We start from the raw sequence: 57,671 nt of genomic DNA, 5'->3' as shown, positions 1-57,671 counted from the left end.
GCTGGATGGACGCGGAGGGCGCGACCACCCAGATCACGCGGCTGGAGCACTCCCCCGGCAGTCTCCGCTGGTCGCCGGACGGCACGCAGATCGCGTTCACGATGCTGGTCGAGGACGAGGAGAGCTGGCCGATCGACATGCCGAGCCGCCCGGACGGGGCCCAGTGGACGGAAGGTCCCAAGATCGTCACTCGCATGGACTATCGTCAGGACCGGCGCGGGTACGTGGACCAGGGTCACTCCCACATCTTCGTCGTCCCGGCGGACGGCGGGACGCCGCGGCAGCTCAGCGACGGCACCTGGAACCACAGCAACCCCCAGTGGAGCGCGGACGGGAGCGAGATCTACTTCTCGTCGCTGCGCGAGGAGGACTCCGAGTATAACTGGCGGGAGTCCGAGATCTACGCCGTGAGCGTGGCCTCGGGTTCGATCCGGCAGCTCACGACGCGGCGCGGGCCGGACGGGGGCGCCTATCCCTCGCCCGACGGCAGCCTCGTCGCCTACGCGGGGCAGGACTGGAACGACGACACGTACCGGAACTCCCACCTCTACGTGATGAACCCCGACGGCTCGGGGGTGCGGCAGATCTCGGGAGACTTCGACCGCGGCATGCGGGGGAGTCCACAGCTCATGTGGGCGCCGGATGGGAGCGGGGTCTACTTCAACGTGAACCGTGAAGGCACGCGCAACCTGCACTTCGCTTCGGTCGACGGGGGCGTGACGCAGGTCAGCAACGGCAACCACCTCCTGAGCCTGAGTTCCTTCACCCGGGGCGGTGCCGCGGTCGGCACGCTGACCGAGCCGCACGGTCCCGGCGATGTCGTCTCCTTCGATCTGGACGACGGCGGCAACGTCATGCAGCTCACGCACGTGAACGACGACGTGCTGGCCGGGGTCACCCTCGGCGAGGTGGAGGAGATCTGGTACAAGTCGGTCGACGACTGGGACATCCAGGGCTGGATCGTGAAGCCGCCCGACTTCGACCCGTCGAAGACATACCCGCTGATTCTGTCGATTCACGGCGGGCCGCACGGGATGTACAACACCGGGTTCAACTTCGGCTGGCAGGAGCACGCGGCGAACGGCTACGTCGTCGTCTACACGAACCCGCGCGGCAGCTCCGGCTACGGCACCGACTTCGGGAACGCGATCAAGAACGCGTATCCCTCGCAGGACTTCGACGACCTGATGGCGGGCGTCGATGAGGTCGTGGCTCGGGGGTACGTCGATGAGGATAACATGTTCGTGTACGGCTGCTCCGGCGGCGGCGTGCTCACCTCGTGGGTCGTCGGGCACACGGACCGCTTCCGCGCGGCCTCGGCGAACTGCCCGGTCACGAACTGGCTCTCGTTCGTGGGGACGACGGACGGCCCCGGCTGGTATCGCAACTTCGAGAACTTCCCGTGGGACGACCCCTCGGAGCACCTGCGCCGCTCGCCGCTCATGTACGTGGGCAACGTCACCACCCCCACCATGCTGATGACGGGGGAGATGGACCTGCGGACGCCGATGCCGCAGACCGAGGAATACTACCAGGCGCTCAAGATGGAGCGCGTGCCGACGGCCATGATCCGTTTCCGCAACGAGTGGCACGGGACGAGCAGCACGCCCTCGAACTTCCTGCGCACGCAACTCTTCCTGCGCAGCTGGTTCGAGCGCTTCGGCACCCACGACGACGGCGACGCGAGGGCGGTATCGGAGGACGCCGGCTCCTAGCACACGACGCCCCGGCACCCGCGCCAGGTTTCCAGCGCGGCACCGCGGACGCCCCGTTCGACACCGGTTCGGACGGGGCGTCGCGCGTCAGGCGGCGGCGCTGCGCGTCAGTTCCCGGCGTCTCCCGCCAGCTTGCCGTAGACGAAGCCCACCACGCCCCAGCCGGCGATGAGCAGGATCGAGCCGATGATCGCCGCCACCAGCTCCACGTCTCCCCTCAGCCATCCGTAGACGTTGGTGAAGATCACCTGCGAGATCGCGATGATCACGGCCGCCCTGACGGGGTCGCCCAGCGACCGGTTGACCCAGTCCAGGAAGCACGTCGCCACGAGGCAGGTCACGACGATCGCGACCCAGCCGGGCATCGTGGCCCCCGCCACGGGTATGTACACGAACCGGTACAGGACGTAGAAGAGGACGATCATGGCGACGAGCGCGCCGGCTTGCGCCTTGATGCGTGGGTTCATGATCCGACTCCTTTCTCGTTCAATCGTGGTTTGGCAATGCTCGCGATCGTGCTTTTGCAATTTACGGAGCCTGCGGAAGGATCTTCCGGCGCCTGTCGCCGGGCGGGCGGCGCTCCGGCCGAAGATTCCGGTCTATCGCCCCGGTCCGAGCAGGACGGCGTTCATGAACAATAGTTGCGTCGCCTCGGCATACGCGCGGTAGTTCGGGTCCTCGGCGAAGGCCACCAGTTGGCCTCGTCCCACGGACTGATGTAGGAGGAAAGCCTTGCTGGCCAGTTGCGGCCGCGACTCCTCCCACACGATCCCGCTGAGGACGAGGTTCTCGAGGTCGGCGTAGCGGCCGACGTTCGTGCCCTCGTCGAGCGTGATCGGACGGAAGACGCGGGAGCCCTCGACGAGGACGCCGATCTCGCCGTCGGTGCCGGCGGTGAGCCAGTGCTCCGTGTCGAGCAGCGTGCGCAGGATCGCGCCCGGCACGCCTTCCGGCGATTCGTCCTCGGGGGAGATCGCGTCGAGGTATTCGATGGGCTGCTCCGGGGTGTCGGGTTCGGGCGGATCGTCGCCCTCGACCCGCCCGCCCCGGCGCTCCGTCTCGGTGTCGAGGAGGCCAGCCCGCGAGGCCCAGCGCGAGGACTCGGCCATCGTGATCAGGGTGCCGCCATCGCGCATCCAGGCCCGTAGGCCGTCGAGGAGCCCGTCGCCCACGACGCCGCCGTAGTTGCCGCTCGGGAAGACGATCACGTCGTAGTCGGTCAGCCGCGCGCGGCCGAGGCTCGACGCCCGCACGGCGGTCGTGCGCTGGCCGTAGCGCCGCTCGAGGACGTAGCGGGCCCAGCCTACGGAGAGGCTCCGGCCCGGGGCGTCGTACACGAGGAGCACGCGCGGCTCGCGCAGCGCCCGGACGCGGCGGCTCCCGAGCGACATGCCCTCGCGCACGTACGCGTCGTCGATGGGCACCACCTCGGCGCGGTGCCGGGCGGCGATGCCGGCCAGGCGCTGCCGCAGGTCCGGGCCGTTCTCGCCCGCCCGGACGATCGCCGTGCCGACGCCGAAGCGGCGGTCGTCCAGCGTGAACTCCGCGCCGGCCGCCCGGACACGGATGCCCTCTCGGAGCGCTTCGACCACCGCCGCGGCCCCGTTCGTGCCCCACGGCAGCAGGTATCCGACGAGCGCTTCGGGCAGCGCGGGCACGTCCGCCGCGGGCACGTCCGCCGCCGCCCCGCCCGCCTCGAGCGGGCCCTCCCCCGTCGCGATGGCCTCGCCGCGGGCGCCGGTGGCGGGCGTCTCGATCGCCTCGACGTCCCACAGCAGCGCCTGGCTCCACGCGGTCAGATCGTAGATCTCGTCCGGCTGCCGGTTCGCGCGGCGCTCGATCTGCCGCCGCACGAAGTCCTCCTCCATGGGGACGTGCGCGTCGAGGAGGTTGTGGATAAAACGGTGCGTCGGCTGGTCGAGCGGCACGATGAAGCTCGCGTCCGCGGCCAGCGTCCGGTCGCCGACGGTCACCGGCCCGGAGGCGCGAAACACCCCGATCCCGTTCTCCGCCAGCAGCCCGGCGAGCCGCTCCGCCATCCCCGGGTCGTGCGCGGAGTGCAGCACGATCTCGGCCGCCCCCCGCTCCCCGAGGGCGATCCCCTCGCGCCGGAACGCGAGATAGTCGCGCAGGATCCGATCCCGGTTGCGGGCGGCGGTGAGGGCGGTCTCGATCGCCGCCGTGAAGTGGTGCAGGACGCCGTCGCCGTACGTGAGCAGGTCGCCGTCCGACCGCCGCAGCGTCAGCGCCCGGGCGCTGGCCTGCTCGTACGTCATCCCCAGGGCGCCGTGGCCCATGGGCCACATGTCCACGTAGCCGGGATAGAAGAGGTCGTACACGTCCCGGTTGAAGTACGCGAACCCGCGCGCGTCGAATCGGGCCCCGATCGCCTCCCCGAACACGTCCATGAGCGCGATCTGCCGCTCGCCGTACCAGGGGTTGGAGGGCGGCGCCGTGGGCGGGAAGAAGTACGTCGCGTCCCCTCCCATCTCGTGCAGGTCCGCCACGATGTGGGGCCGGAACTCGAGGAAGATGTCCACCTTCCCGCGCGTCTCGGGCTGGCTCTGGATGAAGAGGTCCCGGTTGAGGTCGAACAGGTAGTGGTTCCCGCGCCCGCCGGGCCACGGCTCGTCGTGTTCCGCGGACACGCCGGCCTCGTCCGGCCACCGGGCCTGGGCGATCTGGTTCTGGTACACGAAGCGGTTGCGCCCGTCCGGATTCTCCATGGGGTCGATCAGAACGAGGGACTCCGACAGGATGAGATCGATGTCCGGATCTCCGATGTCCGCGAGCAGGTGGTAGGCCTCGGCCATGGAGGCTCCGCTCGAGCTGATCTCGTTCCCGTGCACGCCGTGCATGAGCGCGGTGACGACCGGAAGCTCGGCCAGGAGCGCCTCGGCCTCCGCGTCGGAGAGCCCGCGCGGATCGGCGAGCCGGGCGATCCCGGCCTTCACCTCCTCAAGCCGCCCCATCCGTTCCGGCGAACCGATGACGAGGACGACGAGGGGCCGGCCCTCCCAGCTCTCGGCGTAGCGGATGAGTCGCGTCCGCTCGGGGGCCGCGGCGGCGAGCGCCTCCATGTAGCGGATCACATCATCGGGCGGCGTGACGGCCTCGCGGAAGCCGTGTCCCGCCACCTCTTCGAGCGTCGGGATGTCGGGGTCGTAGCGCGCTCCGGGGGCGAGTTCCTGCGCCTGGGCGGGCAGCTGGATCGCGGCGGCGAGCGCGAGCGTGGATAGCACGGGGCACTTCTCCCGGGTTCGGGGAACGGACGGACGGCGACTCACTATTGCACGATCCGCGCGGCGTTGCACCATGGGGCGATCAAGGTTCATCCTCAGGTTCGCCCGACCTTTGCCCCGCCACCCACGGTCCGGCCGGAGAAGACCCAATGAGCGAACCCGCCGCGCGCACCGGCTCCAGCTTCTGGAAGAGCTTCGGGCCCGGCCTCATCTGGGCCGCGACCTCGGTCGGGGTCTCCCACCTCGTGCAGTCCACGCGCGCGGGCGCGGAGGCGGGGTTCGCCTTCGTCGGCGTGATCGTCTTCGCGCTCGTCCTCAAGTATCCCTTCTTCGAGTACGGGGCGCGGTACGCGGCGGCCACGCGGCGGAGTCTGGTCGAGGGATACCGCGACATCGGGCGCTGGGCGCTGTGGCTCTTCCTCGCCATCACCCTCGTCACCGCGATCATCTCGCTCGCGGCCCTGGCGATGTTCATGGCGTTCCTCACGCGCTACGCCTTCGGCGCGGAGTGGCCGCTGGCGGCGACGGCGGCCGTGCTGATGGGCGCCTGCGCGGCGGTCCTCGTCGTGGGGCGCTTCCGCGGGCTCGATATCACGATCAAGATCCTGCTCGCCATGCTCGTCCTCTCGACCGTGGCGGCGGCGATCGTGGCGGCGCCGCGCGCGGACCTGTCGACGCTCGCCCTCTGGCCGGGCGACATCGTGGGCACCGTCGTCCCGTTCGCGTTCCTCCTCGCCCTCATCGGATGGATGCCGTCGCCCGTCGACGTGGCGGTGTGGAGCAGCCTGTGGACGCTGGCCAAGGACAAGTCGACGGGCGCCCGGACATCGGTCGCGGACGCGAAGCGTGACTTCCTGGTCGGGTTCGTCGGGACCGGTCTCCTCGCCCTCGTCTTCGTGTCGGTCGGGGCCACGGTCCTCTACCAGGCGGATGTGACGCTGAGCGGCGCCGGCGCCGTGTTCTCGACGCAACTGGTCGACATGTACAGCGCGACGCTGGGCTCGTGGTCCCGTCCCATCGTCCTCGTGGCGGCGATGGCGACGATCTTCTCGAGCCTTCTCGCGGTGACGGACGGTTTTCCGCGGGCGATCGAACGCACGCTGGCGAACCTGCGCGGGCGCGTCGCGGCGGAGACCGTCACCCGGGTGGGCAGGGTCTACTGGGGCAGCATGATCGCGCTCCCCGTCATCGCGTTCTTCATCATCCTCGGCTTTTCCGGCAGCCTGACGACGATGGTGGACTTCGCGACGATCGTGGCGTTCCTCACCGCGCCCATCCTCGGGTACTTCAACCTGCGCGCCGTGACCTCGTCCGCGATGCCGGCGGAGCACCGGCCGGGCCGCCGCATGGTGGGTCTTACCTGGGTGGGACTCGTCCTCCTCGGCGGGACCGGCGTCGCCTACCTCGCGTCGCTGCTCCTGTGAGCCGTCCGTGAGCGCCGCGTCAACGGAAGTCGTGGGGCGCGTCGTCCTTCTTCACCGCTACCCCGTGAAGTCGATGGGGGGCGAACGCCTCGAAGCGGTCCGGATAACGCCCCGAGGCGTGGAGGGGGACCGGGCCGGGGCGCTCGTCGACCGCGAGACCGGGCGCGTGGTGAGCGCCAAGCGGCCGCGCACGTGGGGCGCCGTGTTCGGTCTCTCGGCGAGCTTCGAGGGCGGGAACGGGCGGGGGCCGATTCTCGTCGGATTCCAGGACGGGGAGACCGTGTCGAGCGCCGACCGCCGGCGGCTGGAGGCGCGCCTGAGCACGCTGCTGGATCGCGACGTGGCGTTCGCGACCGAGTCGCCGGAGGGCGCGACGTGCGAGTACCACTGGCCCGACATGGACGGGCTGGTGCAGGATGGACGGACGTACCGCGACGAGATCACGTCGTGGGAACTGCCGACCGGAGAGTTCTTCGACAGCTCGAGCCTGCACGTCCTGACCACGGCGAGTCTGGAGCACCTGCGCGGCCTCGTGCCCGGGAGCGATTTCCACCCGGACCGGTTCCGTCCCAACATCATCATCGAGCCGGCCGCCGGCGCGCGGGGGTTCGTCGAGAACGGCTGGGTGGGTCGAGCGCTGCACATCGGCGACGCCCGCATGCGGGTGACCAAGCCGTGCCTGCGCTGCGTCATGGTCACGCTCCCGCAGGGGGATCTGCCGAAGGATCCGCGGGTGCTGCGCGCCGCATTCGACCACAACGAGGGGAACGTCGGCGTGAAGTGCGAGGTGGCCGGGGCGGGCACCGTAAGGGTCGGCGACGAGGTCCGCCTCGGCTAGCAGCGCTCGTGCACCGGCTGCCAGGCCGCCGCTGGGGGCGCGAGATCTTGCCTCCGGGGAAGGGAGTCCCCGCTGGAGCATTTCGGCGCCGTAAGCCTGATCCCGACCGCGGTCGTGCTGGCCGCCGCCATAGCGACGCGCCGGCCGGTCGAGTCGCTCATCGCGGGCGCGATCGCCGGGTTCGTGATCCTGGCACCGAGCGATCCGCTCACGGCGTTCACGGACGGCATGGTCGCCGTCATGCAGAACGAGACGGTGGGCTGGATCATCCTCGTCTGCGCGCTGTTCGGCAGCCTCATCACGCTCCTCGTCCGCGTGGGCGCGGCGGGCCGCTTCGGCGACGCGGCCTCGGAACACATTCGGAGTCGGAGCGGAGCGCTCGCCGTGACGTGGCTGCTGGGGCTCGTCGTGTTCATCGACGACTACCTCAACGTGCTCGCCGTCAGTTCCTCCGTGAAGCGCTTCACCGACCGGCACCGCGTCTCGCGTGAGATGCTCGCCTACGTCGTGGACTCGACCGCCGCGCCGGTGTGCATCCTCGTCCCCATCTCGACATGGGCCGCCTTCTTCGCCGGCCTGCTCGAGGACACCGGATGGGCGCAGCCCGGTCGCGGCCTCGCCCTCTACGCCGACGCGATCCCGTACATGCTGTACGCGTGGATCGCCGTCGCCCTGGCGGTCCTGGTCGGGATCGGCCTCGTCCCGGCGCTCGGTCCGATGCGGAAGGCCGAACGCCGAGCCCGGGAGACGGGCCAGGTCGTGCCGCCGGGCCTCGAGGAGGCCGCACTCGAGGGGGACATCGACGCGGCCGCGGCCGAGCGCGCCCGCCTGTGGCACTTCGTCCTCCCCATCGTGACGCTCGTGGCCGCCACGTGGCTGCTCGACCTCGACATCCTGAAGGGCGTCGTCGTGGCGCTCGGCATCACGCTCATCATGGTGGTGGGGACGAGACTCCTCCATGTGCGCGCGGCGCTCGACACGGCCATGGCCGGGGTCCTCACGATGATCGTGCCGCTGGCGACGGTGTTCGGCGGCTTCCTCCTCAAGGAGGTGAACGACGGACTTGGGCTCACCGCCTATCTCATCGAGACGGTGGAACCGCTGATGACGCCGCGGCTCCTCCCGGCCGTAACCTTCCTCACGATGTCGTTCGTCGCCTTCGCGACCGCTTCGTTCTGGGGCATCTTCGCGGTGGCGATCCCCATCGTGCTGCCGCTCGCGGACTCCGTCGGGGCGGAGATGCCGCTCGTCATCGGCGCGCTCATCTCGGCGAGCGCGTTCGGGAGCCACGCCTGCTTCTACGGCGACTCGACCGTGCTGGCCGCGCGGGGCGCCGGCTGCGGCGTGGTCGAGCACGCGCTCACGCAGCTGCCCTACGCCCTCTTCGCGGCGGGGCTCGCCGCCGCCGGCTTCCTCCTCCTCGCTTGATCCCCGCTGGTGTGACGCCCAGTCTTGGAAGGGCGAGACGGAGGTTCCCGCATGTCCCATCACAGCTTCCTGGCGCGACGACTCCTTGTCCGGAGGATCGTTGCGATCTTCGGAGTTGGCGCCGGAGCCGGGGATCTGGCGGCGCAGGAGCCCGACTGCGACGACCGTGCGGTTCTGGGCGTGGTCGTCCTCGACGAGTCCGGGGCGGTTCCCGTTCCGAACGCGACGGTGATCGTCCGTTGGACCGACAGCGAGCGCGTAAGGCGGCCGGTGCGCGAGGAGGTCGGAGCCGGCGGCCGCCTCGTCCTCTGCGCGCCGCGCGACACGAGGCAGGCCACGCTGTGGGCCGAGTTCGGGGACGCGTCGAGCGAGGAGGCGGTGGTCGTCGTCGTCGCCGGGTTGGCCCACGAAGTGGAACTCGCGCTGCGCTCGGGGCCGGTCAGGACCGGGCGGTTGATCGGCCAGGTGAGGGACGCCCGGACGGATGATCCGGTGACCGCGGCGGCGGTGTCCGTCCCAGGCCGCGAGGAGGTGGCCGAGACCAACCGCCGGGGTCGGTTCGTCATGAGCGGCGTTCCGGCCGGCATGCAGGAACTGAACGTGCGGCACCTCGGGTACGCGCCGCTTTCCCATGTGCTGGAGGTCTCGCCCGGCCTGACCACGGAGATCGAGATCGGCCTGGTCCCCGATCCCGTGGAGATGGAACCGATCGTGGCGACGGCGCTGAGGTTGCGCCGCCTGGAGATCAAGGGCTTTTACGAGCGCAAGTACTGGGGCGAACTTGTCGGCACGGGTATCTTCTACACGGCGGACGACATCGATCGTCGCAGACCGGTGGAGATCTCGCACATGATCGCCGACGAGTCGGGAATCCGGCTTGAGTGCAACCTCCGGCGTACCGACTGCCGGCTGGTGAACACGAGGCTGTCGTCGCCGGTCACGGGCGACTGTCCGCTGAGCTATTTCGTGGACGGCATGCCGGCGAGGGGAATGAAACTGGACGACTTTGTGAGGCCGGTCGAGATCGCGGGCCTCGAGATATACAAGGGACTCGCGTCGGGTCCGGCGGAATTTCCGAGTTCCCGGTGCGGCATGGTCGTGGTCTGGACAAGATAGCGTCGGCAAGAACCTGGGAGGCAAAAGAGATGAAGCGAAGCAGCGCGTGGTACCTGGCAGTCTTCTTCGTCGCGGGGTGCGGTGGGGGATCCGGTGAGGGGGAGATGGCGGAGGCCGAGGCCGGCGACGACATGGCCGCCGCCGAAATGGCGTCCGCCGAACTGAGTTGTGTCGTGATGGGCGACGTCGAGGGGCGGCAGAGCCCGCTCCAGGAGCTTCGGTTCTCGGCCGGCGGTGGCGAGGCCCTCCTCTGCTACGGAGCGCCCTCGGCCCGCGAGCGTGAGATCATGGGCGAACTCGTCCCCTACGGTGAGCCCTGGCGCGTCGGGGCCAACGAGCCCACGACACTGCACCTGTCGGCGGATGCCACGGTCGGCGGGGTCGCGCTCGGGGCAGGGGGCTACTCCCTGTACGCGACGCCCGGCGAGAGCGAGTGGGAGTTCCACCTCAACTCCAACTTCGAGCGCTGGGGGATCCCGATCGACGCCGAGGTCCGCGCCACGGAAGTCGGCAGCTTCACGGCGATGCCCTCGGCGACCGCGGAGATGGTCGAGATGATGACCTTCGAGCACATGGACGGCGCGCTTCGCCTCTCGTGGGAGAACACCCGGATCGACATCCCGCTCGGCATGTAGCATCGGCGCCCGGCGCTAGGTTCGGGGCCGGGCCCGAGCCCCCGATTCCGTACAGCCTGACAAGGGGTCATCGTCGACCCGGATGCCCCCCGGCGCCACCGCTCGTCGAGTCGTGTAAGGTTCGACGCGCTTCCGGCATCTAATACAAGAGGGAAAGGAAGGTTGCCGGGTCCGAGGTAGCTTGTATGATCGAAGTGCTTGCGGATTCATCGCACGACGCCGCGCTCATCACGGAAGCGGTTGGCCGCGCCGCACGGGTCGTGAAGGACGAAGTTCAGTTCGCGAACGGCGACGCTCCCGTCGAGGGTCTCATTGTGGGCTGCCGGCATCCCATTCCGCCGGCGAGGCTCGCGTACTGCGTTTGGGGTCCGTCCGGTCCACCGCGCCGTGGCGTCCGTGCTCCTCGCTTCGATGCTGGCTTCGTTCGTCCCGAGCCCGGTCGGAGCCACGACACCCATGCCGATTCCCACCCCGTGGCGCTCGCACATGACGAGGCGGCTGCCACGACGGCGGCTCAGGGTGCCTGTGCCCCGTACGTGAGTGGCGGCCCTGGGAATCCGGCCATCGGCAGCCTCTCGGGGAGCGACTGCATGAACTTCACCGGGCTCCCGTTTTGGCCCTTCGGTGGGTGCGAGTTGTGTTTCTGTTACTACGATGTCGCATTCGGCAATGGCGACGACGGGACCTACGCCACTTGGGCAGTCGATTGTAGCTTCGTCTAATGATGACATGTTCCTGTCGCGCTCGGCTTGTTGTCGCGTTCGGTGCCTTGCTCGCCGCCGCGGGGTGTGCGGTGGCGAGATGGGCACCGTCACCCATCTCGTGACGGGCGAGAGATGACGAGGTTCCCCGCCCCGAGAGTCGCTGCAGGGGACGAGGTGGGGGAGCCGATGATGGAAGGGGCGCAGGCGTTCGACCTGATCGGCGGTGGGCCCGCGGGCTCGGTTTTGCGGGCCGATTCGCGGTCGATCCGGTCCTCGGCGTCATCCCAGCCAGCATGAGCGAGGGTCATCTCCTCACCGTCGTGGGCGAAGAAACCCTGGACATTCCAAGCCAGGTTCCGCTTCCAGGCGAGCTGGGGTTCGACCTCCTGGCCCGAGCTATGGGCTTCTACTTCCTGTCTTCCCGCGGGGAGAAGGAGTTGGTGCTGGTCGATGACCGGAGTCTCACGCTGTGGCGGGTTCAACTCGAGTACGCACCGCCAGGAATTGTCGGTATCGAGGAAATCGCCCTGCCCCGGTGGCTCCTGGATCGAATGGAGGCAAGCCGCGAACGTACCTTGGAGGCCTTTCGTCACGCTCCGGGGCATGCGTTTGCTTTCAGGGCCATGCGGGCGACCCGCGACGGCGTGTGGCTGGAGCCGGCAGCGTCGGGGATCCGAGGCGTGCTGGTTCCCTACGATGCTGGGGACGTGACGGTCTTATGGCGCGCCGACGAACCGGAGCGCAACAGGAAGAATCTGCTCCGAGACGGAGTCGCCTACATTCTCGAGCGGACGGGCATGTCTCTCTACGAAGTCGTCCCCACCGAATCGCCTCCCTGATTTCTACTTGGCGCTGTGGCGCCAGAGGCGGGTCTCGAGGTGCCGCTTGACGGCGGGCCATTCGTGGTGGAGGACGGAGTACATCACGTCGTCGCGCACGCTGCCGTCGCGGCGTAGCGAGTGATTGCGGAGGACGCCGTCCTTCTTCGCGCCGAGCGCCTCGATGGCCCGCTGGGAGCGCAGGTTCATGCCGTCCGTGCGGAGTCCCAGCACTCCGCACCCCACCGTCTCGAACGCGTGCGTCATGAGCAGGAGCTTGCACGCGGTGTTGACGTGCGTTCGCTGGTGGCTCGCGCCGTACCAGGTGTAGCCGATCTCGACTCGGTCGACGTGCGGCAGGATGTCGTGGTAGCGCGTGGAGCCGATCACGGCGCCCGTCTCCAGGAGCCGGACCGCCCACGGCAGCATGTGGCCGGCGGCCTGACCCTCGAGCGCGGTCTCGATGTAGTCCGTCACCTCGTCCGGGGCGGGGACGAAGGTGAAGAAGAGGTTCCACAACTCGCCGTCCGCCGCCGCCTCGGCGAGCGCGTCCGCGTGCTCGGGACCCAGAGGCTCCAGCCGGACGCTGCGGCCCTCGAGCGTCACGGGTTGAAGTTCGATCATCGAAGCGTCCCGGGGTCGGAGGCGGCGGCCACGGGGCCGGCGGTCACTCGGTTCCCGCGCCGCGCATGCGGGCGCTGATCCCGGCCCGGTCGACCATCGTCCCCCGCAGGTAGATGGCGTCGATCCGCCGCGTGTTCGTGATGTCGTCGAGCGGGTTCGCGTCCAGCACGATGAAGTCGGCGCTCTTGCCCGCCGCGATCTCGCCGAGGTCGTCCCAGCTCATCAGCTCGGCGGATGTCTTCGTCGCCGCCACGATGACGTCGCCCGGCGTCATCCCGGAGCGGACCATGTCCTCCATCTCCTGGTGCGGGGCCCAGGCCGCGTTGCCGTCCGTGCCGAAGGCGATCGTCACGCCGGCCTCGGCGAAGCGGGCCAGGTTCCGCGCCTGGATGCCGAACGACGCCTGCGCGGCGGGATTGTCGACGGACGCCGCCTGCATCTCCGCCAGCTGCCCGGCGGCCACGGTGCCGTCCAGCCAGCTCAGGTCGAGCGCCACCCCCGGCCCGGGGAGGTTGGGGACGAGGACCACCTCCGGGCGCTCCGCCCACAGTTCCATGAGTTCGTCGTCCGCGTCGAGATCCCGCACGCCGTGGGCGAAGACATCGATCCCCGCCTGCAGCAGTCCCTTGGCGTCCTCCAGATAGAAGACGTGCGCCGTCACCATGAGCCCGTGCTGGTGCGCCTCGTCGATGATCGCGCCGTAGAGTTCCGGGGAGAGCCTCTCGTACTGCCCCCCGCGATCGTCGACCCAGATCTTCACGATGTCGACCTGCCGCTCGGCCAGTTCCCGAACCGCGGCCCGCGCCTCGTCCTCCGTCTCGATCCAGTAGGGGACATCGGAGCGACCGGGCTCCGGCATCGTGATCCCGCGGCCGGCCGTCTTGGAACGGGCCGCGTCCGGGACGAGTTCCTCGCGCATCTCGAACCCGACGTTCCCGCTCTCGGTGCCGAGGCTCACGACGGCCCCCGCCCCGTAGTACGCCATGTGCTGGAGTTGCGCGGTCCGCTCGTCGCGTTCGGAGGCGAGGTGGATGTGCGCGTTCACGACCGCGGGCATGACCGTCTTCCCGGAGAGATCGACCCGCTCGGCGCCGGCGGGAACCTCGACCTCGCCGCTCGCCCCGACCGCCGCGAACTGCCCGTCCTCTACGACGAGCACGGCCGACTCGATCACGGAGCCGTCGCCCGTGATCACGCGGGCGCCCTGGAACGCGACCGCGCCGGCGCCATCTTCGGTGCCGTCCGACGCGCAGCCCGCCAGAAGTCCGGCAGTCGGAAGGAGGAGCGCGAGGCGGGTGAGGGTGACCGATGGGGATCTCGTGGTTCGACGCATTTCAACCTCCTGTCAGGCTCTGCTGGGACGCCATTAGTATAGGAGCCCCATTACTCGCGTGTACACGGACGAGGCCGAGCCTGCGATGACCCATATCCCCCGCACCCTGCACCGCTTCGACCGGACCGCTTTCCTGCTGCTGCTCCTGCCATTCGCGGGGTGTGCCGCGGGGGGGCCGGGAGGGGCCGCCAGCGGCGACATCGTCCAGACGGCGCTCCACGATTTCAGGGTCGAGGAGGTGGCCGACGATCTGGTGCGTCCGTTCTCCATGACCTTCACGCCGGAGGGCCTGCTCGTCACCGAGCGGCCGGGGCGGCTCCGCATCATCCGCGATGGCGTCCTCCTGCCCGATTCCGTGGAGGGTCTGCCTCCGATCCGGGCGCTGGGCCGCGGAGCGCGCTCCATGAGCGGCTTCGAGCAGGCGGGACTGCGCGACGCGATCCTCCACCCGGACTTCGCCGCGAACCGGCTGCTCTACCTCAGCTACGTGAAGCCGGGCCCTGACTCGCTGGGCACGATCGCGATCGCCCGGGGCCGGTTCGAGGACGACCGCCTGACCGATGTCGAGGAACTGTTCCACGCGGACGCGTTCGGGAACGGGACCGACCGCAGTTCGATGTGGGGCGGGAGGCTCGCCTTCGACCACGATGGCTACCTGTTCATGACGCTGGGCGACCGGCAATGGCCCTCGGCCGGCGACCTGGAGGCGCACCCGGCGCAGGATCTTTCCAATCACAACGGAAGCACGATCCGCATTCACGACGACGGCCGGATCCCGCAGGACAACCCGTTCGTGGGCCGCGACGGGATCCACCCCGAGATCTGGACGTGGGGCCACCGGAACGCGCAGGGGATGGCGGTCCATCCGGAGACGGGCGAGCTGTGGCAGAACGAACACGGCCCGCAGGGCGGGGACGAACTGAACCTGATCGAGCCCGGCCTCAACTACGGCTGGCCCGTCGTGGGCTACGGCGTGAACTACCGGACCGGCGCGCGCATCCACTCGGGTACGCTCAAGGAGGACATGGCGCCGCCGACCCACATCTGGGTCCCGTCGATCGGCGTCTCCGGGATGCTCTTCTACACCGGCGAAGCCTTCCCCGAGTGGCGCGGGGACATGATTGTCGGTGGCCTCAGCGGGTGTCGTCTGGCGAGGCTGCGGATGGAAGGACGCGAAGTAACGCACGAGGAGACGCTGCTACAGGGGATCGGCCGCATCCGCGACGTGCGCCAGGGACCGGACGGGTTCGTCTATCTCGCCATCGACGGGGAGACGCGAGACGTGGACGGCCCCGCCACCGGCATCGTCCGCCTGGTGCCCGCCGGGCGGCGGTAGCCCATGTCGAAACCGAGGTGGCTCCGCAATCCCGCCATCTGCGTCCTGGCGGTCATGGCCTGCGGGGAATCCGCCCCCACGCAGCCGCCAAGGCCTCCGCCGCCGCCTCCTCCCGCTCCCGTGGCGACATCGATCACGGTCTCCCCGCCCACGGTGACTCTGGGGCGCGGGGGGATCCGGCGTCTGACCGCGACCGTACGCGACCAGCAGGGCCGGCCCATCACCGGCGCCACGGTGACCTGGCAGTCGAACGATCCGGCCACGGCGACCGCCGATGCTGTGGGGCGCGTCACCGGCGTCGCGAGCGGCGAGACGACCATTTCGGCCACGGCCGACGCCGCCATGGCGACCGCGGCGGTGACCGTCGAGGACCGTCTGGCCGACCGGGTCCTCCTCACCGCGCTTTACGAGGCGACGAACCGCACGGGGTGGTCGAACAGGCGCAACTGGGCCAGCAACCGGCCGCTCTCGGAATGGTCCGGGGTCGAGGTGGACGCGGACCTGCGCGTCACGAGGCTGCTCCTCGGCCGGAATGGGCTCGAGGGCCGAATCCCGCCCGAGATCGGCGACCTCTCGCGCCTCACGGAACTCCACCTGTACGACAACCGGCTGACGGGGCCGATCCCACCGGAGATCGGAAAGCTCTCCCAACTCCGGATTCTGTCGCTATGGTCCAACGGACTGACCGGCCCGATCCCGTCCGAGATCGGCGATCTCTCGGTCCTCGATGTGCTGTGGCTGAACGGCAATGAACTGACGGGGGCCATCCCGGCGCGGATTGGCGATCTGGCTGAGTTGACGGTTCTTCACATCCCCGGAAACCAGCTGACCGGGAGGATCCCGTCGGAAATCGGCAACCTCGCGAAGCTTGAGGAGTTACACCTGTCCGACAACGCGCTGGCGGGGCCCCTCCCACGCGAGTTGGGCAGGCTATCCGCGCTCCACGAGTTGGGGCTTTGGGGCAACGAACTGACCGGCTCGATCCCGGCCGAGCTGGGACACCTTTCCGGCCTCGAGCAGCTGTGGCTCAGCACCAACGACCTGACCGGCTCGATCCCGCCGGAGTTGGGTGACCTCTCCCGACTCCGAAGTCTGACAATGAGATCCAACGACCTGGCTGGCGCGATCCCGCCCGAACTGGGAGGCCTCTCGGACCTCGAGGAGCTGCGGCTGAACGGCAACGACCTGACGGGGCCGGTGCCGCCCGGGCTGGGCGACCTGTCCAAACTCCAGATCCTGTTACTCGGAGCCAACCACCTGACGGGCGGGATCCCCGCGCGGCTCGGAGACCTGCCGGGACTGGTGCGGCTTGAGCTGGGAGACAACGACCTCGAGGGTCCCATCCCTTCGGAACTGGGTCAGCTTCGGTCCCTGGCGCGATTGCTGCTGCACCAGAATCATCTGAGCGGAACCATCCCCGGCGCCCTCGGGCATCTGACGAGCCTCCAATACCTCTCCCTGTCACACAACGACCTGTCCGGCCCGGTGCCGGCGGAGCTTTCCGGCCTCGCCGCGCTGACGGAACTGCTGTTGAACGCCAACCCCGAGCTGCGCGGTTTCCTTCCGACCAGTCTCACAGATCTCGGAAGTCTGACCACGCTTCTAGCCGATGGCACGGCCCTGTGCGCGCCCGCGGACGCCGACTTCCTGGCCTGGCTCGGGACGCTCGAGGACCAGCGCGTGGCTCGCTGCCGGAACGACGTCCCGGCCGCGTACCTCGTACAGGCGGTGCAGTCGCGCGAATTCCCCGTTCCCGTCGTCGCGGATCGGCCGGCCCTGCTCCGGGTGTTCCTCACCGCTCCCGATGGGGAGTCGGTGGATTTTCCGCCGGTGCGCGCGCGGCTCTATCTGGGCGGCGACGAGGTCCACGCCGTGGACATCCCGAGCCCGGGCGGCACGGTGCCGGCCGAAGTCGACGAGGGCACCGTCGGCGCGTCGGCGAACGTCGAGATTCCGGCCGGGATCGTTCAACCCGGCCTGGAACTCGTGGTGGAGGTCGATCCCGACGAGACGCTCGGTGCGGGCTCCGGCATCACGAGGCGGATCCCGGAGACCGGCCGCCAGGCCATCGACGTACGAACCGTCCCGCCGCTTGACCTCACGTATCTGCCCGTCCTCCGCCCCGGGCAGGAGGACAGCGGCTTCCTGGAGCGCATCGGGGCGATGACGGAAGACGACACCATGTTCTGGCCAGCGCGCCTGTGGTTGCCCGTTGGGGAGTTCAACCTCGACGTGCGCGAAACCGTGTTCACCTCCGCCGCCACCGGAAGCGAGCTGCTCCGGGAGATCCGGGCGATTCGCGTGCTGGAGGGCGGCGCGGGGTATTACATGGGAGCCATGCCGTCGTATCTGGCGCGCGAGCTCAGGATAGGGGGAGTGGCCTTCCGCCCGGGAAGGAGCAGCCTCGCGCGGCTCGACTCCACCACCGTGGCGCACGAACTCGGACACAACATGACCCTCCGACATGCACCCTGCGGCGACGCCCCCGGGACGGATCCAGCCTTTTCGAACCGGGCCGGCAACATCGGCGCGTGGGGCTTCGACCCCTCCAGCAACTCGTTCGTCCCGCCCGAGACAGCCGACGTGATGTCCTACTGCCGGCCACGCTGGATCAGTGATTTCGACTTCGGCCGGACGCTCGACTACCGCTTGGCGGAGGAGACGGGCGCTGCTTTTGCGGCCGTTGCAGCGGCGAGTCCCGAACGGACCCTGCTGGTCTGGGGCGGCGTCGATGCCGCGGGGCTGCCATTCCTCGACCCGGCGTTCGTCGTCCACGCTCCCCCCGCGCTCCCTCGATCGGCGGGCCCCTACACGCTGACGGGCAGGACCGCCGCCGGTGAGGAGCTGTTCTCGATCGGCTTCGACATGCAGGAGGTGGCGGACGGCGACGGAGGATCGGGATTCGTCTTCGCCCTCCCGGTGTCACCCGCATGGGCGGCCAGACTGAAGGCGATCGAACTCTCCGGACCCGGAGGGATCGCGACGCTCGACGACACGAGCCGTCCGCCCGCGGCCCTCCTTCGAGATCCACGAACGGGCCGGGTCCACGGGATCCTTCGTGACCTCGCGAGCGGAGAGGGTCATCTCGGAACCCTCGCAAGCGTCGCGGCGGACCCCGACGCCATCGCGTCGGTGCTGCGGGACGCGGCGGACCTCGAGATCCTGATCTCGCGCGGCATCCCCGCGCCGGAACAGTGGAGGCGCTAGCTCTGGATCTCAGGATGGTTGTTCACCGGCGCGAGATCTCGAGCAATCATGGGAGTGTCGGTGCCCCTGTGTCGGCCTATGCCAATTGAAAGTCTCATTTTGAATTGGCATAAGGCTTCGCAGGGACCAGCAACAACCCCCAGGCAGCCTCCGGTCTCGCTCCCTCGGGTTGTCGGGTGGAGCGGCTCCAGCACACGCATCGCGATGCCGCAGAGGCACTCGTTCCAGCTCTGGACCTCGGGATCGGCCACACCTTCACTCGCCGTACACGCCCAGGACCAACGGGAAGGTGGAGCCCTTCATCGTGGAGCTACGGGTGACCAACGTCCTTGTTACGCACAGGTAGCGCGCCGGCTCAGCGACTACCAGGTGGAGGGGCGCTCGCGGCAAGCCAGTTGACCGAGCCTGCTGGCCACGAAGCCCCTCCCGGCGGGATGTTCTTTTTCCTAAGTTAATTGGCTGAAGCGCATTCCGGCGCACCCCGGCTTCTCGAAGGGCGGCGCATGAAGTCATTGAGTGTGGGCGCGATCCTGTGGCTCTGGCTGGCGGTTTCGGGCTGGCCGTCCGGGAGCGGTGCGCCCGACGCCGCGCCCAGCGCGCCGGTCGCGCCGACTCCGCCCCCGGTCGTCGCCCCGATTGCGCCACCGACCGGCGCCAGTCTCAACGATGTCGTGCAGAGGTACTGCGCCCGGTGCCACAACGAGCGCCTGCTGCGGGGGAACCTGACGCTGGAGACGTTCGACGTGGAGGCGGCGCACGAGCGGGCGCCCACGGCGGAGAAGATGATCCGCAAGCTGCGTGCGGGGATGATGCCGCCGCCCGGCCAGCGTCGGCCGTCTCCGGACACGCTTCTGGCGCTCGTCGAGACGCTGGAGACCGTGGTCGATCGCGCGGCCGCGCGGGATCCGAACCCCGGCGCGCGGCGCTTCCAGCGGCTGAACCGGGCCGAGTACGAGCGCGTGATCCGCGACCTCCTCGACCTCGATATCGACGCCGGCCGCTGGCTCCCGGCGGACACGTACCTGGGGGCCTTCGACAACATGTCCGATGCGCAGGGCCTCTCGACGACGCTGCTCGAAGCCTATCTGCGGGCCGCCACCGAGGTGAGCCGGCTCGCGGTCGGCAACCCGGACGCCCTGTCCCGCTCGGTCAAGTACACGAACCCGATCGAAGTCTCGCAGCACGCTTGGGACCACCTCGAGGGCACCCCGTACGGGACGCGCGGCGGGATGGTCGTGACCCACGACTTCCCGGTGGATGGGGAGTACGTGTTCACGATCGAGACGCTATTCGGCCAGGGCACGGGCTTCCAGGATGTCGACATCTCGATCGACGGCGAGGGCGTCGCGCTCCTCGGCCTCGAGCACGGAAGCCGATCGACCTACCCGGTCCGGACCGAGCCGATCTTCGTACGGGCGGGCCAGCGGCAGATCTCGGCGGCGTTCGTGCGCACGATCGAGGGGCCGTACGAAGACCGCCTGAAGACGCCGGGCTGGTCGTTCGTCGGGGGCGAGGACTCGCAGGCGTGGGCCAATTACGGGATCACGGCACTGCCCCATCTGAGCGACCTGATGATCACGGGCCCGCGGCGCAGCGCGGGGCTCTCCGAGACGGCGAGCCGACGCAAGCTCTTCCACTGCCGCCCGGCGGGGCCCGTGGCGGCGGCCCCCGGGGAGGCGCGCGCCTGCGCGAGCGCGATCGTTACCCGGCTCGCGCGCGAGGCGTACCGGCGGCCGGTCGCGGAGGCGGATCTCGCGGGGCCGATGTCGTTCTACGACGGGGCGGCGGAGGAGGAAGGCTTCGAGGTCGGGGTCCGGACGGCGCTCCAGGCGATCCTCGCCAGCCCGTCGTTCATCTTCCGTCTCGAGCGGGCTCCGGAGGGTGTGGTCGGCGACGAAAGCTACGCGATCACCGAACTCGATCTCGCGACGCGGCTCTCCTTCTTCCTCTGGGCGACGGTCCCGGACGATGAACTGCTCGACCTCGCCGCAAACGACCGCCTTTCGGACCCCGCGGTCCTCGAAGCCCAGGTGCGGCGCATGCTGGCGGACCCGCGCGCCGAGGCGCTGTCGACGCGCTTCGCCTCGCAGTGGCTGCGGCTGCAGGACGCGGAAGACAACCAGCCGGAGCCGTACCTGTACCCGGATTTCACGGGGCAGCTGCGTGAAGACCTGGTGCGGGAGACGCAACTCCTCTTCGACCGGCTCGTGCGCGAGGACCGGAGCCTGCTGGAACTGTTCACGGCGGACTACACCTTCCTGAACGAGCGGCTCGCGGTTCACTACGGGATTTCGGGGGTTTCGGGACCCGAATTCCGGTGCGTGTCCTACCCGGACGACAGCCGGCGCGGGGTGCTGGGGCACGGGAGCGTGCTGCTCCTCACGTCCATGTCGGCGCGGACGTCGCCGGTGCTGCGGGGCAAGTGGGTGATGGAGGTGCTCATGGGTACTCCGCCGCCCCCGCCGCCGCCCAACATCCCCGCCTTCGATGACACGGAATCGGCGCGGGGCGGGCGGCTGCTCACGACCCGCGAACGGCTGGAGATGCACCGGGCGAATCCGACGTGCCGCGCCTGTCATCGCTTCATGGATCCGATCGGACTCGCGCTCGACAACTACGACGTGACGGGGCGGGTGCGGATCCGGGAGAACGGCGTCCCGCTCGACACGCGCGGCACGTTCTACGACGGGACGGACGTGAGCACGCCGGCCGATCTCGTCACGGTGCTGATGAAGCGGCCGATTCCGCTCGTCCGGAACTTCGCGTCCCACCTCCTCGCGTACGCGATCGGGCGGCGCGTGGAATACTTCGACGAGCCCGGGATCCGGGCCATCGCGAGGGAAGCGGAAGCGGACGACTACCGGATGTCCTCGTTCATCCTCGGCGTCGTGAACAGCGGCGCGTTCCGGATGGCGCGGCCCCAGCCCGCGGTGGACGAACAGGGGGACGCGAGTCGAGCGGGTGAAAGCCGAGCGGGTGTAAGAGGAACGACTGGAGGAGCTGGATCATGAACTTCGTCACCGGCACACACCTCTCGCGCCGCACCTTCCTGCGGGGGGCCGGCGCCAGCGTGGCCCTGCCTCTTCTCGACGCGATGATTCCCGCCGGTCGGCTGTGGGCCGACCCGATGAAGGCCGCGAGCTTCACCCGCCTGGTCTGCGTCGAGGAGTCGATGGGGGCGGCGGGCTCGAGCGACTGGGGCGACGCCCGGCACCTGTTCGCCCCGGCGACTACGGGCCGTGACTTCGAACTCGTGGCGGACAGCCAGCTCAAGCCGCTGGAGGCGTTCCGCGAGTACATGACGATCGTCAGCAACACGGACTGCCGGTCGGCCGAGGCCTCGCGCGCGGAGGAGATCGGCGGGGACCACGACCGCTCGACGGCGGTGTTCCTCACCCAGGCGCACCCGAAGCAGACGCAGGGATCGGATATCTACCTCGGCACTTCGCTCGACCAGTTGCACGCGCAGCGCTTCGGGCAGGAGACGGTGCTCCCGTCGCTGGAACTGTGCATCGAGGGGATCGATCGGGGCGGCGGCTGTGCCTACAACTACCACTGCGCCTACACGACCTCGCTCGCGTGGGCCTCGCCCGACCTGCCGCTCCCGGCGATCCGGGAGCCCCGCGTCGTCTTCGAGCGGCTGTTCGGGGCGGGCGACACGGCGGAAGATCGAGCGGCGCGGCGTCGCACGGACCGCAGCATGATCGACTGGATCGCCACCGAGGTCGCTCGGCTCAGGAGATCGCTGGGTGCGGCGGACCGGATCGCGCTGGACGAGTATATCGACCATATCCGCGAGATCGAGCGCCGCATCCAGCTCGTCGAGGAACGCAACACGAGCGGTGAGGAGCGGGAGATGCCGGAGGCGCCGTCCGGGATCCCCGACTCCTTCGAGGAACACATGCGGCTCATGTTCGACCTGCAGTTGCTCGCGCTGCAGACCGATCTGACGCGGGTCATCACCTTCAAGACCGGGTTCGATCAGTCGAACCGGTCGTTCCCGGCGAGCGGAACGACGAAGTCCGTCCATGGGGCCTCGCACCACGGCAACGTCCCCGAGGACATCATGGACTTCAACCGGATCAACACGTACCGGCTCGGCCAGATCGCGTATTTCCTCGAGAAGATGCGCGACACCGTGGAAGGCGACGCGTCGCTGCTCGACAGGACGGCGATCGTCTGGGGTTCTCCGATGGCCGATGGGAACCTCCACAACCACCGGCGGGCGCCTCTCCTCTTCCTGGGCGGGGCGAACGGCGCGCTGGAGGGAGGCGTGCATCATCGGGCTCCCGACGGGACGCCGATGGCGAACGCGTTCGTGAGCCTGATGCGGAAGATCGGACACCCGGAGATGAACGTGTTCGGCGACAGCGACGCCGCCTTGCCGCTCGACTTCGCGGGTGGGGTGGCCTCCGGCGGGAGCGGCTCCCGATGAGTCGCGGCCTGATGCGCGGCATGAGGCGCGGGGCGAAGGGCGGCATGGCGCCCGGAGCGAACTCCGCTGCGGTCGCGCTCCTGATTTCGGCGCTCCTCCCCGCGGCGGCGGCGGCGCAGGAAGGGTCGTCCGGTGGGGACGACCGGCTGCTCGCGGCCGCCCGGGACGGGCGGGTCGAGGTCGTGCGCGCCCTCGTGGGCGAAGGCGCGGACGTGAACGCGGCGCGGGGCGACGGGATCACCGCGCTGCACCTTGCCGCCGAGCGGGGGCATGCGGAGGCGGCCCGGGTGCTGATCGACGCGGCCGCGGCGGTGGACGCCGGGACGCGCATCGGCCGCTACACGCCGCTTCATGTGGCCGGCCGCGGCGGGCATGGCGCCGTCGTCGCGCTCCTGCTCGAAGCCGGGGCCGACCCGAACGCCGCGGCGACGAACAGCGGCGTGACCGCGCTGCACCTCGCCGCCGCCGCCGTGGACGGCACGGCGGCCGTGACCGCGCTCCTCGAAGCCGGGGCCGACCCGAACGCCCGCGAGGGGTCGGCGGGGCAGACACCCCTGATGTTCGCGGCCGCGGCGAACCGGGCGGACGCGGTGGCCGCGCTGCTCGAGGCCGGCGCCGACCCCGCCATCCGGACCGCCACGGTCGACGTCCTGCCCAGTCTGGCGCTCGACCGTGAAGCCAACCGCCGCTTCCGGGACTGGATCGGCGTGCCTGCCGAGACGCTCGGACCGTACGGGCCGGAGGTGGATCCGGAAGCCGAGTGGCCGGGCGAACCCGCCCCGGCGCGCGTCCAGGCGGCGATCCGCGCGCAGCGCGAGTTCCTCCGTTCCGGCTTCGACGTCGGCGCCGTCAGCGCGCACTCGCTCGCCCGCGTCGGACCCGACTACCCGGGCGGCCCCGATGTCGTGCGTCCCCCGTACCGCGAAGTTCTCGTCGGCAGGACCGGCGGCATGACCGCGCTCCTGCACGCCGCCCGCGAGGGCCATATCGAAGCGGCCACAGCGCTGCTCGACGGCGGCGCGAATATCGACCGGGTGAGCGCCGACGCGACCAGCCCGCTCCTCATGGCGGCGCTCAACGGCCAGTTCGATCTCGCGCTCGTCATCATCGAACGCGGCGCCGACCCGGATCTCGCCGTCTCGACCGACGGCGCCACGCCCCTGTTCGCCGCGCTGCAGACGCAATGGGCCCCGAAGTCCAACTACCCTCAGCCGCGCGCCCAGGACCGCCAGCAGGCCGGGCACATGGACGTGCTGCGCGCCCTGCTCGAGGCCGGCGCGGACCCCAACCCCCGGCTGAACACGCACCTGTGGTACTGGGAGTTCGGCCTCACGAAGATGGGGATCGACCTCACCGGGGCGACGCCGTTCTGGCGCGCGACCTTCGCGCAGGACCTCGAGGCCATGAAGCTGCTCGTCGCCTACGGGGCCGACCCGAACATCCCCACGCGCTGGCCCGAAGTCGGCATGCGGGAGCGCCGACAGCAGGACGGCCGGCAGCAGGAAGACTCGGCGCTGCCCTGGATTCCCGAAGGAATCCCGAACGCATGGCCCCTCCACGCCGCGGCGGGCGGGGGATACCTGGGTCTCGGCGCGTTCAGCGTCCGTAACCGGCCCAACCAGTTCCTGCCGGTCGTGCGGTACCTCGTCGAGGAACTCGGGGCGGACGTCAACCTGCGCGACTCGTGGCTCTACACGCCGCTCCACTACGCCGCCTCGCGGGGGGACAACGAACTCATCGAGTATCTCATGTCGCGCGGCGCGGACGTGAAGGCGATCACCCGCCTCGGACAGTCCACCGCCGACATGGCGCGGGGCGGTCGGGCCGGGTTCTTCACCCGGGTGCCCTACCCCGAGACCGTCGAACTGCTCACGCGGCTGGGCTCCACGCTCGAGTGCCTCCACACCCACTTTCTCGACACGGGCGACTCCTGCCCCGGCGCCGGCGTCAACGATCCCTGGGCCCCCGCGGCGCGGGTGACGACCGAGACCGGGGCCGAGACCGGGAAGAAGGACGGGAAGCAGACGAAGGGGGACAAATGAAGAGTCGCCCGCTGACGCTCCTCGCCGCGATTGGGGCGACGGCCGCCGCCTCCTGGGCGTGTGGCGGAGAAGGCCGCGCCGCGAACCCGGCGAACGGGGCCGTCGTGAAGGGCGGGGACGACCGCACCGGCGCCTACGACCCCGTCGAGGGCTGGTGGAAGCCCGCCCCGAATCACGACGACGAGTGGGGTTGGGGGCAGGTGGCCGGCGTGGCCGTGGACCACGCGGACCGCATCATCGTCGTCACCCGCGGCGACTGGCCCGCCGACCGCTCAGCCCCCCGCAACGGGCAGATCCGCCGGACGAACTTCGTCGTCGTCGCGAACGGGAACGGCGAGATCGTCGAACAGTGGGCGCAGTGGGACTCGATCTTCACGCTCCCGCACCAGGCGTACATCGACCCCTACGACCCCGACCGCCACGTGTGGGTGATCGACAGCGGCGGCGGGCAGGGGCACATGCAGGTCGTCAAGTTCACGAACGACGGCAGCGAGATCGTCATGCGGCTGGGCGAGCGGGACCATCCGAAGACGCGAGAGGCCGCGCGCGCGCGATCCGACTGGGACCCTTATACTTATGGGTGGCCGTCGAAGCTGGCGTTCCTGCCGGACGGGAGCTTTCTGCTCGCGGACGGGTACTGGAACTCTCGTATCATCAAGTACTCGGAGGACGGTGAGTTCGTCATGCAGTGGGGCGCGCTCGGTACCGGGCCCGGCGAGTTCGATCTCCTTCACGGTCTCGCGGTGGACGAAGACCGGGTTTACGTGGCGGACCGCCAGAACGAGCGCCTCCAGCTGTTCACGCACGACGGAGAGTTCATCGAGGAATGGCCGAACATCTTCGATCCCGTGAACATCTGGCTGGATGAGAACCGCGAGGTATGGATCCTGGACGCGAGCCTGAACCGCGTGCTGAAGTACGACCGGGAGGGCGTCCTTCTGGATTACTGGGGCGCCTACGGGCAGGCGGGCGCGATCGGCCGCGGTACCTGGCCGGGCGGCCTGTCGCTGCCGCACCAACTCGACATGGACGAGGATGGTAATCTGTACATCGCGTCCTACAGCGGGGGCTGGATCAACAAGTTCGCCCCGAAGCCGGACGCAGACCCGGACCGCCTCCTCGGGTCGCGTTTGCTGCTGACGAATTGAGGGAACGGGAGGAAGTCGAAGAGTTGAATCCGAAGCGCATACCCGCCTCCCTGCGAGGCGCGACTCTCCTGCTGGCTTCTCTCTCGGTAGCCTGTGGCGAAAGCGCGACGGGTCCGGTTGAGCCGCCGGAACCTCCTTCACCGGAACCCGTCGCCACGCTGCTGGCCGGCTGCGAGGGCGGGTCGGCCCGCGGGTACCCCTGCGAGGGGGTTGACCTGGTGGGGCGGCTGGCTCCGGGCGAGTTGCGGCCGGGAAAGACGGCCGCCTCCGTGAACGACATCTGGGGGTGGACCGATCCGCAGACGGGGGTGGAGTACGCCCTCGTCGGGCGCTACGACGGCCTCTCGATCGTCGATCTCTCCAACCCGGTCGAACCGAGGCCGGTCGCGTACCTCGCGACGCCCATCGGTTCGAGTGGCTGGCGCGACATGAAGGTGTACGCGGACCACGTGTACGTCGTCGCCGACTACATCACGGGACACGGGATGCAGGTCCTCGACCTGACCCGGGTCCGCGGGCTGTCGGAGTTCACGGAACTGCGGGCCGACGCGAGGTACCGGCAGGCAAGCGCCGTCCACAACCTCGCGATCAACGAGGAGACCGGCTTCGCCTATGCGGTCGGGAGCAACTCCGGCGGCGAAACCTGCGGGGGCGGCCTGCACATGATCGACCTCTCGGATCCGAAGAACCCGACCTTCGCGGGCTGCCACGCCGAGGCAGGCACCGGTTGGCATGGGACTGGATACACCCACGATGTCCAGTGCGTCGTCTATCGAGGTCCCGACGCGGAACACGCGGGCCGCGAGATCTGCGTGGGCTCGAATGAGACCGCGGTCGTCGTGTCGGACGTGACCGACAAGGCGAACCCGACGACGTTATCGACCGCCACCTACGCGGACCACGACTACATCCATCAGGGATGGCTGAGCGAGGATCACCGGTATTTCTACCAGAACGACGAGGGGGATGAAAGAAACAACCGGGTCTCACGCACGCGCTTGCTGGTATGGGACATGGCCGATCTGGACGATCCGGTCCTCGTCACCGAACACCTGGGCCCCACCGAAGCCATCGACCATAACCTCTACGTCCACGAAGGTGTGATCTACCACTCCAACTACACGTTCGGCGTGCGGATCCTCGACATCTCGAATCCGGCGAATCCCGTGGAGCGGGGCTACTTCGACACGGTGCCGGACCATGACGACCAGACGTTCGGCGGCTCTTGGTCGACCTACCCCTGGTTCGAGAGCGGCCTCTTCGTCGCCGCGAGCCGGGACGAGGGCCTCTTCGTCCTCCGACTCCAGCAGTAGCCAGGGGCCCTCGCGCCCCGGAGTGCCCTATGACCTGGACCCTCCCCTCCCGCTTCCCGACGCTGGTCGCACTGGCCGCCCTCGGCGGTCTCGCGCTCGTCTCCCCGTCCCCCGCCTACTCCCAGGACCGCCCCCTCGTCACCCCCGACGACTACGACCGCTGGGAGCGACTCGGCGTCGTCGAGTTCTCTCCGTTCGGTGAGTGGATCGCTTACGTGGTCACCCGGGTGGACGAGAAATCGGAACTGCGCGTGCGGAAGCTCGAAGAGGACTCCGTCCGGGTCTTCCCCTGGAGCTCGGCGCCGCGGTTCTCCCCCGACGGCCGCTGGCTGGCCTGGACCATCGGCCTGCCGCCGGAGGAACGGGAGCGGCTCGAGGAGAGCGACGAGCCGATCCGTGAGAAGGCCTCGGTGATGGATCTGCAGACCGGAGAGACCCGTGAGTTCGAAGCGGTCTCCGAGCAGCGCTTCGACGCCTCCGGCCGTTTCGTGGCGCTACGTGGCTACCCGCCGGACGAGCCCTCGGGCAAGGGCTCCGACCTCCGCATCATCACGCTGGCAACGGGAACGGAGACCAGCTTCGGCAACGTGAGCGAGATGGCCTGGAGCCCGGCCGGATCCCACCTTGCGCTGGCCATCGCGACCGGCACCGATGTGGGCAACGGCGTGCAGGTGTACGACGCCGCTGCCGGTATCCTGCGTTCCGCCGACGCTTCCGGTTCCGCCTACCGGAGCCTCAGCTGGCGCGATGACTCCGCGGACTTGGCCGCGCTCCGCTCGAGCGACGACGCCTCCGCCGACGGCACCGCCCACGACGTTCTGGCCTGGCGTGACCTGGACCGCCGCGTCGAGACGATGGTCCTCGGTGCGAACACCGCCGGTATCCCGGACACGCTCGAGCCCGTCCAGCACCGCGCCCCCGCCTGGTCGGACGATGGCCGCATGATCTCCCTGGGGCTGAGGCCGATCGAAGAGGAAGAGGACGAAGATCCCGGCAACGGCGCGGAAGACGAGGAGGAGGCGGCCCCGTCCGACGACCCGGAGAGTGAGGATCCGGAGAGTGAGGACGCCCCGGCCTCCGACTCGGAACCCGACCTCCCCGCCGTCCAGATCTGGCACACCGGAGATGTCCGCCTCTTCCCGCAGCAGCGGGTCTCGGAGGGCCGCGACGGCACGCGATCGCTGCTGGCCGTCTGGCACCTCGACGACGACCGCGTGGTCGTCCTCGGATCCGACCTCATGGGCTCCGCTCAACTCCTGCACGGCTGGGCGTACGCTCTGGAAGACATCAGCGAGCCCTACCCGTGGGGCGCGATGTTCGGCCGTCCGTACCACGATGTCCGGGCCGCCGATACGGACACCGGCGAGCGCCGCCAACTCCTTACCCGCGTGCGCTACGAATGGCCAAGCGCGGGCGGCGACTGGCTGCTCTCCTGGGATGGCTCCGCCTACCACAGCCTCCACGTCGCCACGGGCGAGCGGCATGACCTGACGTCAGCGTTGGCCGCCGAATTTGCCGACACGGACTACGACACGCCCACCGACGTGACCCCCCCGCGCGGTTTCGGTCCCGGCGGTTGGCTGGAAGGCGACAACGCGGTCCTGCTCTACGACGAGCACGACGTCTGGCGCGTCGCACCGGACGGCTCGGGCGGCGAGCGGCTCACGCGCGGCGCCGAGACGGGAATCACACACCGATTGACCCGCGTCACGGACGACGACGAGCCCGGTCTCGACCCCGGCTCGCGTCCCTACCTCTCCCTCTACAACGAGAAGACGGAGCAGCGCGGCTACGCCCGCTTCACGACCGGATGGGCCGACGCGCGCGACCGGGACTCGGCCGAGACCCTGGTCCTGGAGGACGCGTACGTGAGTGGCCTCGAACGCGCCGACAGCGCCGACGTGCTCTTCTACCGCGCCGAGCGCTTCGACGACCCGCCGGATTTCTTCGTCGCCGGGCCCGGCCTCGCCAACCCCGCGCAGGTGACCGGGATCAACCCCTTCATCGACGAGGTGGCGTGGGGACGGGCGGAGTTGGTCGACTTCGTGAGCGGATCGGGCCGCGACCTTCAGTTCGTCCTCCTCCTTCCCGCGAACCACGAGGAGGGCCGCGCGGTCCCCACGATCGTGTACACCTACGAGATCCTCTCCCCGCAGATGCACTTCTTCCGCGCGCCCAGCGAGCGGGACTACTACAACTACGCGGCCTGGACCCAGCATGGGTACGCGGTGCTGCTGCCGGACATCGTGTACCGGGCGCGGGACCCGGGGGTGAGTGCGCTGGAGTCCGTGCGCGCGGCCGTGGCGAAGGCGGTCGAGATGGGGGTGACGGACCCGGACGGGGTCGGCCTGATCGGGCACTCGTGGGGCGGCTATCAGGCGACGTTCCTGCCCACGCGGACCGACATCTTCGCGGCTTCCGTGGCGGGCGCGCCGCTCACGGACTTCGTGAGCTTCATGGGCGCGCTGCACTGGAACCCGGGAATCGCCGAGCTGAGCCACTGGGAGACCGGCCAGGCTCGCATGGAGGTGCCGTTCTGGGAGGATCCGGAGGCGCACCGGCGGAATTCGCCGATCCACGAGGTGCACAACATGGAGACGCCGCTGCTGATGGCCTTCGGCGACGAGGATGGCGTCGTGGACTGGGACCAGGGGACCGAGTTCTTCAACTTCGCCCGCCGCGCCGGGAAACAGATGGTGCTGCTGGTCTACGAAGGGGAGGACCACGGTTTCCGCGAGGAGGCGAACCAGAAGGACTACCACCGGCGCATCCTGGAGTGGTTCGGGCACTACCTGAAGGGCGACCCGGCGCCGGCGTGGATTACGGACGGGGTGACGGTGGACGCGCTGGAGGAGGAGAAGAAGCGCGTGGCGGCGAAACCACCCGGCGGCTAGCGGGCCGAGGACGAAGAGAGGATGCAGCCCGGGTGCAGTCCGTCGCGAGGCATACATGGACGGGTATACCGATGCTCCGACAGGCCCTCGAGGTCGGCACCCGAGGCTTTCTGCGCTCCGGGGACGCTCTCTACGCCGCCCTCGCCGATTGGCTGGGTGCCGGGGTCGTGTCGTGGGATGGCGAGCTGATCGATCGGGCCGGGGCTCTTACTCCCACCGATTGGATCGAACGGAACGCGTAGGAGAGAAAACGATGTCGGAGTCCAGCCACGACAGTACGGCGCCCGCCGGCGCGCGCGACTGCCCGAACTGCGGACGAGCGCGGCCGGAGAGCTTCTGTCCTCAATGCGGGCAGAGCGACCGGTACTACGCGCGTTCGCTCGGCTCCGTGGCAGTTGAGTTTCTGCGCGACATGTTCGAGCTGGATTCCAGGCTCTTTCGAACGCTGAAGCTTCTCATGTTCAGGCCCGGAAGCCTCACCAGGGAGTTCTCGCGCAATCGCCGGGTCAGCTTCGTGTCGCCGGTCAGGCTCTACATCTTCGCGAGCTTCGCCTTCTTCCTCCTCCTGTCGCTGTTTGGGGACTTCGGCGAAATGGTCGTGATGGGCGTGACCGAGGAGGACCGGGAAGTCGCGTTACCCCGGCCTCCGACGGAAGAGGGTCTCGCGGCCTTCAGGGCGGCACTGCCCCCGGAGCAGCGGAGGAAGGCCGACGACATTCTCGGTCGTTCGGAAGACGATCTCGGGAGGCAGGCCGTCCTCTTCGTAGCCTCGGCGGGGGACTTCGAGGAGCGAAGCTGGATTGAGAGATTCGGACTGTTGGGGATGATCGACATGTTTCACGATCCCTCGGTCATCCCCCGGCGTTTCATCGAAAATATGCCGATCGCGATGTTCTGCCTGCTTCCGTTCCTCGGGCTGGTGCTCGCAGCCTTCCATTTTCGGAAGAAACGCTTCTACGTGGAGCATCTGGTCTTTGCCATCCATTTTCAGACTTTCACCTTCTGCGTCTTCGCGGTCGCGCTCTTGCTCCCCGACTCGGGGCTGGCGGGTTGGATCCGTGCGGGCTTCATTCTGATTCCGTACCCCTACTTCGTGGTTGCCCTCAGACGCTACTACGAGAACGGCTGGATATTGACGGTGGCCAAGTCCGTCGGCGCGTACATGCTCTACTCGCTGGTGCTGATTCCCGCGTCCGTGATCTCCGTGTTGGTGACCGGCTAGACCGAACTTCCGCAGCCCGGAACGCGGCAAGTTGTTGCGACGTGGTCACATGACTCGATTTCGGGGGTGGGTGCTACTGGGTACGGGTCACGGTTTGACGCCGAGGAGCCGGAAGGCCTCGGCCTGAAGGGGGGTGGGACGGGCGAGGATGTCGGCGGCCGGGGCTCCGGGCGCGACGGGTCGGACGCGGTTTTTGGTGAGGGTGGCGAGGTCGGCCAGGAGTGTCCGGAAGCTGTGGACGGGCAGCCCCTCGGGAGTGCGCTTGCGGGCGGCCTTGGCGCGCGCGGCGGGCGAGGGTCTCGCGGGCGCGACGGGCGAGGCGCGTTGGGCCTCGGCGGCGTCGGGGTCGTCGTCGTCGAAGAGCAGCGGGGCGAGGGCGCGTCTCATGTGCCACTCGACGTAATAGGCGAGCATGCAGAGGAAGACGTGGGCCCGCACGCGCCCCTCGAGGCGGTGGTGGACGGGACGGACCTTGAGGTCGACGCTCTTGAAGCTTCGGAAGGCGCGCTCCACGCGGCTGAGGCTCTTGTAGGAGCGGACCACGTCCCCGGCCGGCAGTTCGTCGGCGGGCACGTTGGTGCGGATGACGTAGATGCCGTCCAGGGCCGCCTCGGCGGCGATGCGCTCCTCGTTGCGCGCGTACGCGAAGCGGCCGTCCCCGGCGACCTCGGTGTCGAAGTGCTTGCCGACCTTGCGGGATCGCAGGGCGCGGTCGGCGCGCACGGCGATCTTCTCGGGGTCGGTGAGCGGGCTCCGCTCGCGCCGCGTGGCCGCGGCGACCTTCTCCAGCTCGCGTTCGGTGGCCTCGAGGAGTTCCTCGCGCTTGCGGGCGCGCTCGGCGGCCAGGAGCGGGTTGCGGCACGCGACCAGCCGCTCCCCGGGATAGTCGGGCGACTCGATCTCGGCGAGGTTCCGCTCGTCGAAGAGCGACAGCTGGAGGTCGCCGCCGCCGGCGAGCTTGCGGATCGCGTCGGCGCGCAGGGCGGTGATCCACCCCAGCCCCGCGGGCCGCAGCTCCTCCCGGATGCGGGCGCCGGTGATGAGCCCCCGGTCGCCGACCAAGACGATCCGGGACAGGGAGAAGCGCTCGCGCAGCTTCGCCACCTGCGCGCCGACGACACCCGGATCGGCGGTGTTGCCCTCGAACACCTCGACGGCCACCGGACACCCCTCTCCGTCGCACAGCAGCGCGAACACGATCTGGAGCTTGCCGCGTTTGCCGTCGCGGGAGTAGCCCCGCCTGGCGAGCGGACACTTGCGGCCCTCGAAGTAGGTCGAGGTCACGTCGCACAGCACCAGCGAGCCGTCCGCCAGGCGTCTCCCCGCCAGATGCCGCTCGATGCGGTCCCGGCGCCTCAGCAGCCAGTCCATGGCCCGGTACAGCTCGTCCGCGTCCGCGTCCCCGACGCCGAGCTCCCCGCCCAGCGTGTGGCTCATGGTCTCCCCGCCAAGCGAGCGCGCGGTGGCCAGCTTCGAGCGGGGGTCGAGGACGCGGGCGACGATCATGGCGACGGCGAGCGCCCGCTCCCGGGACGGACGGCGGTCCAGCAGCTTCTCGAGCCCCAGGGCGCGAAGGGTGCCCAGGACGGCGGCGACGTGGCCGTGGGGCCGGGAGCGAAGGATCTCGAACGCGTCGTCCATCGAGGGAAGCGCGACGCCCCCCTTCAGGAGGATGCGGAGCCCCTCGACGAGTTCGTCGGGCCACTTCGAGAGGTTGGCCAGCGTGCGCTTCCTGACCTTGCCGCCCTCGCGGTAGGACTCGCGCAGAAGGACGGCGGGCGGGGAGTTCCGGTTGGGGACGCGCTCGACGTACATGGACATAAACATAACGCATACAACACATCGTGGCAACGCTATGCATCTTACGCTACATGGGTACCGAGAACCGCGCATGAAGCCGCGTATGCGGTTCCCCGTTAACGAGTTACGGCCTGCAGCGGCCCCGATTCACGCGGAAGTTCGGGCTAGAAGCCCACGAGTTCGAGCACCGCCAGCGCCAGCGCCTGCGTGCTCGCCACGAGATCGTCGACCGCGCAGGACTCGTCCGGCTGGTGGGCCTCCTCGAGGGGGCCGGGGCCGTAGGCCACGCAGTGCTCGATGCCGGCGATGCCGGCGAAGTGCTTCTGGTCGTAGCTGCCGGGACTCGCCACGAGTTCCGGGGGACGGCCGATGACCGTCTCCACGGAACGGGACAGTGCGGCCACGAGCGGCGAGCCGGACGGCGCGGACGTCGGGTGCACCACCATGCGCTCCTCGATGGTGAAACGGCGTTCCGGGTCGTCGCCCTCCACCGACGCGACCAGGCGCGCGATTTCGGCGCGGACCTCCTCGAAGGGCTCCTCGGGGATGAAGCGGCGGTCGAAGGTGGCCGCGCAGCGGTCGGCCACGCAGGGCGACTGGGTCGCTTCGCCGGACTGGCCGCCCGTGACCGCGTTGACGTTCAGAGACGGGCGCCGGGAGGGCTCCGGCACGACGGGCAGCGCGGAAAGACGCGTAGCGAGCTCGGGCGCGAGTCCGGTTCGGAAGGCTTCCAGGAGGGCGCCCATGTCATCGATGGCGCTGCGGCCGAGGTGGCTCATGCTGCCGTGGGCCGTGTGGCCGTGCGCGACGACGTCGAACCAGTAGACGCCCCGGTGCCCCAGGCACACGCGGGCGGGTCCGAACGGCTCGGGGATGATGGCGTACCGGGTGTCGTCGCTCGCTATGATCCCGGCTTCGCACAGGTGCGCTACCCCTGCGAAGCCCCCGCTCTCTTCGTCGACGGTGGCACTGATGTCCACCGCTCCCTCGAGGTCGACTTCCGCCCGTCGCAACGCCTCGACGGCGAAGACCGCGGCGGCGATCCCGGACTTCATGTCCGACGCACCCCTCCCGTAGATGCGCCCCTCGCGCACCAAGCCCGCAAACGGGTCGACCGTCCATCCGTCACCCGGGGGGACCACGTCGAAGTGGCCGTTCAGGTGGAGCCGCGGACGTCCCGGGACGGCTGCCCCCCGCCCCACCACATTCACCCGGGGGTACTCGGCGGTGTGCTCGGGGCGCCCCTCCGCCTCCACGTACTCGACCGACAGACGCGTCGTCCCCAACCGCCGGCCGATCAGCTCGGCGCAGTCCCGGTAGCACGCGCCCGGGGGATTCACCGTGGGGATCCGGATCATCTCCGCCGTGAAGGCCACGATCTCGTCGCGTGCAGCCTCCACTTCGGCGAGGACGCGGTCCTCCCGGCGAATGCCGGCAGGTGGGTTTACGTGGTGCATGCCCGTACATTGTCCCGCCCCGACATCACACGAAACCCCACTACGCCAGACTCCCCATGACCACGATGTTCAGCCTCGAGGGACGCACCGCCGCGGTCGTCGGCAGCGGCGCCGGCATCGGCGAAGCCGTCGCCATCGGGTGTGCGGAAGTGGGTGCGCACGTGTCCTGCCTCGACATCGACGCGGACGCCGCCACCCGCACCGCGGCGACGATCCGCGCGACGGGGGGAGAGGCCGCCTCGGCCTGCCTGGACATCATGGACGGCGCGGCCGTCACCGGCGCATTCGAGGACATCGCGACGGCGCTCGGATCGCTCGACGTCGTGGTCTGCACCCCGGGAGTGAACGTGCGCAAGCCCCTCCTCGACTACACGGACGAGGAGATCGACCGCGTCCTGGGTCTCAACCTCAAGGGCGGCGCGCACGTCATCCAGGCCGCGGGACGGATCATGAGCGCGCAGGGATCGGGGTCCATCATCCTCTTCAGTTCGATCCGGTCGGTGGTGGTCGAGCCGGGCCAGAGCATGTACGCCGCCACCAAGGCGGGGATCGTGCAGATGGTGCGCGTCGCCGCGGCCGAACTCGGGCCCCACGGGGTGCGGGTCAACGCGGTCGCGCCGGGCGTGATCGACACGCCGCTCACGGCCCCGATCAAGGACAACGCGGACTGGTACGGCGCCTATGCCGCGCGCAACATCCTCAACCGTTGGGGCAGCGCCAGGGAGATGGCCGGCCCCACGGTGTTCCTCGCCTCGGACGCCGCCAGCTACGTGACCGGGACGGTCCTGTTCGCCGACGGCGGCTGGACCGCCATCGACGGGAGGTACACGCCGCCTTCAGGCTGACCTCGATCGCCCCTGGCTCTCGGCAGGTCTCGGGCTACGGGATTCGCCAGAGTCTCAAAGACGAAATGCCTCCCGCTCTCGAGGCGCGACGCACGTATCGTTCGTCCGCCGTGACGAACACACCCCCGAGGCCGAGCGCCACGGCATGGTACGCCGCGTCGTAGAATGCGACTCCGTACGTCACGGAAAGAGACACGGCGCGGGTTCTCCACCTGGAATCCAGCCTCGCCTCGGTCAGGCCGAAATCGGCCAGCGGCGCCAGTAGCTCGTCAGCGTCATCGGGAAACCGCCGCGCCAGCGTGCTGCCCACCTCGTAGATCCAGAGCTGAGGAACGACCAGATCGAGGGTTCCGGCGACCGCTTCGTCACGCAACGCGAGCGCCGCGTCCGTGTCCTGCTCGTCGTCGCCCGGAAGAACCCACTTGAGGAGAACCGATGCGTCGGACACTTGTGACAAGCTATCGGCGCACGCTCTCTCCCGGTTCCGCCGCGGTCTCATTAGTCGGCAGGGGTCTCCCTGCGTCACAGCTTCAGCGGCCGCCTCTCGATCCTGAGGAGGCCGAGCCACGCGATACCGGTCCACAGGACGAAGTGATAGACGGCCAATCCCGTCGCTCCCCAGTCCCAGGCCACGCCGGACCCGAAACCCGCGACGAGGTCGTCTATTACTCCAGCGGGAAAGATGACGAACGGCAGTACGGCCCGGGCCGATTCCGCCGCTGTCGAAGTCTCTAAGATGGGGTTTTGGAGCAGCGACGCCACAGCCCCCGAGAGCAGATAGTACAGCAGCCCGATGAGCGCGGCGCGGCGGATGCCGCACGCGGTGATGGCGAAGCTGATCGCGCACGCGAGCACACCGGTGAGGCAGACGCTCGCCACCCCTCCCAGTTCCGTGGTCGGCGCCGCCCCGGGCGGCAGGGCAGCGACAGCGCCCGTCAGACCGAAGATCGCGAGAGCGGCGAGAGTTGCGACTTGTATGCCGGAGTATCGCAGCAGGTAGAAGGAGCGCAGCGGCATCGGATGTTGCGCCCACAGCATGATCGCACCGCTGCGTCGCTCGTGCGCGACGATCCCGCCCGGCATGAGGAAGGCGAAGAGGATCGTGCCGAAGCCGAAGGCGAGGTTCAACAGGCTGAAGAGGGCGAACATTGCCGCACCGCGCGCCATGGCTTCAACCTGCTCGCCGGACGGCTCGGCGCCTTCGCTTTCGATCTCCTGTCCCACGGCCTGTATACGTTCGAAGGTTTCCGCCATGTCGTAGGCGTGCGTGAGGACGACGACCCCGGCGCCTAACAGGAACACCACCAGCGCAAACTTCCACTTGCGGCGCACCGCGTTCCGGAGGGAAGCCTTGACGATGTTCATGACACCGCCCCTTCCAGCCCGAGGAACTCCGTCTCCAGGAACTCGCGGGTAAACCCGCCTTCCGGTTGCCGCACGATGCGCCCGCGCCCCTGGTCGATCAGGAGCACGCGGTCGCTCATCATCGCCAGTTCGCCGAGGTCATGGCTGGCGACCAGGATCGTGGTCCGGCCGCGAATCTCCTCGATCCGCCTGCGGAGGCGGATGCGTTGCCCGGGATCCAGTCCCGATTCGGGCTCGTCCAGGAAGAGCAACCCGGTCGGTCGCATCAGAGCCATGGCAAGTGCCAGTCGGCGCCGCATCCCTTTGGATAGCGAGTCGGCGAGACCGCGGGTGTCGAAGTCCAGCCCGGCCAGACGACACGCGCGCTCGATATCGGCCTCGGGACCGGCCGCGGCCGCCGCCAGCGCGAGCAGACCGTCGCATGTCCATCGCGATGGGAGCACCGTGTCTTCCGCCAGGTAGCCGGTACCGTGCCGGCGCCGGTGGTCCGCCGGGCAAGCGCCGGACACAGTGGCCTCGCCGTCAATCGGCGCCAGCACCCCCAGAAGCGTGCGGAAGAGGGTCGTCTTGCCCGAGCCGTTGGGTCCCACCACCGCGAGTACCTCGCCGGGCACGATGTCGAGGGAGAGTCCACCCAGCACCGGTTGCCCCCGGCGATATCCGACACGCAACGTGCGAAGGCTCAGCTCAGCCGGTCCGCTTTCGATGGTCATGTTCTCCTCATTCTTCGTCGCCCGGGTCGATTTCCCTCGTTGTCGCGTTTTCAGCGATGTACTGAAATACACCATGGACTGAACGGGTATTCCAGCCCGCCGATCTCACGGAGGAGCAGGTTGTCGGAGAGATGGCCGCGATTCTTCTTCAAACGGGAGTCGGTATCCGCTCCACGTCGATTCGGCCGGCATTCTTCATGGCTTGCGCAAGGTCGTAGGCCGACTGAAGGCGATACCAGGTCGCGGCCCCGCCTCCAAACGCCTTGTCCAGACGGATCGCCATTTCGGGAGAGATGCCCGAACGGCCGTTGACGAGTTCGGAAAGCTGCTTTCGGCTGACACCCAGCCTCCGCGCCGCCTCCGTCACGGTGAGCCCCAAGGGCTCCAGACAATCATGGCGCACGGACAGGCCCGGATGCGGCGGGTTCTTCATCGGCACGTCGCGGGCCTCCTAATGGTAGTCGGTCAAGTCCGGGGGAATCCGTCTCCGGTCTCCCTTCTCGAACAAACGCTCGAGGCCGCAGTGGCGAAAGCCAAGAATCATTGCATGGGAAGTGTAACGTATCACCTCTCGGATGACAATATGCCCGACGGCTTCGAACGGCGCTCCGGGGGCCGCGTCGAGGTCGTCCGCGTTGACTCAGGCTGAGGACCGGCGCGCGAGCAGCAACTTGAAGATCCTGCGGTCCCTCACCGGATTGTCATTGAGAGGCCTGGGAGCTTCGCCGAACGGAGATCGAGGCGGGTCGCGAGATCACCGAGCAAGTCACGCCGCGGCATGCGGCGGTGTAGAGAAGGCGACCGGTTCCGGCTCCACGCTCCAGTAGCTGTAGATGCCACGATGGTTGTTCACGAGATGGCCGAGTAACCGACGCTCCCAACTCCAGGGCGCGGACGCAAGCCTCCCTCCCGTCACAACGGGCCTGGTCGCCACGGGCCCGCGGAGCAACTGTGCGAGATATCGAGCCGTGATGGGCGTGTCGGCGCCCCTGTGTCGGCCTATGCCAATTGAAAGTGTGATCTTCAATTGGCATAGGGCTTCACAGGGACTTCCAACAACCACCCACAGGCAGGAACGCCGGGGCGCACTCATCACGAGGACGATCCGGCCATAAGGTGAAGATCGGCCAGTTCATGGCCGACAACGGAGCGGCGACCCCCTTCCGGCGCCTCGTGAAGTTACGCGTCACCAACGTCGTTGTGACGCACAAGTAGCCGACCCACTTGGCATGCCCCAGTTCCGCCGGCACCCGCTTCAATACGCCCACGTTCTGAGCCCGATCCATCCGGCGTTCCACGCGTAGAGCAGCGTAACGGTGCACGTGAGGCTCACGAGTCGGCTGTGCAGCCTGACGAGCCGACCCCCCTCCACGGAGTCTCGACGGAACGAGACGAAGAGGCTCAGCGCCGTGAGCGCCGCGAAGGCAAGCGAACCGACGAACCAGGTGAGGGACCACCCCGAGACCGTCCCCAGGTCCAGAGAGGATGCGAACTGGGCTGGCAGGAAGAACCAGACGACGATCGAGAGTGTGGCCAGGAGCGGGTAGAGCACCGTCCGGAGCGGGATCGTCTTCATCCGGCCGAAGATCCTGGCCGGCGCCCACACCAGCGCGAACAGGGGGGCCGAGAGCAGGAGCAGGAACGTCGTCAGCGCCACCGCCTGCTGAAAGCGCAGCCGGGCGGTCCCGACCCTCATGTAGTTGCCATCCCGTCCCGTTTGGAGGATTCGATTCCCCTCTTCGTCGACGCCCCCGAATACAGTCGCCACCGGCTCGACCTCGAACCGGAAGCTCGTCGCCGTGACCGGAACGAGCTCCCGGCCGCCGCCGAGGGTTGGTAGCAAAAAGAGCTTCCCCTCCTCCAGGATGATCCGCCGGACGTAGAGAAGGCGGTCCACGCCGTACGTGATTTGCTGGCGTGGGGTCGCGAGCTGATAGGAGCCCGTCATCGCCCGCAGTTCATCGTCCGAAAGGACCGCGACCGGGCCCCGGGGCTTCTCGAGTCCCTCGGTCAGGCGCTCACCCAGGAGCCTCACGATGTCCGGGAGCCCGCCGCTGCTCCCCTTGTTGATCGACACGAAAAAACCGACGCCGAGTTCGGAGGAATACGCGCTCCTCGACCGGAATCCGGTGAGGCTCCCGCCGTGTCCGCGAAAGTGGTGACCGTTGACGAACAAGGTGGTGTTGCCGAGGCCATCCCCGTGGGTGACGCCTTCGCGCGCGGCCAGCGTCGACGTCGGAGTCTCCATCCTCGTGACGGTCTCGGGGGTGAGCAGCCGGACGCTGTCGAGGGTGCCCCGGTTGATCATCATGCGCAGATAGCGGGCCATCTCCCGCGCCGACGCGTTGAGACTTCCCGAAGGCCTCATGATGATGTGCTCGTAGGGCGCCTCGCTGACCCCGTCCGGTTCGTAGCCCTTCGCCAGGAGGCTCGCCCCCTGCGGTACGTAGAAGGTCGAGGTCTCCATGCCGAGCGGGAGGAACACCTGCTCGCGCACGTATTCCTCGAAGGGCGTTCCGGTGCTCTTCTCGACGATGGAGGCGGCGACGGACGGGCCGGAGTTGCTGTAGGACATGTGGGTGCCGGGCCGCCAGCGACTGACGCGCGAGTGCGGGTGGACGGCCAGACCCTCCGCCAGACTGATCTCGGGATCGACCACGGCCCACTCGGGAAAGTGGAGGTCGTCGAAGCCCGTCGTGTGCTCCATGAGCATCGCGACCGTGACGGGATGCGTCGCTTCCCACGGGTTGGTGAACGCGATCTCCGGCCCGAGTTCGCGGACCGGAGTCTCGAGGTCGAGGAGCCCGCTCTCGAGCGCCCGAAGCGCGGCCAGAGCCGTGAAGCTCTTCGAGATGGACCCGATCCGGAACAGGTGGTCGGCGGTCACGTCGACCCCGGCCGCGAGGTCCGCCTTGCCGACGCCGCCGGCCCAGATCGTGCGGTTCCTGTCCACGAGCGCGATCGAGGCGCCGGGGATGCCGTACTCGTCGAGGATCCTCTGGATCTCGGTCTTGAGAGCCTCGACATCGACGGTCACGGCGCCAGAAGGCGGATCGGTCCGGTCCGGCTCCTGCGCCGCAGCCCCGAGCGGCGCCGCGCAAGCGACGAGGAATGCGATGAAACGGAATACGCCCTGGTTCGACAGTTGCGTGCCCCGGCCCACGCTTCTAACGCTTCCTTGCGACGAAAAACATCCTGCCTTCGCGCGACGCGACCCGCGCAGACGTGATCCTCCTCCACACATGCGAACGTCAGGCGCCGGGCGGCACATCGAGCGTCGGGTTGCGGTCGAAGAAGCCGTCGGCCTCGAGGCGGAAGCCGCTGCGGACGACCGGCTGAACCGGCCAGTCCTCAACCCCGCGCGGCAGGTGCAGCAGGCCGAATGTATGCCACAGCACGAGGTCGGTATCCCTGATCGACCGGCCTTCCTTGACCCAGGTTGCGATGGTATCCGAGCCGTCGCTCTGGTTGACGAAGCGCTTTCCACCTTCCACAACCGTTCGCTATCGGCGTTTCGCGTTCGGCCGCCTTCGCTCTCCAGCACCGTTTCCTCGACCCGGAAGGCGTTGCCGTTCGGGTTGCTCTCGTCCATCGGGGGCTGCACCACATTCAACTCGACCAGACGGTTGGCATCGCCATCCACGGCCATGTCCAGCCGCGCGCAAAACAGATGCTGGTGATTGGGGGCGATGACACCCGGCATGATCTCGGTGCCGTAGGCGACGCCGGAGACCGCGTTCAGGCCCTGGGTGTTCATGATGCCGGTCGCCTTCACTTCCAACTCCAGCGTTCCGTCCAAATGGAAGGTCCAGTAGAAGGCGTATTCGTAGTTGCCGACCGTCGCGACCATGGAGATCAACAGCTTGCGCGCCCGGCGGTGCTCCGTTTCGTCGGTCATGTAGTCGGTATGCTTCCACAGCATCCCGTCGTCTTCCTCGTGCAGGCAGACGGCGTTGTCGACGACCACCGGCTCGCCCGAGGTCAGGGTGAACACGCCGTCGAAATAGTGGATGTGTCCGCGGCAGTCGCAGCCCAGTTTCAGCGGATTGGCGACCTGGCCCAGGCCGTACTCGCCGACATCGAAGGCGTTCTTGCGATAATGGTTGAAGGAGGGATCGCCATAGGGGACGACCATCTCCGAAATCGAGGCGCGCCAGATCAGCGGCCGCCACGGCGCATGCTCGCCGGCGATCTCCGCCCGGCATTGCGCCTTGTCGGGATAGCGCAGGCGAATCGATTCGAATCTCGTGGTCTCCGTCCACCCGCCCCATTCCCTGACGATCCCGGCAGCGGCCCCGATCTCGGCCGGGGTCAGGGGATTGAGCGGATGGTTGCCCCGTTCAGTTGCCGGGGTGGAATTGCTGCTATTCGCCATCGGTCTATCCTTGTCATGCGCCGCCGCGCCACGATGACCGGGCGAGAGTCAATCGGGCCAGGCCCGGTCCGGACTTCTCCTCATTCGAACCCAACAACATCCAGCGGCCAGATTCGCGAGAGCAACCCCGCCGGCAGGGCATGCCTGAGGGGGACGCCGTCCGACGGGCGGGGGCCGGCGCGCTGGCAACTCGGTGGGGGGACCCGCGGGGAGGAAGGATCGATCCGGTCCCTGGGCCTGTCCAACAGAGGTGACGCATGGAGACGGCGGTCTCAACCGGTGAACGCAACATCTTGGCAGCGGCTGTTCAACTGCCGGGAGGTATGCGATGCGCCAACGGGAGAAGTACGGGAGGCTGAGCGAATCGGACCGGCTTGAGATCGGGGACCGGATCAAGAACGGGCAAACACACGCCGAGGTCGCCGCGGCGGTCGGGTGTTCGGCTTCATGGATCCGGGCCTTTCGCACCCTCCAAGGCGCCTCGAGGGCGGGGAGCTGCGTGCAAACCACCAGCCCGTGGACCTCCGCGGTGGCCGCGATGACGAGGTCCGGCTGGCTGAAGGTGATCCCCTCTTTCTTGCCGCGCTCGACCATCCACCGCCAGGCCCACCCACACATCCTCGCCGACGGGCAGGATGCGCCCTGCGAACCGGGGCCGTAGCGTGCGCTCGAGCCAGAGTTCCAGCTTGTCGCGGAACTCGTCCCGCGCGCGACGTTCGATTCGGTAGCGGATCTCCGCGAGCGTGACTTCGCTGAGGAAGAGGCTGTCGGCGGACCTCGCCTCGGACCACAACCTCACTTCGGGATCCGGTCGATCCTTGCGGAGTTCGGACACGACGTTCGTACCGAGTAACCACCCCTTCGTGCGCCCCACGTCCCTGCCCGGGTCTACCGCAGACCTTGAAGCTCCACCCGTGACCTGGCGGTTTCCCACGCCTCCACCGCGCACGACGTTATCGGTAGAATCGCGTTGCTGGAGCTGGCGTCGCCAGTGGTCGCCCGCGCCCTTGACGCGTTTCCCGTTGCGGTGCACACGCTCGACGCGTTGCATCTCTCCTCGATCGAGTTCCTGCGGAGCCGGGCCCTCGCCGTTGAACTCGCCTCCTACGACCGCCGCATGGTCAGAAGGGCTCAAGCCATGGGTATCCCCGTTCGGGACTTACCATGACCGTTCGCACCGCCCGCGTTCCACGGTGGGCGGGCGCACTCCTGGCAGACTCCCTTTGGGCGGCGCTGGGCACGGTGCCGCTGGCGGCGCAGGAAGTTGACCCGGCCCAATACGAGCATCTGGCGGAACCGCGCATCGTCGAGCGGACCGACGAGCGGATGCTGGAGGTGCGGGCGGCCGGTGACCCCGACGAGGTCGGCGGGGCGGCGTTCGGACTCCTGTTCCAGCTCTACTTCTCGAGCGGGGCGGCGACCGGTTTCACGCGCCCCGTCCCGCGCGCCCGCTGGCAGGAGGGGCTCGACCGGCTTCCGCGGCGCGAGTGGCGCGGGCGCTACGCGCTACCCCTCCCCGAGACGGTGGACTCGCTGCCGCCGCACACGCCACCGGAGGGCGTGACCGCGTCGATCGCGACGTGGGGAGTACGGCACGGTCGCGGAGATCCTCCACATCGGCCGCTACGACGCGGAGCAGCCCACGAATCGAGCGGCTCAGGGCTCTCGTCGAGGCCGAGGGTTACGAGACGGTCGGCGGACACGAGGAGGAATACGTCGTCGGCCCGACCGTGGCCGGACCGGGGAACCCCGCCGAGTACCGCACGATCCTTTGCTACCGCCTCCGTCCAGCGAACCCATCGCGCGCCGAAGGCGTCAACTCCCGCTCGAAGCGATCCGCCCCCGTCGGCAGGGGCGTGTCGTAGCGTAATCCGAGGCCGGCGCCGCGGATTCGATGAGGCGAGACCCTCGATCGACTGCGACGCGGACACGCTGGCGAGGAAAGTGATCTCGGCGGTTCGGCCGGCCGGATCCGTGGCTGTGACTCGCACGGGCGAGACTCCCGCAGTCGCCCCCACCAGTTGGAAAGTGGCGCCTGACACGGAAACCGTCACCGCGAATCCGCCGGCTGCCGTGTAGGTCAATGCATCATTGTCCGGGTCCGAGAAGTGGTGGGACAGGTCCCACGTGAGAGTGTCGTTCACGGCCAGAGACTGGTTTCCGATCGACTGCGTCACTTGCGGCGGCCGGTTTGCGGTGACGGTCACGAGCGACGAAGTGCTTGCGGTCAGCCCCCCGCGATCCGTCGCCGTCATGTCGATGGTCGCTTCTCCGGGGGTGACTCCCCCTACCTTCGCTTGGTAGCCGTAAATCGCATGGAACTGTATGGAGACGCTGGCCACGCCGGAGTTGTTGCTCGATGCGGAGAAGTTGAGTTGGTCGCCCACATCGGTTTCCTCGAAGTAGTCACTCAAGACCAGCCAGTCGGTCTGGCCCGGCGAGGAGGTCACGGCCGGTGCCTCGGTCTTTACCCGGGGCGCGTTGTTTCCGACCGCAAAGGTGAACGATGTGGAGGCCGTGAGGCCCCCTGGATCCTTCGCCTCAACCCTAATCTCCGCCTCGCCATCGGAGACGGCGGTCACATAGAACACCGCCGGGCTGGCGATTCGAACGAAGGCCACGGCGAGGTTCGATGTCCCCACCCTGTAGCTCAATTCGTCGTCATCGGGGTCGGAGAAATACCTGTATGCCTGCAGCGGCAGTTCACCGCCCCGTATGGCGGTACGATCGGCGATCGTACTCGTGACCACCGGCGCCTGGTTGGTCGAGCCGGCCGGCTCGACCGTCACTCCGAAACTCTGCCGGGTGCTCAGGCCGCCCGCATCGGTGGCCGTCACCGTGACCGTGGCCCTTCCCTCGCTCACCCCTCGCACCGCCAGGACGCTGCCGGAGATGTCCGCCGTCGCCACGCCTTCGTCGGAACTCGTCGCGCCGTAGTCCAGCGAGCCGCCTTCCGGATCGCGGAAGTGGCCGTCCAGATCCACCGAGACGCTCTCGTTCTCGGTCACGGTCTGCGCCGGGACCGCGCTCGACACCACCGGCGCCTGGTTCGGCGGCGGCGGCGGCCTCACGATCACGCCGAACGCGTGGTCGGCGCTCAGGCCGCCCGCATCGGTGGCCGTCACCGTGACCGTGGCCCTTCCCTCGCTCACCCCTCGCACCGCCAGGACGCTGCCGGAGATGTCCGCCGTCGCCACGCCTTCGTCGGAACTCGTCGCGCCGTAGTCCAGCGAGCCGCCTTCCGGATCGCGGAAGTGGCCGTCCAGATCCACCGAGACGCTCTCGTTCTCGGTCACGGTCTGCGCCGGGACCGCGCTCGACACCACCGGCGCCTGGTTCGGCGGCGGCGGCGGCCTCACGATCACGCCGAACGCGTGGTCGGCGCTCAGGCCGCCCGCATCGGTGGCCGTCACCGTGACCGTGGCCCTTCCCTCGCTCACCCCTCGCACCGCCAGGACGCTGCCGGAGATGTCCGCCGTCGCCACGCCTTCGTCGGAACTCGTCGCGCCGTAGTCCAGCGAGCCGCCTTCCGGATCGCGGAAGTGGCCGTCCAGATCCACCGAGACGCTCTCGTTCTCGGTCACGGTCTGCGCCGGGACCGCGCTCGACACCACCGGCGCCTGGTTCGGCGGCGGCGGCGGCCTCACGATCACGCCGAACGCGTGGTCGGCGCTCAGGCCGCCCGCATCGGTGGCCGTCACCGTGACCGTGGCCCTTCCCTCGCTCACCCCTCGCACCGCCAGGACGCTGCCGGAGATGTCCGCCGTCGCCACGCCTTCGTCGGAACTCGTCGCGCCGTAGTCCAGCGAGCCGCCTTCCGGATCGCGGAAGTGGCCGTCCAGATCCACCGAGACGCTCTCGTTCTCGGTCACGGTCTGCGCCGGGACCGCGCTCGACACCACCGGCGCCTGGTTCGGCGGCGGCGGCCGCCAGACCGTCACTCCGAAACTCTGCCGTCCTTCGGCGCCGTCTGGATCCCGCGCGGTAACCGTGACGGAGGCGGATCCCACGGTTACGCCGTCGATGGTCACGCGGCTGCCCGACACCGAGGCGCCGGCGACTGCGGGGTTCGACGACGAGGCCCCGAAGTCGAGTTCGTCACCGTCCGGGTCGCTGAAATAGGAAGCAGCATCGACCGTCGTCGTCGCACCCTCGTCCACGGTCTGCGCCGGAATCGTACCCGCGACCATCGGACCCCGGTTCGGGACCTCGACGCCGAAACTCTGCCGGGCCTCTCCGCCGTCCGGGTCGCGCGCCGTCACGGTCACGGTCGCGCGCCCCCGCGACACGCCCACCGCGGTGACCTCGCTGCCGACGGTGGAGACCGCGACCACAGCCGGCTCCGAGGAGGCGGCCTCGAAGTGAAGCGTGTCGCCATCGCGGTCGGCGAACGCCGCAGACACGTCTACCGTTGCCGTGCCGCCGAGGAAAACCGTCTGCGGCTCGATTTCGCCCACGGCGGCTGGCGGCCGGTTGGGGACGGCGACTTCAAAGCTCAGCGTGGCCGCGAGGCTGTCCGCATCCCGCGCGGTCACCGTCACCGTCGCGGTCCCGCGCTTCACCGCCTCCAGCCTTACCTCGCCACCCGTGACCGACGCCAGCACCGATGCCGTGTCCGACGAGGCCGCGGCGAAGCTGAGCTCGTCTCCGTCCGGATCGCTGAAGGCCGGGGACGCGTCCACCGTGGCGGTCTCGCCGAGGAAAACCGTCTGCGGCTCGATCCGCCCCACCACCATCGGACCCCGGTTCGGGACCTCGACGCCGAAACTCTGCCGGGCCTCTCCGCCGTCCGGGTCGCGCGCCGTCACGGTCACGGTCGCGCGCCCCCGCGACACGCCCACCGCGGTGACCTCGCTGCCGACGGTGGAGACCGCGACCACAGCCGGCTCCGAGGAGGCGGCCTCGAAGTGAAGCGTGTCGCCATCGCGGTCGGCGAACGCCGCAGACACGTCTACCGTTGCCGTGCCGCCGAGGAAAACCGTCTGCGGCTCGATTTCGCCCACGGCGGCTGGCGGCCGGTTGGGGACGGCGACTTCAAAGCTCAGCGTGGCCGCGAGGCTGTCCGCATCCCGCGCGGTCACCGTCACCGTCGCGGTCCCGCGCTTCACCGCCTCCAGCCTTACCTCGCCACCCGTGACCGACGCCAGCACCGATGCCGTGTCCGACGAGGCCGCGGCGAAGCTGAGCTCGTCTCCGTCCGGATCGCTGAAGGCCGGGGACGCGTCCACCGTGGCGGTCTCGCCGAGGAAAACCGTCTGCGGCTCGATCCGCCCCACCACCATCGGACCCCGGTTCGGGACCTCGACGCCGAAACTCTGCCGGGCCTCTCCGCCGTCCGGGTCGCGCGCCGTCACGGTCACGGTCGCGCGCCCCCGCGACACGCCCACCGCGGTGACCTCGCTGCCGACGGTGGAGACCGCGACCACAGCCGGCTCCGAGGAGGCGGCCTCGAAGTGAAGCGTGTCGCCATCGCGGTCGGCGAACGCCGCAGACACGTCTACCGTTGCCGTGCCGCCGAGGAAAACCGTCTGCGGCTCGATTTCGCCCACGGCGGCTGGCGGCCGGTTGGGGACGGCGACTTCAAAGCTCAGCGTGGCCGCGAGGCTGTCCGCATCCCGCGCGGTCACCGTCACCGTCGCGGTCCCGCGCTTCACCGCCTCCAGCCTTACCTCGCCACCCGTGACCGACGCCAGCACCGATGCCGTGTCCGACGAGGCCGCGGCGAAGCTGAGCTCGTCTCCGTCCGGATCGCTGAAGGCCGGGGACGCGTCCACCGTGGCGGTCTCGCCGAGGAAAACCGTCTGCGGCTCGATCCGCCCCACCACCATCGGACCCCGGTTCGGGACCTCGACGCCGAAACTCTGCCGGGCCTCTCCGCCGTCCGGGTCGCGCGCCGTCACGGTCACGGTCGCGCGCCCCCGCGACACGCCCACCGCGGTGACCTCGCTGCCGACGGTGGAGACCGCGACCACAGCCGGCTCCGAGGAGGCGGCCATGAAGGTGAGGGGGTCGCCGTCGGGATCCCGAAACGCACTCGACACGTCCACCGCGATCGTATCGCCGAGGAACGCAGTCTGCGCCGCGATCTCGCCGACCGCGACGGGACTCCGGTTCGGCGTCTCGCGGGGACCCGTGACTTCGCCGCCGTCGTCGTCGCAGGCCGCACTCCACGAGGCGATCAGCGCGACTAGAACTAAAGCCGCACGACGCAGGAAGAGCCGGACGCGGCGTGTCATTCGCGACCCGCCTTGCGGAGGTATCGGCGGCCGCGGCGCGGTTCGGGGGGGACCAGCTCAAGATCGCCCCAGTTGTAACCCGTCGCTATCTCGGCACTCAGCGTATTCGCGATGTGGGCACCTCCCAAGAGGGCGCGGGCCGCCGCCGCGTCGAACCGCGGCGACTTGCGGAGGGAGCGTGTAGCGCTGATCCGGTTCGTACGCCGCATATGCATCGACGAAGGCTTTAACATGTTAGATTAGAATACTTGCACGTCCAGAGTGATCCGACAATCATATTACTGGGCTATGCCTGTGGCATAGTTTTATAATGTCACAAGAACAACTTAGCAGTTCATAGGCTCCTCGCTGTTTCAGGTGGGTAGGTTGAAGTTGAGTTTGCCGCACACGAGATAGGCGACGGTGATGAAGTTCTCGGTGGTCCGGTAGCCTCGGGCCCTGGCCTTGGCGGCCTGGACGAGCGAGTTGATGCCCTCGATCATGCCGTTGCCGATCCTCGAGCGGAACCAGAGGAGGATGCCGTCCCAGTGCTTCTCGATCGTCTTCGCCGCGTCGATGACGGGCTGGAGACCGCTTTTGCCGGCCCAAAGACACCATCTCTCGAGGTAGACCTCGGCCAGCCGGGGCGGGAGGGTCCAGAACGCCTCGAAGGCGAGCTTGAACCGGTAGGCGAGGGCCGTCTTCAGGCTCCGCCGCGACGGATCGAGCAGTTCGCCGATCCACTCGCGCTGGGAGGCGGTGAGCTTGCCGCGCCTCTTGAGCCACAGGTAGCGGGTGCGGTTCAGCTCGGGGCGCTCCTTGCGCTCGGCGCGCCTCACCTCATCCACCGCCCGGTTCATGAGCCGCTGGACGTGGAAGCGGTCGAAGGTGACGCCGGCCTCCGGGAACGCCTCCCGCGCCCCCTTCATGTAGGCCGCGGACATGTCCATGCAGAGGTCCCGGACGCTCCCGGCCCGGCCCCCGCGCGCCTCGAGATCCTCCCGGAACAGGCTCACGACCGAGGCGTCGCGCCCCGGCGTCGCGTACAGAAGCCGCGAACGGTCCAGGTCGGCGAACAGCGTGATGTGGTCGTGGCCCCGCCGGCACGCCGTCTCGTCCACCGCCACCGCGCGCACCGACGAGAAGTCCGCCTCCGCCCGGGCCTCCCCCACGCGGCGCTTCAGAAGCCGCCACAGCCGCGTGTCGTGCTCGCCCACTAGGCGGGCCACCGCCCTGACCGGCATCTCCCGCGCCAGCGCCACCGCCAGCGCCTCGAACCACAGCGTGAAGCCCGAGCCCGGCTCCGCCCACGGCACCCTCGCCTGCCTCACCCCGCACGCCGGACACCTCACCCTCGGCACCCGGGCGTGCAGGTAGGCGCGGTGCTGGAAGAAGTCCAGGTGCCGCCAGCGCTTCCCGCTCGCGTCGTGCGCCTTGCAGCCCCCCCGCCCGCACGAGGGGCAGTCGAACGTCCCGCCCGCCTCGAAGTCCAGGTGCAGGTCCAGGCGGCGCTCCGCCGCGTCGAACTCCGTCCGCTCCACCCGCCACGGCCACTCCAGCCCCAGCGCCCGCTCGAACAGTCCCCTCTCCGCCATGCCGCCGTCCCGCCCGGCCGCTCCGAGTCCCCCCAACCGCCCCGGCCGGCCCCCGGAGACCACCGGGCACATCGCGGACCGGCAAGGGCACCGCCGGCCGACGCCGCCGGCACCGCCACTCTACCGCCCCTCATCCACCCCCAACAGCGAGGAGCCAGTTCATAGCGAAGCCACGCGTCGCACCGAGAGTGGCGAGACGCCCGCCTGATAAGGCGCGACGAGGTAGAGTCAGGGGGTGGCGCGGTGCCGACGTCGCATTCGTCTGCTATGGTCGGGTCTTCACCCACAGGGAGGCACGATCATATTCGAGGACCTGTTCATCGATCCCGGCACCATAGCCCGCTATCGCGCCACTTTTGGCGGAAGACACTCCACACCGTCCCTGCGGCGGCGATGCTCCTACTGCTTAGCCAAGCGCTGTTTCTTGCGTCGGCTGAGGCGCAGCCCGCTGCGGACATGATCGAGGCGGTGACCATCCATCCGCCCGGCGCGGCGCGGTTCCAGTGCTCCGACCACGCGCTCGGCGCGGAGGATCACGTGCCCGACGCTCTCGCCGCAGACTGCGTCGTCGTGCGATCGGACGGCGGACCGAACGGCAATCTGCTGCCGCTGTACACGGGAGACGGGACTCGCAATGAGGATTGGCACGGCTGGCGGGAGCGGCTTCTGGCCCCCTTCGACGGCGTCGTACTCGGCATCCGGATCAATCCCGAATCCACGGTCCCCGGGGTGCGCGGCTCGGGCCGTTCGAGCGCGATCGGGTTTGCGCAGCTCGTAGACGGCGAACCAACGGATGTGCATGTAGGCGCCTTCCGCGGTGACATGATGTCCGAGGATGCAGTGCCGCTTCAGGTTCGGATGGATCTTGCGGCGATGGGACGGCTCAGAGGCACGACGCCGAACGGTCGTGGGCCTGAGTCGAGTTGGTGAACCACCGACCTAACGCCTATCAGGCGTCGTACGCATGGTTGTGTTCCACGGCAAGAAATCGTCTGAAGTCAACCGGGACTATCGACGGCAGGCGTCCGAATCGAGCATCAAACGGGAGTCGAGATTCGCTCCACGTCGATCCGGCCGGCATTCTTCATGGCCTGCGCAAGTTCGTAGGCCGACTGAAGGCGATACCAGGTCGCGGCCCCGCCTCCAAACGCCTTGTCCAGGCGGATCGCCATTTCGGGAGAGATGCCCGAGTGGCCGTTGACGAGTTCGGAAAGCTGCTTTCGGCTGACCCCCAGCCTCCGCGCCGCCTCCGTCACGGTGAGCCCCAGGGGCTCCAGACAATCATGGCGCACGGACAGGCCCGGATGCGGCGGGTTCTTCATCGGCACGTCGCGGGCCTCCTAATGGTAGCCGGTCAAGTCCATGTCCCTGACATCGCGCCCGTCGAAGCGGAAGACCACGCGCCAGTTGGCGGAGACCTTCACCGCCCAATATCCCGCGCGGTCGCCTTTCAGCGGGTGGAGCCGAAGACCCGGCAGGTTCATGTCCTCGGGCTTGGCCGCCACGTCCAGGCGAGCGAGGATCCGCTCGACCTTGGCGATCAAGTCCGGGGGAATCCGGCTCCGGTCTCCCTTCTCGAACAAACGCTCGAGGCCGCGGTGGCGAAAGCCAAGAATCATTGCATGGGAAGTGTAACGTATCACCGCTCAAGCGGCAACGTGTCAATCATTCGGTAGCTTCTCCGCCCGTTCCGTACCATGAAGAGGCACGGCCAATGGCGAGCATCACGATCCGCAATCTCGACGACGACGTAAAGACGCGCCTTCGCGTACGCGCGGCCGAGCATCACCGTTCGATGGAGGAAGAAGCGCGTATCATCCTGCGCGATGCCGTCACTGGTCGTCGCACCGGTCCGCGAAACCTCGCGACGTTCACCCGCGAGTGCTTCGCGTCTCTTGGCGGCGTCGAACTCGAACTTCCCCCGCGCGGCCCTCCGGATCTTTCCTGAGCGGCCTCATGTTCGTCGCAGATATGCGACCGCATCCGAGGTCGTCGGACGGTTTTTCGGGCGATTCGAGCATCGGCTGCGGGTTGTGATAAGCGGGGAGCTCTCGCCGCGCCACTCGGCTGCGAGTGCGCTGATCAGTCGCGCCGGCGTCGGTTGCGGGTGAGACGCCTGATGCCTACGTAGTATGCGAAGGCTTTCGATCTTGCTCGCGCAGCGCAGGAGATACCATGTCTACGTTCGTGATGGTTCGTCGTGTCCAGGCATCGGACACCCAGGCGTGCGGACCTCTCGCAGCACTTCCTCCGGAGCAGATCGCTTGCCGCTAGCCTGATCGCTCAGGCTCCCGTCAAACGAAGCGATCTGGTCGTCGAGATCGGGCCGGGCTGCGGCATTCTCACTCGAGAACTGGCGCGTCGATGCCGTGAGGTCGTCGCGGTAGAGTTCGACGGCGCGCTGTCCGAGGCGCTTCGCACGCGCTTCCGGAGTGACGACCGCGTCACGATCATCAGGTCCGACTTCCTGCGTTTTCGGCTGCCCGACGTCCCCTACAAGGTCCTGGGGAACATTCCGTTCAACCGGACCGCCGCCATCGTCCGGCGCCTTGTCCAGGCCGATTCTCCGCCGCAGGACGCCTGGCTCGTGGTCCAGCGTGAGGCGGCCGAGCGGTTTGCCGGCGGTCCCTGTTCCCGGGAGACCCTGCCCTCGCTGCTGCTCAAGCCGTGGTGGCAGGTCGAGATCGCGCGGCGCTTTCGCCGTACCGACTTCGATCCCCCTCCGAGCGTGGACGCCGTCGCGCTCTGGCTCGCCCGTCGAACGAGACCGCTCGTGGACCGATTCCAGGCTGCGGACTACCGGCGCTTCATCCGGAGCTGCTTCGGTCGCGGCGGCCGCTCGATCCGGCGGTGTTTGCGACCCGAATTCACGCGAACGCAGATCCACCGGCTCAGTCGAGATCTCAGGTTCGATCCTTCCGGACCGCCCCGCGACCTCACCTTCGACCAGTGGCTCGCCTTGTTCAGGTTCCGGAGGCTGACGCGATCGTAAGCGCCGAATCTCACGACGCGGGTTCCCAAAGCTCGATCGCGTTTCCTTCGGGGTCGTGGATGCGGGCGAAGCGACCGATGCCCTCCATCTCGCTTTCGTGGCTGACCTCGATATCCGCGGACTTCAGTTGTGCGATCATCGCGTCCAAGTCGGCCACGCGGAAATTCAGCATGAAAGCCTTGTCCGCCGCGAAATAGTCCGTGTCGGCACCGAAGGGTGAGAAAACGGTGACCCCGGACTCGGTCACCCAGGGCGCCATCTCCATGTTCGTCGGAGCAGGATTGATGCCGAGGTGATCCTGATACCATTTCGCAAGTCCCGCCGGGTCCTTTGCCCGAAAGAAGAACCCGCCGAATCCCTGAACGTTTTGCACGCTACGTCCTCTCGATGTTGGCCTGCACGATCCGCGAATCGGGAGTTTCGCGGAGAGAAGCCGTCTCCGCCACCCGACTCGCCTGGCCCACTCATCGCGGGCACTCAAATAGGCCTTGTGATCGACCGGCGCTCTCTCTCCCTCCGCCATCGCCCGATTGCGCGCTTCTTCCGTCTGCTTGCTGAGTGAAGGGAGGCCAGCGGCGAGTCGGCGGTCATCCAGCCGCTCCGGCTCTTCCGCTTCCCCCGGCGAGAGATTCCCGTCAGCGTCCCAATCGAGCTGGGTTCCGTAGCGTTGGGGTCGTCCCTCGAAGAACCGAATCCTGTCCTCCAGAAAAGCTGCATGCGCAGGATCGGCGGCCCCCGCACGTACGGCTGCCTCAAGGAGCGGCAGTGTTCGACGTACCGGTTCGGGCTCCGCAATTGCGTGCTGCAACACGATCCAGGCGGCTTTGGCGCGGTCCGGACCTACGAGGTCTGTCCCCGGCCAGCCAACCGACTGGATGATGCGCCGAAGGCGTCGAGCGTTTCGTTCATGGACGCGGGCCATCCGAGGCTCATACCCCGCTTTGAAGAGTTCGCCGGTGTCGGCCAGTTCGGCTCGTGTCTCGTCGTCCAGCCGAGCCATCTCCAGTAACTCCCGTCTAAGGGACTCGTTCAAGCCGGCTGGACGAACGTGGTGAACCACCAAGTGTCCCCCCCGGGTCGAGGATTCCACAGCGGGCGGTTGGGATCGGCACCCATCTGCGCGGGGGAATATACCGATGTTCCGCCGTGCTCGATCCCGAACGAATCCGAGAAGCTCCTCCGCCTGCCGGCGAGCCATGCGGCAGGACGAACCAGACGACGATCGAGAGCGTGGCCGCGATCACTCCTGGACCTCCTTCCGAGTGTCCTGGCCACCCCACCCATGCGGTCGGTTCCGACAGAACGGGCGAGTCAGACTACTCGAATGGACTTGGCGGCGCTCTGACGGCTCAGAGGCACGGTGCCGGATTGAGCCGAGGCCGCCAAGCACAGGCGACACAGGTGGCATCGAAGGTCGCGTCTGGCCTACAGCAGCTGGAGATAACCCGCGGCGAGGTCGTCGGGCTGGCCTTTGACGGGTTGGGGTGGTTGGAGCTGGCGGTGGCGTGGGTGCCTGACCGGTCAAGCCAACATTAGGCGCTCACCCTTGGGCTCGGGCACGGGTCGTCCCAACTCCTGTGCCCTCTCGATCCAGAACTGCATGGCATCCTTGATGTTACCCAACGCGGTCTCCTGATCGTCTCCGTGCGCCATGCACCCGGGCAACTCAGGCGCCTCGGCGATGAAAACCTGATCTTCGTTGCTCCAGTAGAGAATGATCTCGTACTTGTGCATCAGTCGTCTGCTCCCAGCTTGTATTTGAGAGTATGGTCTGCACCAGCCGCTCGTGGCGACTCACCGACTACCTCTCCCAAGCCGTTGGAATCGCAGGCTCTGGATCTTCCCGAGGCTTCGCTGATCGAGCATGGCCGCTCCGGCTTACCGACGTGAAGCAGTGCCGCCGAGCAAATCGGCGAGGCCTTCGGCAGACCTCAGGTTCGATCCTTCCGGACCACCCAGCGGCCTCGCCTTCGACCAGTGGCTTGCATTGTTCAGGTTCCGGAGGCTGATGCGATCGTAAGCGCCGATGGCGCATCGGTGCACTAGCTTCCGTGGGAGCGACGACGGGCCATGCGAGGTCGAGGTCGTGGTTCTCATTGAGAGGCGTGCGACATGAACGCGAGGAACGGCATGAGGCCGGTGCACCCGGGCGAAATCCTGCGCGAGGAACTCGAAGAACTCGGGCTGTCGGCCAACGCGCTGTCCAAGGCGCTCGGCGTGCCGGTCAACCGGGTAACCATGATCCTTAACGGCCAGCGCGGCGTGAGCGCTGATACGGCGTTGCGGTTGGCCAGATACTTCGGGACGACGCCGCAACTCTGGTTGAACCTTCAGAAGACCTGGGAGCTTCGCCGGACGGAGATCGAGGCGGGTCGCGAGATCGCCGAGCAAGTCACGCCGCGGCATGCGGTGGTGTAGAGAAGGCGCCGAACCGGAAGGCATGCCCCACACCCGCGCGGTCACTCACCAGGGCGAGGACGAAGTGGACCAGCCAGGCACCGGAAGCCCGCACCCCATCGGCCTGTTGGGCCTCGGCGTCTACCTGCCCGAGCGCGTCATGACGAACGACGAATGGACGGAGTACGTCGACACCTCGGACGAATGGATCGTGACGCGCACAGGTATACACACGCGCCGAATTGCAGGGGATGAAGAGAGTACGGCCGATCTGGCGCTGGCCGCCGCCCGGGCAGCTCTGGCCGACGGCGCCTTCGAGCCTGCCGATATCGACGAGATCATCGTTGCGACCGACACGCCCGAGGTCTTCATCCCCGATACGGCGGCGTACGTCCAGACTCGTCTCGGCGTCGGCCACATCCCGTGCTACGACCTGGGCGGCAGCGGCTGCGCGGGGTTCGTGCTGGCACTGGACATCGCCCGCTCCCGGGCCCTCGCGGACGGCCGCCGGGTGCTCGTGATCGGCGTGGAGCTCCTCACCCGGCTCATGGACTGGGAGGACCGCAACACCTGTGTACTCTTCGGCGACGCGGCAGGCGCGGCGGTCGTCGGACCGGACCCGGGCGCGGTCGAAATCGTGGCCGCTACGGCGGGAACGGACGGCAGCAAGAGTGACATTCTCGGGGTGGAGGCGGGCGGCACGCGCCTGCCCACCACCGTCGAGCGGGTGGAGCAAGGGCTCCACAAACATGTCGTCATGCGGGGACGGGAGGTATTCCGCGAGGCCGTCAGCCGCATGAGCGCGGCGTCCCACCAGGTGCTGGAGAAGGCCGGCGTCTCCATCGACGACGTAGCGCTCGTCGTGCCGCATCAGGCCAACCTGCGGATCCTGGATGCGGTCAAGAAACGGCTGAACCTCCCCGATGAACGGGTCTTCGTCAACGTCCACGAGTATGGCAACACGGGCTCGGCGTCCGTGCCCCTGGCCTTGTGGGAGGCCCGGGATCAGGGGCGGATCAAGCCCGGTGACCTGGTCCTGCTTACCGCATTTGGCGCCGGGTTCCATTGGGCGGCGGCACTGCTGCGCTTCTAGGCAGCCCGCGGACAGAATCCTGCCGGCCAGCTCATGATGCCAGGAGAAGTCTACGAATTCACGATCGTGACCAATGCGCCGTGACGACACTCGGACCCAACTTGATGACGAACGGTTGAGATTGCGGCGGACCGTAGAGTTACAGCCGCTCAGGCTCCGAGGATGTCCTTCCCGGTGACGGGGCCGATACCTTTGCAACCAGCATGTCAGGGTCCATCTTGAACACACCATCTCGGGTCACGGCCCCCTTCCTGGAAAGGATGATCGCCTTGGAGGTCGTTCGTCACGCCCCGGCCGACTTGTACCTCGATCCCGAAAACCCGCGGCTCGCGGGCGAGCCGTTTTCTGTCGACGACCAGGAAGGCATCCTCCGCTGGCTCTGGCGCAACAAGTCGGTCAACGAGTTGGTGGATTCCATCCTCGCGAACGGTTTTTGGGATCATGAGGAACTATTCGCGACCGAGGAGCGGGACCGTTGGGTTGTAGTCGAGGGCAACCGGCGGCTCGCGGCCGTCAAGATCCTCTCGGATCCCGGCCTTCGGGAGCAACTTGGGATCCACCTCGCCGAGAAGCCGTCCGAGGACGTTCTCGAATCAATCCGACGACTCCCCGTGATCCATGCGACGAGGAGGGAACTGTGGAGTTTCGTCGGATTCAAACATGTTAACGGACCGCAGGTTTGGGACTCCATCGCCAAGGCAGAGTATGTGTTCCGCGTACGGCGTGACTTCGGTCTGAGTCTCGCCGAAATCGCGTCCAGGATCGGCGATCGTCACGAGACCGTGGCGCGCCTGTACCGAGGATACGTCGTCCTTCGGCAGGCGCAGAACGAGTTCGAGTTCGATACGACCGACACCCAGCACAGACGATTTCCGTTTTCCCACCTTTGGACCGCGTTGGGCTACGTCTCCATCCGAGATTACCTGGGAGTTGACCCCACGGCGCTTGAGCGCGAGAACCCCGTACCCCCCGATCGACTGCGGAGATTGCAGCACCTCATGGCATGGCTCTTCGGGAGCCAGTCTCAGAACATCGAGGCAAGGGTTCGTCGCCAGAACCCGGACCTTCGTCACCTTGCGCGCGCCCTTGAGGTTCGGAAAGGCGTGGACTTGCTGGAGAGCGGAAGCTCGCTTTCCGTGGCGCTGGACGCTTCGCTAGGCGACGCCCACCTGTTCCGTACCGCGCTCACGCGGGCCGAGACAAGCGCCCGGGAAGCCATGCGGTTCGTTTCGACCGGGTTCACGGGCGAGGAGGACCTGGTCGAGACAGGAGATAGCCTCCTTCGACAAGCGAAGTCACTCAAGGCCCTCATGACGCCCGGCGAGCCTTGAACGTAGACTCAAGCTTGGC

At 68.4% G+C, this 57,671-nt stretch carries 45 protein-coding genes and 2 pseudogenes (2 of these 47 only partly in view); 27 read left to right on the top strand and 20 right to left on the bottom strand.

Annotated elements, in window-relative coordinates; genetic code table 11:
- Positions 1 to 1,715, top strand: the 3' portion of a protein-coding gene (locus ACOQPP_RS12955) for a S9 family peptidase (RefSeq protein WP_419166087.1). 355 nt of this gene lie to the left of the window's left edge; 1,715 of the gene's 2,070 nt are visible here — the last part of the coding sequence; its start codon lies beyond the left edge, outside the window; the stop codon is at positions 1,713 to 1,715.
- A 107-nt stretch (positions 1,716 to 1,822) separates the two neighbouring features.
- On the opposite strand, the gene ACOQPP_RS12950 is transcribed toward ACOQPP_RS12955, so the two are convergent.
- Both ACOQPP_RS12950 and ACOQPP_RS12945 read right to left on the bottom strand, forming a co-directional pair.
- On the bottom strand, positions 1,823 to 2,182 hold the full coding sequence (locus ACOQPP_RS12950; protein WP_420636712.1) for a hypothetical protein: 360 nt from the start codon (positions 2,180 to 2,182) through the stop codon (positions 1,823 to 1,825).
- A gap of 132 nt (positions 2,183 to 2,314) precedes the next feature.
- Positions 2,315 to 4,957, bottom strand: a complete 2,643-nt coding sequence (locus tag ACOQPP_RS12945) for a M14 family zinc carboxypeptidase (protein ID WP_419166089.1) — start codon at positions 4,955 to 4,957, stop codon at positions 2,315 to 2,317.
- A 149-nt stretch (positions 4,958 to 5,106) separates the two neighbouring features.
- Between ACOQPP_RS12945 and ACOQPP_RS12940 the strand changes: the two genes are divergently transcribed.
- The 5 genes from ACOQPP_RS12940 to ACOQPP_RS12920 all read left to right on the top strand — a co-directional run bounded on the left by ACOQPP_RS12940 (position 5,107) and on the right by ACOQPP_RS12920 (position 10,398).
- Positions 5,107 to 6,381: an NRAMP family divalent metal transporter gene (locus tag ACOQPP_RS12940; RefSeq protein WP_419166090.1), complete on the top strand. Its 1,275-nt coding sequence runs from the start codon at positions 5,107 to 5,109 to the stop codon at positions 6,379 to 6,381.
- Between the two features lie 7 nt (positions 6,382 to 6,388).
- The gene (locus ACOQPP_RS12935; protein WP_419166091.1) at positions 6,389 to 7,219 is read left to right on the top strand and encodes an MOSC domain-containing protein; all 831 of its coding nucleotides are present in this window, start codon (positions 6,389 to 6,391) and stop codon (positions 7,217 to 7,219) included.
- Between the two features lie 114 nt (positions 7,220 to 7,333).
- Positions 7,334 to 8,647, top strand: a complete 1,314-nt coding sequence (locus tag ACOQPP_RS12930; RefSeq protein WP_419166092.1) for a Na+/H+ antiporter NhaC family protein — start codon at positions 7,334 to 7,336, stop codon at positions 8,645 to 8,647.
- Between the two features lie 51 nt (positions 8,648 to 8,698).
- Positions 8,699 to 9,763, top strand: a complete 1,065-nt coding sequence (locus ACOQPP_RS12925; RefSeq protein ID WP_420636711.1) for a carboxypeptidase regulatory-like domain-containing protein — start codon at positions 8,699 to 8,701, stop codon at positions 9,761 to 9,763.
- 29 nt (positions 9,764 to 9,792) lie between these two features.
- Complete coding sequence (locus ACOQPP_RS12920; protein WP_419166094.1) at positions 9,793 to 10,398, top strand: DUF2911 domain-containing protein; 606 nt, start codon at positions 9,793 to 9,795, stop codon at positions 10,396 to 10,398.
- Between the two features lie 206 nt (positions 10,399 to 10,604).
- Here the strand turns inward: ACOQPP_RS12920 and ACOQPP_RS12915 are convergent, their stop codons facing one another.
- Positions 10,605 to 10,727, bottom strand: coding sequence for a hypothetical protein (locus tag ACOQPP_RS12915; RefSeq protein WP_419166095.1), 123 nt, complete (start codon positions 10,725 to 10,727; stop codon positions 10,605 to 10,607).
- A gap of 668 nt (positions 10,728 to 11,395) precedes the next feature.
- Here ACOQPP_RS12915 and ACOQPP_RS12910 point away from each other — a divergent pair.
- Positions 11,396 to 11,941, top strand: a complete 546-nt coding sequence (locus tag ACOQPP_RS12910; protein WP_420636710.1) for a hypothetical protein — start codon at positions 11,396 to 11,398, stop codon at positions 11,939 to 11,941.
- A 3-nt stretch (positions 11,942 to 11,944) separates the two neighbouring features.
- On the opposite strand, the gene ACOQPP_RS12905 is transcribed toward ACOQPP_RS12910, so the two are convergent.
- Together ACOQPP_RS12905 and ACOQPP_RS12900 are read right to left on the bottom strand one after the other, a co-directional pair.
- Positions 11,945 to 12,544 (bottom strand): GNAT family N-acetyltransferase, encoded by a 600-nt coding sequence (locus ACOQPP_RS12905; RefSeq protein ID WP_420636709.1) that lies wholly within the window; start codon positions 12,542 to 12,544, stop codon positions 11,945 to 11,947.
- 43 nt (positions 12,545 to 12,587) lie between these two features.
- Positions 12,588 to 13,877 carry an amidohydrolase family protein gene (locus ACOQPP_RS12900; RefSeq protein WP_420636708.1) on the bottom strand — a complete coding sequence of 430 codons (1,290 nt, stop codon included), beginning with the start codon at positions 13,875 to 13,877 and terminating at the stop codon, positions 12,588 to 12,590.
- A gap of 85 nt (positions 13,878 to 13,962) precedes the next feature.
- Between ACOQPP_RS12900 and ACOQPP_RS12895 the strand changes: the two genes are divergently transcribed.
- The 10 genes from ACOQPP_RS12895 (at position 13,963) to ACOQPP_RS12850 (ending at position 31,474) form a co-directional block, all read left to right on the top strand.
- Positions 13,963 to 15,213 carry a PQQ-dependent sugar dehydrogenase gene (locus tag ACOQPP_RS12895; RefSeq protein ID WP_420636707.1) on the top strand — a complete coding sequence of 417 codons (1,251 nt, stop codon included), beginning with the start codon at positions 13,963 to 13,965 and terminating at the stop codon, positions 15,211 to 15,213.
- Between the two features lie 3 nt (positions 15,214 to 15,216).
- Positions 15,217 to 18,420, top strand: a complete 3,204-nt coding sequence (locus ACOQPP_RS12890) for a leucine-rich repeat domain-containing protein (RefSeq protein WP_420636706.1) — start codon at positions 15,217 to 15,219, stop codon at positions 18,418 to 18,420.
- Positions 18,421 to 18,923: 503 nt separating this feature from the next.
- Entirely contained in the window at positions 18,924 to 21,431 is a 2,508-nt protein-coding gene (locus ACOQPP_RS12885) for a DUF1592 domain-containing protein (RefSeq protein WP_420636705.1), read from the top strand.
- Entirely contained in the window at positions 21,428 to 22,855 is a 1,428-nt protein-coding gene (locus ACOQPP_RS12880) for a DUF1552 domain-containing protein (RefSeq protein WP_420636704.1), read from the top strand. The genes ACOQPP_RS12885 and ACOQPP_RS12880 overlap by 4 nt, the downstream gene beginning before the upstream one ends.
- On the top strand, positions 22,852 to 24,897 hold the full coding sequence (locus ACOQPP_RS12875) for an ankyrin repeat domain-containing protein (RefSeq protein ID WP_420636703.1): 2,046 nt from the start codon (positions 22,852 to 22,854) through the stop codon (positions 24,895 to 24,897). The genes ACOQPP_RS12880 and ACOQPP_RS12875 overlap by 4 nt, the downstream gene beginning before the upstream one ends.
- Entirely contained in the window at positions 24,894 to 26,045 is a 1,152-nt protein-coding gene (locus ACOQPP_RS12870) for a 6-bladed beta-propeller (RefSeq protein ID WP_419166103.1), read from the top strand. The genes ACOQPP_RS12875 and ACOQPP_RS12870 overlap by 4 nt, the downstream gene beginning before the upstream one ends.
- A 23-nt stretch (positions 26,046 to 26,068) precedes the next feature.
- The gene (locus ACOQPP_RS12865) at positions 26,069 to 27,358 is read left to right on the top strand and encodes a choice-of-anchor B family protein (RefSeq protein ID WP_420636702.1); all 1,290 of its coding nucleotides are present in this window, start codon (positions 26,069 to 26,071) and stop codon (positions 27,356 to 27,358) included.
- Positions 27,359 to 27,387: 29 nt separating this feature from the next.
- Positions 27,388 to 30,252: a prolyl oligopeptidase family serine peptidase gene (locus tag ACOQPP_RS12860; protein WP_420636701.1), complete on the top strand. Its 2,865-nt coding sequence runs from the start codon at positions 27,388 to 27,390 to the stop codon at positions 30,250 to 30,252.
- Positions 30,253 to 30,323: 71 nt separating this feature from the next.
- Positions 30,324 to 30,494, top strand: coding sequence for a hypothetical protein (locus ACOQPP_RS12855; protein WP_419166106.1), 171 nt, complete (start codon positions 30,324 to 30,326; stop codon positions 30,492 to 30,494).
- An 11-nt stretch (positions 30,495 to 30,505) separates the two neighbouring features.
- Positions 30,506 to 31,474, top strand: a complete 969-nt coding sequence (locus ACOQPP_RS12850; RefSeq protein WP_420636700.1) for a DUF3667 domain-containing protein — start codon at positions 30,506 to 30,508, stop codon at positions 31,472 to 31,474.
- An 87-nt stretch (positions 31,475 to 31,561) separates the two neighbouring features.
- On the opposite strand, the gene ACOQPP_RS12845 is transcribed toward ACOQPP_RS12850, so the two are convergent.
- Together ACOQPP_RS12845 and ACOQPP_RS12840 are read right to left on the bottom strand one after the other, a co-directional pair.
- Positions 31,562 to 33,289 (bottom strand): IS1634 family transposase, encoded by a 1,728-nt coding sequence (locus tag ACOQPP_RS12845; protein WP_419164016.1) that lies wholly within the window; start codon positions 33,287 to 33,289, stop codon positions 31,562 to 31,564.
- A 149-nt stretch (positions 33,290 to 33,438) separates the two neighbouring features.
- Positions 33,439 to 34,731: an acetylornithine deacetylase/succinyl-diaminopimelate desuccinylase family protein gene (locus ACOQPP_RS12840; RefSeq protein ID WP_420636699.1), complete on the bottom strand. Its 1,293-nt coding sequence runs from the start codon at positions 34,729 to 34,731 to the stop codon at positions 33,439 to 33,441.
- 56 nt (positions 34,732 to 34,787) lie between these two features.
- Between ACOQPP_RS12840 and ACOQPP_RS12835 the strand changes: the two genes are divergently transcribed.
- Entirely contained in the window at positions 34,788 to 35,576 is a 789-nt protein-coding gene (locus ACOQPP_RS12835; RefSeq protein WP_420636698.1) for an SDR family NAD(P)-dependent oxidoreductase, read from the top strand.
- Between the two features lie 34 nt (positions 35,577 to 35,610).
- Here ACOQPP_RS12835 and ACOQPP_RS12830 read toward each other — a convergent pair whose 3' ends face one another.
- From ACOQPP_RS12830 to ACOQPP_RS12800, 7 genes and pseudogenes are all read right to left on the bottom strand, one after another.
- Positions 35,611 to 36,024 (bottom strand): type II toxin-antitoxin system VapC family toxin, encoded by a 414-nt coding sequence (locus tag ACOQPP_RS12830; RefSeq protein WP_419166110.1) that lies wholly within the window; start codon positions 36,022 to 36,024, stop codon positions 35,611 to 35,613.
- Between the two features lie 74 nt (positions 36,025 to 36,098).
- On the bottom strand, positions 36,099 to 36,941 hold the full coding sequence (locus ACOQPP_RS12825; RefSeq protein WP_419166111.1) for a hypothetical protein: 843 nt from the start codon (positions 36,939 to 36,941) through the stop codon (positions 36,099 to 36,101).
- On the bottom strand, positions 36,938 to 37,654 hold the full coding sequence (locus ACOQPP_RS12820; RefSeq protein ID WP_419166112.1) for an ATP-binding cassette domain-containing protein: 717 nt from the start codon (positions 37,652 to 37,654) through the stop codon (positions 36,938 to 36,940). Before ACOQPP_RS12820 ends, ACOQPP_RS12825 begins: the two co-directional genes overlap by 4 nt.
- Before the next feature lie 148 nt (positions 37,655 to 37,802).
- Positions 37,803 to 38,093 carry a HigA family addiction module antitoxin gene (locus ACOQPP_RS12815; RefSeq protein ID WP_419163729.1) on the bottom strand — a complete coding sequence of 97 codons (291 nt, stop codon included), beginning with the start codon at positions 38,091 to 38,093 and terminating at the stop codon, positions 37,803 to 37,805.
- 816 nt (positions 38,094 to 38,909) lie between these two features.
- Positions 38,910 to 40,649 (bottom strand): annotated as a pseudogene (locus ACOQPP_RS12810) (serine hydrolase domain-containing protein); the annotation flags it as partial.
- Positions 40,650 to 40,905: 256 nt separating this feature from the next.
- Positions 40,906 to 41,148 carry a hypothetical protein gene (locus tag ACOQPP_RS12805; RefSeq protein WP_419166172.1) on the bottom strand — a complete coding sequence of 81 codons (243 nt, stop codon included), beginning with the start codon at positions 41,146 to 41,148 and terminating at the stop codon, positions 40,906 to 40,908.
- A gap of 48 nt (positions 41,149 to 41,196) precedes the next feature.
- Positions 41,197 to 41,789, bottom strand: a pseudogene (locus ACOQPP_RS12800) (tyramine oxidase); the annotation flags it as partial.
- 568 nt (positions 41,790 to 42,357) lie between these two features.
- Here ACOQPP_RS12800 and ACOQPP_RS12795 point away from each other — a divergent pair.
- The gene (locus tag ACOQPP_RS12795) at positions 42,358 to 42,690 is read left to right on the top strand and encodes a hypothetical protein (RefSeq protein WP_420636697.1); all 333 of its coding nucleotides are present in this window, start codon (positions 42,358 to 42,360) and stop codon (positions 42,688 to 42,690) included.
- Positions 42,691 to 42,999: 309 nt separating this feature from the next.
- Positions 43,000 to 43,197, top strand: a complete 198-nt coding sequence (locus ACOQPP_RS12790; protein ID WP_420636696.1) for a hypothetical protein — start codon at positions 43,000 to 43,002, stop codon at positions 43,195 to 43,197.
- Between the two features lie 331 nt (positions 43,198 to 43,528).
- Here the strand turns inward: ACOQPP_RS12790 and ACOQPP_RS12785 are convergent, their stop codons facing one another.
- Entirely contained in the window at positions 43,529 to 48,265 is a 4,737-nt protein-coding gene (locus tag ACOQPP_RS12785) for a putative Ig domain-containing protein (protein ID WP_420636695.1), read from the bottom strand.
- 353 nt (positions 48,266 to 48,618) lie between these two features.
- On the bottom strand, positions 48,619 to 49,839 hold the full coding sequence (locus ACOQPP_RS12780) for an ISL3 family transposase (RefSeq protein WP_420636694.1): 1,221 nt from the start codon (positions 49,837 to 49,839) through the stop codon (positions 48,619 to 48,621).
- 393 nt (positions 49,840 to 50,232) lie between these two features.
- Between ACOQPP_RS12780 and ACOQPP_RS12775 the strand changes: the two genes are divergently transcribed.
- Entirely contained in the window at positions 50,233 to 50,769 is a 537-nt protein-coding gene (locus tag ACOQPP_RS12775; RefSeq protein ID WP_419166118.1) for a hypothetical protein, read from the top strand.
- A 107-nt stretch (positions 50,770 to 50,876) separates the two neighbouring features.
- Here the strand turns inward: ACOQPP_RS12775 and ACOQPP_RS12770 are convergent, their stop codons facing one another.
- Both ACOQPP_RS12770 and ACOQPP_RS12765 read right to left on the bottom strand, forming a co-directional pair.
- Positions 50,877 to 51,167, bottom strand: coding sequence for a HigA family addiction module antitoxin (locus tag ACOQPP_RS12770; protein WP_419166119.1), 291 nt, complete (start codon positions 51,165 to 51,167; stop codon positions 50,877 to 50,879).
- 12 nt (positions 51,168 to 51,179) lie between these two features.
- Positions 51,180 to 51,458, bottom strand: coding sequence for a type II toxin-antitoxin system RelE/ParE family toxin (locus ACOQPP_RS12765; RefSeq protein ID WP_419166120.1), 279 nt, complete (start codon positions 51,456 to 51,458; stop codon positions 51,180 to 51,182).
- 95 nt (positions 51,459 to 51,553) lie between these two features.
- On the opposite strand from ACOQPP_RS12765, the gene ACOQPP_RS12760 reads away from it, so the two are divergent.
- On the top strand, positions 51,554 to 51,787 hold the full coding sequence (locus tag ACOQPP_RS12760; protein WP_420636693.1) for a FitA-like ribbon-helix-helix domain-containing protein: 234 nt from the start codon (positions 51,554 to 51,556) through the stop codon (positions 51,785 to 51,787).
- A 252-nt stretch (positions 51,788 to 52,039) separates the two neighbouring features.
- Entirely contained in the window at positions 52,040 to 52,831 is a 792-nt protein-coding gene (erm, locus tag ACOQPP_RS12755; protein WP_420636692.1) for a 23S ribosomal RNA methyltransferase Erm, read from the top strand.
- 10 nt (positions 52,832 to 52,841) lie between these two features.
- Here erm and ACOQPP_RS12750 read toward each other — a convergent pair whose 3' ends face one another.
- Both ACOQPP_RS12750 and ACOQPP_RS12745 read right to left on the bottom strand, forming a co-directional pair.
- Complete coding sequence (locus ACOQPP_RS12750; RefSeq protein WP_420636691.1) at positions 52,842 to 54,029, bottom strand: DUF6624 domain-containing protein; 1,188 nt, start codon at positions 54,027 to 54,029, stop codon at positions 52,842 to 52,844.
- Positions 54,030 to 54,352: 323 nt separating this feature from the next.
- Complete coding sequence (locus ACOQPP_RS12745; RefSeq protein ID WP_419166126.1) at positions 54,353 to 54,565, bottom strand: type II toxin-antitoxin system HicB family antitoxin; 213 nt, start codon at positions 54,563 to 54,565, stop codon at positions 54,353 to 54,355.
- Positions 54,566 to 54,961: 396 nt separating this feature from the next.
- Here ACOQPP_RS12745 and ACOQPP_RS12740 point away from each other — a divergent pair, with 396 nt between their 5' ends.
- From ACOQPP_RS12740 to ACOQPP_RS12725, 4 genes are all read left to right on the top strand, one after another.
- The gene (locus ACOQPP_RS12740; RefSeq protein ID WP_419166127.1) at positions 54,962 to 55,249 is read left to right on the top strand and encodes a HigA family addiction module antitoxin; all 288 of its coding nucleotides are present in this window, start codon (positions 54,962 to 54,964) and stop codon (positions 55,247 to 55,249) included.
- Between the two features lie 22 nt (positions 55,250 to 55,271).
- Positions 55,272 to 56,321 (top strand): 3-oxoacyl-ACP synthase III family protein, encoded by a 1,050-nt coding sequence (locus ACOQPP_RS12735; RefSeq protein ID WP_420636690.1) that lies wholly within the window; start codon positions 55,272 to 55,274, stop codon positions 56,319 to 56,321.
- A gap of 260 nt (positions 56,322 to 56,581) precedes the next feature.
- A complete protein-coding gene (locus ACOQPP_RS12730; RefSeq protein ID WP_420636689.1) occupies positions 56,582 to 57,652 on the top strand; it encodes a hypothetical protein in 1,071 nt (356 codons plus the stop codon).
- Positions 57,653 to 57,666: 14 nt separating this feature from the next.
- Positions 57,667 to 57,671 carry the start of a hypothetical protein gene (locus ACOQPP_RS12725; RefSeq protein ID WP_420636688.1) on the top strand. The gene runs 919 nt beyond the window's last position, so the window shows 5 of its 924 coding nt (coding positions 1-5); its start codon is at positions 57,667 to 57,669; its stop codon lies off the right edge, out of view.

The organism is Candidatus Palauibacter sp., assembly GCF_965222475.1.
In the GTDB taxonomy this organism is placed as follows: domain Bacteria; phylum Gemmatimonadota; class Gemmatimonadetes; order Palauibacterales; family Palauibacteraceae; genus Palauibacter.
Note: the sequence above shows the minus strand (reverse complement) of the source record. Positions and strands in the feature narration are given on the sequence as shown.

What these genes read in the sequence shown, in the direction of transcription:
- ACOQPP_RS12950 (WP_420636712.1), bottom strand. Translation starts at nt 2,182, where the DNA reads ATGAACCCACGCATCAAGGCGCAAGCCGGCGCGCTCGTCGCCATGATC.
- ACOQPP_RS12940 (WP_419166090.1), top strand. Translation starts at nt 5,107, where the DNA reads ATGAGCGAACCCGCCGCGCGCACCGGCTCCAGCTTCTGGAAGAGCTTC.
- ACOQPP_RS12925 (WP_420636711.1), top strand. Translation starts at nt 8,699, where the DNA reads ATGTCCCATCACAGCTTCCTGGCGCGACGACTCCTTGTCCGGAGGATC.
- ACOQPP_RS12920 (WP_419166094.1), top strand. Translation starts at nt 9,793, where the DNA reads ATGAAGCGAAGCAGCGCGTGGTACCTGGCAGTCTTCTTCGTCGCGGGG.
- ACOQPP_RS12915 (WP_419166095.1), bottom strand. Translation starts at nt 10,727, where the DNA reads ATGCCGGCAGCCCACAATGAGACCCTCGACGGGAGCGTCGCCGTTCGC.
- ACOQPP_RS12910 (WP_420636710.1), top strand. Translation starts at nt 11,396, where the DNA reads ATGAGCGAGGGTCATCTCCTCACCGTCGTGGGCGAAGAAACCCTGGAC.
- ACOQPP_RS12905 (WP_420636709.1), bottom strand. Translation starts at nt 12,544, where the DNA reads ATGATCGAACTTCAACCCGTGACGCTCGAGGGCCGCAGCGTCCGGCTG.
- ACOQPP_RS12900 (WP_420636708.1), bottom strand. Translation starts at nt 13,877, where the DNA reads ATGCGTCGAACCACGAGATCCCCATCGGTCACCCTCACCCGCCTCGCG.
- ACOQPP_RS12895 (WP_420636707.1), top strand. Translation starts at nt 13,963, where the DNA reads ATGACCCATATCCCCCGCACCCTGCACCGCTTCGACCGGACCGCTTTC.
- ACOQPP_RS12890 (WP_420636706.1), top strand. Translation starts at nt 15,217, where the DNA reads ATGTCGAAACCGAGGTGGCTCCGCAATCCCGCCATCTGCGTCCTGGCG.
- ACOQPP_RS12885 (WP_420636705.1), top strand. Translation starts at nt 18,924, where the DNA reads ATGAAGTCATTGAGTGTGGGCGCGATCCTGTGGCTCTGGCTGGCGGTT.
- ACOQPP_RS12880 (WP_420636704.1), top strand. Translation starts at nt 21,428, where the DNA reads ATGAACTTCGTCACCGGCACACACCTCTCGCGCCGCACCTTCCTGCGG.
- ACOQPP_RS12875 (WP_420636703.1), top strand. Translation starts at nt 22,852, where the DNA reads ATGAGTCGCGGCCTGATGCGCGGCATGAGGCGCGGGGCGAAGGGCGGC.
- ACOQPP_RS12870 (WP_419166103.1), top strand. Translation starts at nt 24,894, where the DNA reads ATGAAGAGTCGCCCGCTGACGCTCCTCGCCGCGATTGGGGCGACGGCC.
- ACOQPP_RS12860 (WP_420636701.1), top strand. Translation starts at nt 27,388, where the DNA reads ATGACCTGGACCCTCCCCTCCCGCTTCCCGACGCTGGTCGCACTGGCC.
- ACOQPP_RS12855 (WP_419166106.1), top strand. Translation starts at nt 30,324, where the DNA reads ATGCTCCGACAGGCCCTCGAGGTCGGCACCCGAGGCTTTCTGCGCTCC.
- ACOQPP_RS12850 (WP_420636700.1), top strand. Translation starts at nt 30,506, where the DNA reads ATGTCGGAGTCCAGCCACGACAGTACGGCGCCCGCCGGCGCGCGCGAC.
- ACOQPP_RS12845 (WP_419164016.1), bottom strand. Translation starts at nt 33,289, where the DNA reads ATGTACGTCGAGCGCGTCCCCAACCGGAACTCCCCGCCCGCCGTCCTT.
- ACOQPP_RS12840 (WP_420636699.1), bottom strand. Translation starts at nt 34,731, where the DNA reads ATGCACCACGTAAACCCACCTGCCGGCATTCGCCGGGAGGACCGCGTC.
- ACOQPP_RS12835 (WP_420636698.1), top strand. Translation starts at nt 34,788, where the DNA reads ATGACCACGATGTTCAGCCTCGAGGGACGCACCGCCGCGGTCGTCGGC.
- ACOQPP_RS12825 (WP_419166111.1), bottom strand. Translation starts at nt 36,941, where the DNA reads ATGAACATCGTCAAGGCTTCCCTCCGGAACGCGGTGCGCCGCAAGTGG.
- ACOQPP_RS12820 (WP_419166112.1), bottom strand. Translation starts at nt 37,654, where the DNA reads ATGACCATCGAAAGCGGACCGGCTGAGCTGAGCCTTCGCACGTTGCGT.
- ACOQPP_RS12795 (WP_420636697.1), top strand. Translation starts at nt 42,358, where the DNA reads ATGCGCCAACGGGAGAAGTACGGGAGGCTGAGCGAATCGGACCGGCTT.
- ACOQPP_RS12785 (WP_420636695.1), bottom strand. Translation starts at nt 48,265, where the DNA reads ATGACACGCCGCGTCCGGCTCTTCCTGCGTCGTGCGGCTTTAGTTCTA.
- ACOQPP_RS12780 (WP_420636694.1), bottom strand. Translation starts at nt 49,839, where the DNA reads ATGGCGGAGAGGGGACTGTTCGAGCGGGCGCTGGGGCTGGAGTGGCCG.
- ACOQPP_RS12775 (WP_419166118.1), top strand. Translation starts at nt 50,233, where the DNA reads ATGCTCCTACTGCTTAGCCAAGCGCTGTTTCTTGCGTCGGCTGAGGCG.
- ACOQPP_RS12765 (WP_419166120.1), bottom strand. Translation starts at nt 51,458, where the DNA reads ATGATTCTTGGCTTTCGCCACCGCGGCCTCGAGCGTTTGTTCGAGAAG.
- ACOQPP_RS12760 (WP_420636693.1), top strand. Translation starts at nt 51,554, where the DNA reads ATGGCGAGCATCACGATCCGCAATCTCGACGACGACGTAAAGACGCGC.
- ACOQPP_RS12750 (WP_420636691.1), bottom strand. Translation starts at nt 54,029, where the DNA reads ATGGCTCGCCGGCAGGCGGAGGAGCTTCTCGGATTCGTTCGGGATCGA.
- ACOQPP_RS12745 (WP_419166126.1), bottom strand. Translation starts at nt 54,565, where the DNA reads ATGCACAAGTACGAGATCATTCTCTACTGGAGCAACGAAGATCAGGTT.
- ACOQPP_RS12740 (WP_419166127.1), top strand. Translation starts at nt 54,962, where the DNA reads ATGAGGCCGGTGCACCCGGGCGAAATCCTGCGCGAGGAACTCGAAGAA.
- ACOQPP_RS12735 (WP_420636690.1), top strand. Translation starts at nt 55,272, where the DNA reads ATGCCCCACACCCGCGCGGTCACTCACCAGGGCGAGGACGAAGTGGAC.
- ACOQPP_RS12730 (WP_420636689.1), top strand. Translation starts at nt 56,582, where the DNA reads ATGATCGCCTTGGAGGTCGTTCGTCACGCCCCGGCCGACTTGTACCTC.